51 protein-coding genes and 1 tRNA gene (1 of these 52 running past the window's edge) are annotated in these 57,671 nt (G+C 58.8%); 22 read left to right on the forward strand and 30 right to left on the reverse strand.

Features of this window, described 5'->3' with window-relative positions; genetic code table 11:
- Together ACR0EN_RS17855 and ACR0EN_RS17860 are read left to right on the forward strand one after the other, a co-directional pair.
- A partial coding sequence (locus tag ACR0EN_RS17855) for a COG4223 family protein (RefSeq protein WP_480588138.1) occupies positions 1 to 1,120 on the forward strand: 1,120 nt, incomplete at its 5' end.
- 10 nt (positions 1,121 to 1,130) lie between these two features.
- The gene (locus ACR0EN_RS17860) at positions 1,131 to 2,642 is read left to right on the forward strand and encodes a heme biosynthesis HemY N-terminal domain-containing protein (protein WP_170397926.1); all 1,512 of its coding nucleotides are present in this window, start codon (positions 1,131 to 1,133) and stop codon (positions 2,640 to 2,642) included.
- 127 nt (positions 2,643 to 2,769) lie between these two features.
- On the opposite strand, the gene ACR0EN_RS17865 is transcribed toward ACR0EN_RS17860, so the two are convergent.
- From ACR0EN_RS17865 to ACR0EN_RS17875, 3 genes are read right to left on the reverse strand one after another with little or no spacing between them, the layout of a single operon-like run.
- The gene (locus tag ACR0EN_RS17865) at positions 2,770 to 3,519 is read right to left on the reverse strand and encodes a PhnD/SsuA/transferrin family substrate-binding protein (RefSeq protein ID WP_170625375.1); all 750 of its coding nucleotides are present in this window, start codon (positions 3,517 to 3,519) and stop codon (positions 2,770 to 2,772) included.
- Complete coding sequence (locus ACR0EN_RS17870) at positions 3,516 to 4,133, reverse strand: response regulator transcription factor (protein WP_170397932.1); 618 nt, start codon at positions 4,131 to 4,133, stop codon at positions 3,516 to 3,518. Before ACR0EN_RS17870 ends, ACR0EN_RS17865 begins: the two co-directional genes overlap by 4 nt.
- Positions 4,130 to 6,520: an ATP-binding protein gene (locus ACR0EN_RS17875; RefSeq protein ID WP_170425407.1), complete on the reverse strand. Its 2,391-nt coding sequence runs from the start codon at positions 6,518 to 6,520 to the stop codon at positions 4,130 to 4,132. Before ACR0EN_RS17875 ends, ACR0EN_RS17870 begins: the two co-directional genes overlap by 4 nt.
- A 242-nt stretch (positions 6,521 to 6,762) precedes the next feature.
- Here ACR0EN_RS17875 and ACR0EN_RS17880 point away from each other — a divergent pair, with 242 nt between their 5' ends.
- The 5 genes from ACR0EN_RS17880 to ACR0EN_RS17900 all read left to right on the forward strand — a co-directional run bounded on the left by ACR0EN_RS17880 (position 6,763) and on the right by ACR0EN_RS17900 (position 13,998).
- A complete protein-coding gene (locus tag ACR0EN_RS17880; protein ID WP_170397937.1) occupies positions 6,763 to 7,725 on the forward strand; it encodes a TAXI family TRAP transporter solute-binding subunit in 963 nt (320 codons plus the stop codon).
- Between the two features lie 107 nt (positions 7,726 to 7,832).
- Entirely contained in the window at positions 7,833 to 10,442 is a 2,610-nt protein-coding gene (locus ACR0EN_RS17885) for a TRAP transporter permease (protein WP_480588140.1), read from the forward strand.
- Positions 10,439 to 10,870 carry a universal stress protein gene (locus ACR0EN_RS17890; protein ID WP_170397943.1) on the forward strand — a complete coding sequence of 144 codons (432 nt, stop codon included), beginning with the start codon at positions 10,439 to 10,441 and terminating at the stop codon, positions 10,868 to 10,870. The genes ACR0EN_RS17885 and ACR0EN_RS17890 overlap by 4 nt, the downstream gene beginning before the upstream one ends.
- A gap of 84 nt (positions 10,871 to 10,954) precedes the next feature.
- On the forward strand, positions 10,955 to 12,706 hold the full coding sequence (gene ggt / locus ACR0EN_RS17895; protein ID WP_480588142.1) for a gamma-glutamyltransferase: 1,752 nt from the start codon (positions 10,955 to 10,957) through the stop codon (positions 12,704 to 12,706).
- Positions 12,707 to 12,792: 86 nt separating this feature from the next.
- A complete protein-coding gene (locus ACR0EN_RS17900; RefSeq protein ID WP_480588144.1) occupies positions 12,793 to 13,998 on the forward strand; it encodes an MFS transporter in 1,206 nt (401 codons plus the stop codon).
- A 59-nt stretch (positions 13,999 to 14,057) separates the two neighbouring features.
- Here ACR0EN_RS17900 and ACR0EN_RS17905 read toward each other — a convergent pair whose 3' ends face one another.
- Together ACR0EN_RS17905 and ACR0EN_RS17910 are read right to left on the reverse strand one after the other, a co-directional pair.
- Positions 14,058 to 15,533 carry an NAD-dependent succinate-semialdehyde dehydrogenase gene (locus ACR0EN_RS17905; protein WP_480588146.1) on the reverse strand — a complete coding sequence of 492 codons (1,476 nt, stop codon included), beginning with the start codon at positions 15,531 to 15,533 and terminating at the stop codon, positions 14,058 to 14,060.
- 2 nt (positions 15,534 to 15,535) lie between these two features.
- Entirely contained in the window at positions 15,536 to 16,813 is a 1,278-nt protein-coding gene (locus ACR0EN_RS17910; RefSeq protein ID WP_170397954.1) for a 4-aminobutyrate--2-oxoglutarate transaminase, read from the reverse strand.
- A 149-nt stretch (positions 16,814 to 16,962) separates the two neighbouring features.
- On the opposite strand from ACR0EN_RS17910, the gene ACR0EN_RS17915 reads away from it, so the two are divergent.
- From ACR0EN_RS17915 to ACR0EN_RS17970, 12 genes are all read left to right on the forward strand, one after another.
- The gene (locus ACR0EN_RS17915) at positions 16,963 to 17,529 is read left to right on the forward strand and encodes a cupin domain-containing protein (protein ID WP_170425413.1); all 567 of its coding nucleotides are present in this window, start codon (positions 16,963 to 16,965) and stop codon (positions 17,527 to 17,529) included.
- Between the two features lie 137 nt (positions 17,530 to 17,666).
- A complete protein-coding gene (locus tag ACR0EN_RS17920; protein WP_480588148.1) occupies positions 17,667 to 18,140 on the forward strand; it encodes a VOC family protein in 474 nt (157 codons plus the stop codon).
- Positions 18,137 to 18,487 (forward strand): hypothetical protein, encoded by a 351-nt coding sequence (locus tag ACR0EN_RS17925; RefSeq protein ID WP_480588150.1) that lies wholly within the window; start codon positions 18,137 to 18,139, stop codon positions 18,485 to 18,487. Before ACR0EN_RS17920 ends, ACR0EN_RS17925 begins: the two co-directional genes overlap by 4 nt.
- A gap of 130 nt (positions 18,488 to 18,617) precedes the next feature.
- Positions 18,618 to 19,586, forward strand: coding sequence for a carbon-nitrogen hydrolase family protein (locus ACR0EN_RS17930; protein WP_170407972.1), 969 nt, complete (start codon positions 18,618 to 18,620; stop codon positions 19,584 to 19,586).
- A gap of 42 nt (positions 19,587 to 19,628) precedes the next feature.
- Entirely contained in the window at positions 19,629 to 22,361 is a 2,733-nt protein-coding gene (locus ACR0EN_RS17935; RefSeq protein WP_170819078.1) for an aminotransferase class I/II-fold pyridoxal phosphate-dependent enzyme, read from the forward strand.
- A 22-nt stretch (positions 22,362 to 22,383) separates the two neighbouring features.
- Positions 22,384 to 23,832: a biotin carboxylase gene (locus ACR0EN_RS17940; RefSeq protein WP_170407976.1), complete on the forward strand. Its 1,449-nt coding sequence runs from the start codon at positions 22,384 to 22,386 to the stop codon at positions 23,830 to 23,832.
- Between the two features lie 8 nt (positions 23,833 to 23,840).
- Positions 23,841 to 24,830 (forward strand): C45 family autoproteolytic acyltransferase/hydrolase, encoded by a 990-nt coding sequence (locus ACR0EN_RS17945; RefSeq protein WP_170425427.1) that lies wholly within the window; start codon positions 23,841 to 23,843, stop codon positions 24,828 to 24,830.
- A 138-nt stretch (positions 24,831 to 24,968) separates the two neighbouring features.
- Positions 24,969 to 26,453, forward strand: coding sequence for an ArnT family glycosyltransferase (locus ACR0EN_RS17950; RefSeq protein ID WP_480588153.1), 1,485 nt, complete (start codon positions 24,969 to 24,971; stop codon positions 26,451 to 26,453).
- 141 nt (positions 26,454 to 26,594) lie between these two features.
- Positions 26,595 to 27,356 (forward strand): glycosyltransferase family 2 protein, encoded by a 762-nt coding sequence (locus ACR0EN_RS17955; protein ID WP_480588155.1) that lies wholly within the window; start codon positions 26,595 to 26,597, stop codon positions 27,354 to 27,356.
- Positions 27,353 to 27,652, forward strand: coding sequence for a lipid-A-disaccharide synthase N-terminal domain-containing protein (locus ACR0EN_RS17960; protein WP_039542759.1), 300 nt, complete (start codon positions 27,353 to 27,355; stop codon positions 27,650 to 27,652). Before ACR0EN_RS17955 ends, ACR0EN_RS17960 begins: the two co-directional genes overlap by 4 nt.
- A gap of 175 nt (positions 27,653 to 27,827) precedes the next feature.
- Positions 27,828 to 28,463 carry a GNAT family N-acetyltransferase gene (locus tag ACR0EN_RS17965; RefSeq protein WP_480588157.1) on the forward strand — a complete coding sequence of 212 codons (636 nt, stop codon included), beginning with the start codon at positions 27,828 to 27,830 and terminating at the stop codon, positions 28,461 to 28,463.
- Positions 28,464 to 28,541: 78 nt separating this feature from the next.
- Complete coding sequence (locus ACR0EN_RS17970; RefSeq protein ID WP_170407986.1) at positions 28,542 to 30,311, forward strand: adenylate/guanylate cyclase domain-containing protein; 1,770 nt, start codon at positions 28,542 to 28,544, stop codon at positions 30,309 to 30,311.
- Between the two features lie 27 nt (positions 30,312 to 30,338).
- Here ACR0EN_RS17970 and ACR0EN_RS17975 read toward each other — a convergent pair whose 3' ends face one another.
- Positions 30,339 to 30,812: a winged helix-turn-helix transcriptional regulator gene (locus ACR0EN_RS17975; protein ID WP_480588159.1), complete on the reverse strand. Its 474-nt coding sequence runs from the start codon at positions 30,810 to 30,812 to the stop codon at positions 30,339 to 30,341.
- An 85-nt stretch (positions 30,813 to 30,897) separates the two neighbouring features.
- Between ACR0EN_RS17975 and ACR0EN_RS17980 the strand changes: the two genes are divergently transcribed.
- Positions 30,898 to 31,662 carry a nuclear transport factor 2 family protein gene (locus ACR0EN_RS17980; RefSeq protein ID WP_170425438.1) on the forward strand — a complete coding sequence of 255 codons (765 nt, stop codon included), beginning with the start codon at positions 30,898 to 30,900 and terminating at the stop codon, positions 31,660 to 31,662.
- Positions 31,663 to 31,763: 101 nt separating this feature from the next.
- Here ACR0EN_RS17980 and ACR0EN_RS17985 read toward each other — a convergent pair whose 3' ends face one another.
- The 4 genes from ACR0EN_RS17985 to ACR0EN_RS18000 all read right to left on the reverse strand — a co-directional run bounded on the left by ACR0EN_RS17985 (position 31,764) and on the right by ACR0EN_RS18000 (position 36,672).
- Positions 31,764 to 32,684 (reverse strand): pentapeptide repeat-containing protein, encoded by a 921-nt coding sequence (locus tag ACR0EN_RS17985; protein ID WP_170397991.1) that lies wholly within the window; start codon positions 32,682 to 32,684, stop codon positions 31,764 to 31,766.
- 137 nt (positions 32,685 to 32,821) lie between these two features.
- A complete protein-coding gene (locus tag ACR0EN_RS17990) occupies positions 32,822 to 34,132 on the reverse strand; it encodes a gluzincin family metallopeptidase (RefSeq protein WP_480588161.1) in 1,311 nt (436 codons plus the stop codon).
- A gap of 12 nt (positions 34,133 to 34,144) precedes the next feature.
- A complete protein-coding gene (locus tag ACR0EN_RS17995) occupies positions 34,145 to 35,482 on the reverse strand; it encodes a TfuA-like protein (protein ID WP_170819081.1) in 1,338 nt (445 codons plus the stop codon).
- The gene (locus ACR0EN_RS18000; RefSeq protein ID WP_170819082.1) at positions 35,479 to 36,672 is read right to left on the reverse strand and encodes a YcaO-like family protein; all 1,194 of its coding nucleotides are present in this window, start codon (positions 36,670 to 36,672) and stop codon (positions 35,479 to 35,481) included. The genes ACR0EN_RS17995 and ACR0EN_RS18000 overlap by 4 nt, the downstream gene beginning before the upstream one ends.
- 160 nt (positions 36,673 to 36,832) lie before the next feature.
- Between ACR0EN_RS18000 and ACR0EN_RS18005 the strand changes: the two genes are divergently transcribed.
- Positions 36,833 to 36,908, forward strand: a tRNA-Thr gene (locus tag ACR0EN_RS18005).
- A 27-nt stretch (positions 36,909 to 36,935) separates the two neighbouring features.
- Here ACR0EN_RS18005 and ACR0EN_RS18010 read toward each other — a convergent pair.
- The 20 genes from ACR0EN_RS18010 to ACR0EN_RS18105 form a co-directional block, all read right to left on the reverse strand.
- Complete coding sequence (locus ACR0EN_RS18010) at positions 36,936 to 37,832, reverse strand: FAD:protein FMN transferase (protein ID WP_170819083.1); 897 nt, start codon at positions 37,830 to 37,832, stop codon at positions 36,936 to 36,938.
- The gene (locus ACR0EN_RS18015; protein ID WP_170819084.1) at positions 37,829 to 38,344 is read right to left on the reverse strand and encodes a nitrous oxide reductase accessory protein NosL; all 516 of its coding nucleotides are present in this window, start codon (positions 38,342 to 38,344) and stop codon (positions 37,829 to 37,831) included. Before ACR0EN_RS18015 ends, ACR0EN_RS18010 begins: the two co-directional genes overlap by 4 nt.
- Complete coding sequence (locus tag ACR0EN_RS18020) at positions 38,341 to 39,162, reverse strand: ABC transporter permease (RefSeq protein ID WP_170566627.1); 822 nt, start codon at positions 39,160 to 39,162, stop codon at positions 38,341 to 38,343. Before ACR0EN_RS18020 ends, ACR0EN_RS18015 begins: the two co-directional genes overlap by 4 nt.
- Complete coding sequence (locus ACR0EN_RS18025; protein ID WP_223117353.1) at positions 39,159 to 40,052, reverse strand: ABC transporter ATP-binding protein; 894 nt, start codon at positions 40,050 to 40,052, stop codon at positions 39,159 to 39,161. Before ACR0EN_RS18025 ends, ACR0EN_RS18020 begins: the two co-directional genes overlap by 4 nt.
- Complete coding sequence (locus tag ACR0EN_RS18030; protein WP_480588165.1) at positions 40,042 to 41,298, reverse strand: nitrous oxide reductase family maturation protein NosD; 1,257 nt, start codon at positions 41,296 to 41,298, stop codon at positions 40,042 to 40,044. The genes ACR0EN_RS18025 and ACR0EN_RS18030 overlap by 11 nt, the downstream gene beginning before the upstream one ends.
- A 2-nt stretch (positions 41,299 to 41,300) precedes the next feature.
- Entirely contained in the window at positions 41,301 to 43,208 is a 1,908-nt protein-coding gene (gene nosZ, locus ACR0EN_RS18035; RefSeq protein ID WP_170398107.1) for a TAT-dependent nitrous-oxide reductase, read from the reverse strand.
- A gap of 15 nt (positions 43,209 to 43,223) precedes the next feature.
- Positions 43,224 to 45,374, reverse strand: a complete 2,151-nt coding sequence (locus tag ACR0EN_RS18040) for a 4Fe-4S binding protein (protein WP_480588268.1) — start codon at positions 45,372 to 45,374, stop codon at positions 43,224 to 43,226.
- A gap of 17 nt (positions 45,375 to 45,391) precedes the next feature.
- Entirely contained in the window at positions 45,392 to 45,856 is a 465-nt protein-coding gene (locus tag ACR0EN_RS18045; RefSeq protein WP_170625389.1) for a DUF2946 family protein, read from the reverse strand.
- Between the two features lie 102 nt (positions 45,857 to 45,958).
- A complete protein-coding gene (locus tag ACR0EN_RS18050) occupies positions 45,959 to 46,222 on the reverse strand; it encodes a hypothetical protein (protein ID WP_170398115.1) in 264 nt (87 codons plus the stop codon).
- A complete protein-coding gene (locus tag ACR0EN_RS18055; protein ID WP_480588167.1) occupies positions 46,179 to 47,732 on the reverse strand; it encodes a cytochrome D1 domain-containing protein in 1,554 nt (517 codons plus the stop codon). Before ACR0EN_RS18055 ends, ACR0EN_RS18050 begins: the two co-directional genes overlap by 44 nt.
- Complete coding sequence (gene nirJ, locus ACR0EN_RS18060; RefSeq protein WP_170819087.1) at positions 47,707 to 48,921, reverse strand: heme d1 biosynthesis radical SAM protein NirJ; 1,215 nt, start codon at positions 48,919 to 48,921, stop codon at positions 47,707 to 47,709. The genes ACR0EN_RS18055 and nirJ overlap by 26 nt, the downstream gene beginning before the upstream one ends.
- A 3-nt stretch (positions 48,922 to 48,924) precedes the next feature.
- Complete coding sequence (ahbB, locus tag ACR0EN_RS18065) at positions 48,925 to 49,407, reverse strand: siroheme decarboxylase subunit beta (protein WP_170514398.1); 483 nt, start codon at positions 49,405 to 49,407, stop codon at positions 48,925 to 48,927.
- Entirely contained in the window at positions 49,404 to 49,853 is a 450-nt protein-coding gene (locus ACR0EN_RS18070; protein ID WP_170513576.1) for an Lrp/AsnC family transcriptional regulator, read from the reverse strand. Before ACR0EN_RS18070 ends, ahbB (ACR0EN_RS18065) begins: the two co-directional genes overlap by 4 nt.
- The gene (gene ahbB / locus ACR0EN_RS18075) at positions 49,850 to 50,839 is read right to left on the reverse strand and encodes a siroheme decarboxylase subunit beta (protein WP_170819088.1); all 990 of its coding nucleotides are present in this window, start codon (positions 50,837 to 50,839) and stop codon (positions 49,850 to 49,852) included. The genes ACR0EN_RS18070 and ahbB (ACR0EN_RS18075) overlap by 4 nt, the downstream gene beginning before the upstream one ends.
- A 1-nt stretch (position 50,840) precedes the next feature.
- A complete protein-coding gene (locus ACR0EN_RS18080; RefSeq protein WP_480588170.1) occupies positions 50,841 to 51,986 on the reverse strand; it encodes a cytochrome D1 domain-containing protein in 1,146 nt (381 codons plus the stop codon).
- Positions 51,983 to 52,354, reverse strand: coding sequence for a c-type cytochrome (locus tag ACR0EN_RS18085; RefSeq protein ID WP_480588172.1), 372 nt, complete (start codon positions 52,352 to 52,354; stop codon positions 51,983 to 51,985). Before ACR0EN_RS18085 ends, ACR0EN_RS18080 begins: the two co-directional genes overlap by 4 nt.
- Positions 52,347 to 53,108: a uroporphyrinogen-III C-methyltransferase gene (cobA, locus tag ACR0EN_RS18090; protein ID WP_170408092.1), complete on the reverse strand. Its 762-nt coding sequence runs from the start codon at positions 53,106 to 53,108 to the stop codon at positions 52,347 to 52,349. Before cobA ends, ACR0EN_RS18085 begins: the two co-directional genes overlap by 8 nt.
- Before the next feature lie 189 nt (positions 53,109 to 53,297).
- Complete coding sequence (locus tag ACR0EN_RS18095; RefSeq protein WP_170425535.1) at positions 53,298 to 53,699, reverse strand: plastocyanin/azurin family copper-binding protein; 402 nt, start codon at positions 53,697 to 53,699, stop codon at positions 53,298 to 53,300.
- A 54-nt stretch (positions 53,700 to 53,753) separates the two neighbouring features.
- On the reverse strand, positions 53,754 to 55,538 hold the full coding sequence (locus ACR0EN_RS18100; protein WP_480588176.1) for a NapC/NirT family cytochrome c: 1,785 nt from the start codon (positions 55,536 to 55,538) through the stop codon (positions 53,754 to 53,756).
- A gap of 125 nt (positions 55,539 to 55,663) precedes the next feature.
- A complete protein-coding gene (locus ACR0EN_RS18105; RefSeq protein ID WP_170398146.1) occupies positions 55,664 to 57,340 on the reverse strand; it encodes a cytochrome D1 domain-containing protein in 1,677 nt (558 codons plus the stop codon).
- Between the two features lie 242 nt (positions 57,341 to 57,582).
- Between ACR0EN_RS18105 and ACR0EN_RS18110 the strand changes: the two genes are divergently transcribed.
- Positions 57,583 to 57,671: the start of an NnrS family protein gene (locus tag ACR0EN_RS18110; protein ID WP_170425541.1), read on the forward strand. It continues 1,102 nt past the right edge of the window; the window shows 89 of its 1,191 coding nt (coding positions 1–89); it begins with the start codon at positions 57,583 to 57,585; its stop codon lies beyond the right edge, outside the window.

Here is a 57,671-nt window from a genome sequence, read left to right on the forward strand (position 1 = left end):
CGAAGCCGAAGCCGAAGCCGAAGCCGAAGCCGAAGCCGAAGCCGAAGCCGAAGCCGAAGCCGAAGCCGAAGCCGAAGCCGAAGCCGAAGCCGAAGCCCTGAACAGGGCCGAGCCGACCGAAGAGAAGGTGATCGAACGCACTGTTGAAAAGCGCGGCGGGTTTGTTCCGGCGCTGCTGGGCGGCGTTGTTGCGGCCGGAATTGGGTTTGCCGTGGGCAGCGGCGGGTATTTGTCCAGTGGGGCAGAAAGCTCGGATGCAATTGCCGCGCTTGAAAAGAAGCTGTCGGAACAATCCGATCAGATTGCCCAACTGACAAAATCTTTTGCTGATGGCCCCGATGTCTCAGGCCTCTCGGATCAGATCAAGGCTTTGTCAGACAAGCTATCGCCGGTCGAAAGCGATCTGGGTGCCGTAAAAACCAGCGTTGATGGCCTGGCCGGTAAGGTCGACCCACTTGAGGAACGCCTGACCGCGCTTGAGAAGCAACCGCTTGAGGCAAATGTCTCGGCCGAGGCGACGGCAGCCTTTGAGGCCGAGTTGAAGAAACTGCAGGATTCTCTGGCCGCGCAGCGCAGCGAAGTGGAAAAGATGGTTTCCGATGCGCAGGCGCTTGAGGCCAAAGCCTCGGCCGAGGCCCGAGCTGCAACCAACGCGGCCATCCTGTCGCGTCTGCATGGCCAGTTGGATGCGGGCCAGCCTTATGAAGATTTGATCTCTGAACTGAAAGCGGGTGGGGTTGATGTACCGGATGCTCTGACCTCCTCCGCGAAGGACGGGATCGAAACGCTTTCAGCCTTACGCAGTTCGTTTGCCCCCGCGGCACGCACGGCGTTGGCGGATGCGCGGGATGCCGACAAAGGCACCGGGTTGATGGCCTTCCTGCAGCGTCAGACGGGCGCGCGGTCGGTGACGCCGAAAGAAGGGGACGATCCGGATGCGATCCTGTCGCGCGCGCAGGCGGCCTTGGCGGATGGAGATGTCGCAAAGGCGCTGACCGAACTGAAAGCATTGCCTGAGGCGGCGCAGACTGCATTGGCGGGTTGGGAGCAGGCGGCGCAGACGCGGGTCTCTGCCGTCGAGGCCGCAAACACGCTTGCTTCAAGCCTGAACTCGAACTGAAGGACCTGCCATGCTGTGGTCATTGTTAAAGATCCTTGTTTTTGTTGCGATTATCGGCCTGCTGGCCATGGGCGCCGGGTTTCTGATGGAATCATCAGGCGGCGTGCAGATCACCGTTGCCGGCACCGAATACACGCTGGGGCCGCTGCAATCGGTGATCGCGCTGGGCGTGTTGGTGTTTGCGGTCTGGCTGTTCTTCAAGCTGCTTACGCTGCTGATCGCCACGCTGAAATTCCTAAACGGTGATGAAACCGCCCTTTCACGTTATTTCGATCGCAGTCGGGAAAAGCGGGGATATCAGGCTCTGGCGGACGGGTTGATGGCGCTGGCCTCGGGTGAGGGGCGCGTGGCGATGACCAAGGCCAATAAGGCCGAGAAGCTGCTGAACAATCCGGAACTGACCAATTTGCTGGTGGCGCAGGCAGCCGAGATGACCGGTGATACCAAGAAAGCGTCCGAGACTTACAAGAAGCTGGTCACCAACAACGCCACGCGATTTGTCGGTGTGCGCGGGATCATGAAGCAAAAGCTGGCCGAAGGCGATGATGAAACCGCGCGCAAGCTGGCCGAGAAGGCTCTGGCCCTCAAACCCCGGCATGAAGAAACGCAGGATGTGCTGTTGAACCTGCAGACCAAAGCGCAGGATTGGGCCGGTGCGCGGTCCACGTTGACCTCGAAGCTGAAGGCCGGGTATTTGCCGCGCGACGTGTTCAAACGGCGCGACGCAGTCCTGGCTTTGTCCGAGGCCAAAGTGCTGCTGGACGACACGGCGACGGTCGAACAGCAGGAACATGCGATTGAGGCAAACCGCCTTTCACCCGATCTTGTCCCGGCAGCCGCCATGGCCGCGCGCGCCTATATCGAAAAGGGCAAACCGCGTGCAGCCACCAAGATTCTGAAAAAGGCGTGGGAAGTACAGCCTCACCCCGATCTGGCCCATGCCTTTGCCGAGATTGTGCCAGACGAAACACCTGAACAGCGGATCAAGCGGTTCACCGCTTTGACCCGCATTCATTCAGAGAATATGGAAACACGCCTGATTTTGGCCGAGCTGAACATCGTAGCCGAAGACTTCCCCGAAGCGCGACGCGCGCTGGGTGATGTTGTCGAAAAGCAGGGGGATGCACGGGCCTACACGCTGATGGCTGCGATTGAACGGGGCGAGGGCGCCTCGGACGCGGTGGTTCAGGGTTGGCTGGCCAAGGCGCTGAACGCACCGCGCGGGCCGCAATGGGTCTGCACCAATTGCCACGACATTCAGCCTGAATGGGGACCGGTGTGCCAGAACTGCGGCAGCTTCGATACGCTCAGTTGGCAGACGCCTCAGACGCCCGAGATTGCTAGTGCGACGGGTGTGCACATGCTGCCTCTGATCGTTGGCGCGCTTGAGGATCAATCAGAGGCTGAAGAGGCAGAGGAACCTGAAGAAAGTGCTGAAGAGTCAATTGAAGAGCCGGTCGAAGAGGACGTGATCGAGGGAAAGGCCGAGCCGGTCTCGGAGGAAGTCGCGCGACAGACCTAACGCGCGGTCTCGGCGTTGAAAGCGTCGTTCCGCAGCTTAAACAACCCGGCCCACCGATTTTGATCAAGGACGACCAAAGCCATTATGTGCGATCGGCTGTCGTCGGCGACACCGGCACACAAGACGACTAAACCGATCCCGGCGGGTTCTGCACGTCCAGATAACGTTCGGCCGGAATCCTCACGAGACCTTTGATCCCCAAGGCAGTACGATCCGCATCATCCAACTGCGCAATCGCCCGTTCAACCGCTGTAAAAATCGCTTGCTGATCGTTACCCTCCGCAGTGATCAATGGCAGGCTAGGCGTCGGGTCCGTCCACTCTAACACCCGCAGAGATGCGGCAAACTCTTCATACTCAGCCATCAATCGCCAAGAAACCGCATCAAGGGCGGCGATATCGGCGTGACCTTCCGCAACGGCATGCGCCGACTTCAGGTGACCTTCGGTTTGCACACGGTGCTTGAACCAGAAGCCATGCGGCTCAAGATGCCAATAAGGCGCGGCGTAGCCAGATTGCGAAAAGGTCTGGTTGTAAGCGAACACCGCTTCCCGAAACGCCATCAGATTTGTGCGTGGATCATCGGCGCGCACGACCAGAGCACTGCGGTAATAGCCGGGCGGACACCCGTCGAGACCATAGTCTGGCGTGCCAACCAACGCGACCTTATCGTGTAGCCATGTCCGGTACGGCATGCCGCAAGTCTGGCTCAGCACCAGTTCCGGGTGCTGCCAGACCGAGAATTCCTCGACGTCCTGCGACAGATGCTCAGGGCTCTCGATCCCGGCGCGGTTCAGATTGTCACGGATGAGGCTCCAGTATCGCAGATGTGCCTCATCAAGCTGAGGGCGGGCATACATCATCAGGCTTGCGATCATTGCATCTGCCCGAACAGTTCATACAGCTCTATCGTGGTTTTCACGCCGACCTTCTGCTGGATGCGCCCGCGATGAATTTCTACCGTGCGGGGGCTGATACCCAAGGCAGTTGCGATCTCCTTGCTCGACGTGCGCGCGGGGTGGGTCAGAATATGTTGCAGGACCTGCTCCTCGCGGTCGGTCAAAAGTCTGCGCTTATCCGCAAGCATCTGACGTCGCGATTTCTCGGCGCGCAGACGGTCGCCTATTTCAAACGCGGCCTGTATCCGTTCGATCAGCACCTGCAGGTCAAAGGGTTTTTCCAGAAAATCAATTGCACCTGCCTTGGTGGCCCGCACGGATTCCGGAATGCCGCCATGACCCGAGATGAAAATGACCGGTATGGTCGACTCGCGCCGGTTCAGATGTTCCTGCAATTCCAGCCCGTCCATGCCGGGCATGCCATAGTCCAGGATCAGGCAACCTTTTGCGTCCTCATGCACCTGATTCAGAAATGTCTGCGCATCGGCAAAATGCTCGACCCTTAGTCCGCGTTTGCTGAGCGAGCGTGATAAGGCGACGCGCACATCTTCATCGTCATCGACGATATAGACGACCAGCGGCTCAAAGGTCATGCGTGATCCTCCTTGGGCTGATCGCGGCGCTGCAGGGTGAAACAGAAGCGCGCCCCGGACGTCTCAGTAGGCTCGTACCAAATGGCTCCGTCATTGGCTTTGACGATGGTCCGACAAATGGACAGGCCCAGCCCCATCCCGTCGGTCTTCTGGGTGTCAAACGAGTTGAACAAGGTGACACCATCGCTAATCCCGGGCCCGTTATCCTCAACCCGCACCTCGACCAGTTCATCGCTAGTCTTTGTAGTGATGGTGATTTTACCCTTGCCATCCGGATCCAGGGCCAGGGCGTCGATCGCGTTGCGCAACAGGTTAACCAGAACCTGAGCGATCTGCGTCCGGTTTCCGATGACAAGAGGAAGGTCGGTTTCTTCATAAAGCAGCTTGATCTCGTGTAACTTCGCCTCGGCGTCCATCAGGCTGACGGTTTGCCGGATCAACCCGTTCAGTTCAAACGGAGTCTGACGTCCGCGATCCTTACGCACCACATCACGCAGGGCGCGGATGATGTCGCCCGCACGGCGCGACTGGCGGTCGATATCCGAAAGGATTTCTATCACCTCAGGATCGGGATCGCCGATTTCATCCAGCGTGATCTTCGCGGCGTCGACATTATAGGAAATCGCGCTTAGCGGTTGGTTCAGCTCATGCGCCAGCCCCGAGGCCATCTCGCCCATCAAGTTGACCCGTGCCACATGGGACAGATCGCGGCTGAGGCGGCTTACTTCATCCTCGGCCTGCTTCCGATCGCTGACGTTGTCGATAATGGCAACCGCATGATCAGGGGTCCCGCTTTCATCGCGGATCAGAATGGCATTGACCCGCAACCAGATGGGGGATCCGTCTTTTCGGATAAACTGGTTTTCGGCGATGAACTCGGAATCCTGCAGCAGGGTTTCGCGAAACTTGACCGCGATCTGCTGTTCATCTTCCGGCAGGATGTCGGCCAGCGTCATCTTCTCCAATTCATCCGGCTGATATCCCATGATATCGCACAGCTGTTCGTTGGTCCGCAGAAACCGCCCCGTTTCGGGCGAGATCTGCGCCATCCCGCGCGAGGCCAGATCGAAGGTGCGGCCATAGGCGGTTTCGAACCGTTGCCGTTGCCGAACTTCCTGAGTCAGAGCCGCACCGGTATCTTCCAGCTCGCGATAGGGGCTGTGCAGGCCTTCTTCGGTGGTGATCTCTCCGCTGCGCAATTGCTGACTCTGGCTGGCGAAGGTGCGCACAGGGGCATAGATCCGGTCGGCCATGGCAAGTCCGATTGCGCCGGTCAGAATGGCAATGGCAAGCGCGATCCAGACGCCTTGCGTCCGGTTCTTCTTGATCTCGCCAATAAAGTTGTCCTCGGCCGCATAAAGCCCGATCAACCAACGCAGCCCCGGCTCGGACACCTCGATAAGCATCGCCACATAGTCCTGACCGTTCAGCTGGAAATCGGTATGAACCGGTCCTTCCGTGTCGCTCAGACCGGTTTGCACGACATCTCCGAACGCCTTTTGCGCGATGGGGTCTGCGATTTGGTCCACACGCGTCAGCTCGGGCGCTTCCATATGTGCTTCCTGCCGGATCAGCACCAGCGTTGGATGCGCCAGCACCGCGCCATTTTCGTTCAGAACCAGCGCGGCACCGCGTCGTTCCGACCAGATGTCCAGCAGGAATCCCGACAGGGCGTCGATCTGGATATCGACACCCAAAATGGCACGGATAGCTCCGGTATCGTCCAATATGGGGACACTATAAGTGATCCCCGGCTGGCGCGTGGTGAAGAAGATATAAGGCTCTGTCCAGATCGGTGCTTTGGCTTCGGTCACCATTCTGAACCAGGGCCGGGTGCGCGCCTCATAGGTGTCAGTCTGGGTAGTGGCCGTTTCCAGCAATGTGAACTGATCGTTGCGCCATTGGAAATCGGCGGGATGTTCCGCGGTGCCGGGCAGGAATGGCGGAACGAACTTGGTGCGATAACGTCCGGGCTCTTCCGCGCGCATGACGTAGACAAACCTGCCCGTCGCATCGGCCAGATACATCCCTGCGAGTTGAGGCGCGACCTGTAGCTGCTGAAAAAAATGGCTTTCCAATACGCCAGGATCGCTGATATCCAGTACGTCATTTTCAGCAAGTCGCCGAGTTGCATCCAAGGCCTGCCGGGCGGGGTTCAGAAAACTTTTGACTTGGCCGATGACATTGACACTGACTTCGTTCAGTGATGTTCGGGATTGCCGCAACAGCGCGTTCTCCGAGCTGACAAAGGTCGACAGGATCACCGAAAGGATGGCGATGAACTGCAGCCCGCCCAAACACAGCGCAAGCGTGGCGCGCAGCGATCTTCGCCTGCGGGCTGGCTCAGTGTGGTCCTGGCGTATTTCTTGTTGCCCTGCGTAGTTCAATTCTTGTCCAAACGACCTTCTGCACGGGTCGGTATCACAGTCACAGAATGTGATCAGTTACCCTCTTTCCCCTATATCTGAATCCAAGCCTATACGTAATCTACCGTATAGACACCTGCTGTTTGGTTTCGCTTTCCTCTTTATCATCGGGGGGCCTGATTCCAGTGCGATTTTTTCTGTTGTGTTCTGAAAGGTTTCAGGCACCCCACAGATCAAAAAAGACTGACAACAGGAGTGTCAAAGTGTTCAAGAAAACCTCAATCACCGCATTTGCCGCGGCGGCCCTGATGGCACCAGCGGCATATGCTGAAGAATTTATCACGATCGGAACTGGCGGCGTTACGGGTGTCTATTACCCGACGGGTGGCGCGATCTGCCGTCTGGTCAACAAGGGCCGGAAAGAGCACGGGGTCCGGTGTTCGGTGGAGTCGACTGGGGGGTCGGTTTACAACATCAACACCATTCGCGAAGGCGAGCTTGAGTTTGGGGTGGCACAGTCGGACTGGCAGTACCACGCGTTCAACGGCAGCTCGAAATTCGAAGAAGCCGGCCCGTTTGAGAACCTGCGTGCCGTGTTCTCGGTACACCCAGAGCCGTTCACGGTTGTGGCGCGTGCCGACGCGGGTATCTCGAATTTCGAAGACCTGAAGGGCAAACGCGTCAATATCGGCAATCCCGGTTCCGGTCAGCGTGGCACCATGGAAGTGCTGCTGGGCGAAATGGGTTGGACCACCGACGATTTCGAACTGGCGACCGAGCTGAAAGCGGCTGAACAGTCCGCTGCCCTGTGCGACAACCAGATCGATGCGATGGTTTACACCGTTGGTCACCCCTCGGGTTCGATCCAGGAAGCCACCACCGCGTGCGACTCGGTTCTGGTGAATGTCAGTGGTGACGCGGTTGACAAGCTGGTGGGCGACAACTCGTTCTACCGTACCGCGACCATCCCCGGTGGCATGTACCGCGGTTCGGATGGTGACACATCGACCTTTGGTGTGGGCGCGACCTTCGTGACTTCGGCAGATGTGTCGGAAGACGCGGTTTATGCGGTTGTCAGCTCGGTCTTCGAAAACTTCGATGACTTCAAAAAGCTGCACCCGGCATTTGCCAACCTGAAACCGGAAGAGATGATTGCGGATGGCCTGTCGGCACCGCTGCATCCGGGTGCCGAGAAGTACTACAAAGAAAAAGGCTGGATTCAGTAACCAGACCTGACACGGGGCGCCTTGCGGGGCGCCCCGATTCATATCCGGGCTAAACCGGAGACAAGACGGCCGCAAAAACCAAGGCCGAAGGACAGGGAGATACCAACATGAGTTCCGACACACAGGGCAATCGCCCTCTTTCCGAAGAAGAGCTTCAGGAACTGGTTGCCTCATCAGATGCAGGCGCGCGTGATCCGGCGGGAAATGTCGGGCTGTTTCTGGCGATCGTTGCGGTTTTGTGGTCGGTGTTTCAGGTCGTTCTGGCCTCTCCCCTATCGAATTATCTGCTGCCGGGCAGTGTAGTGAACAACTCACGCCAGATTCATCTGGCCTTTGCGATGTTCCTAGCCTTTTCGGCCTATCCGGCACTGAAATCCAGCCCGCGGAACTACATCCCGATTCAGGATTGGATCATGGGGATCGTGGGCGCATTTCTGGCCCTCTATGGCTATTTCTTCTACCAAAAGATCGTCGATGCGGGCGGTCTCGCAGACGATACGGACAAGTGGTTTGCTCTTGTTGGCCTGCTGTTGTTGTTCGAGGCCGCGCGTCGCGCGCTTGGCCCGGCAATGGCGATCATCGCCACGATCTTTCTGGCCTACGTCTTCTTTGGTTCCTCCGAGTGGGTGCCCGAGGTGATCCGCTGGAAAGGTGCCAGCCTGCAAAAGGCGATGAGCCATATGTGGATCACGTCCGAAGGTGTCTTTGGCATCGCGCTGGGCGTGTCGACCAAGTTCGTCTTCCTGTTCGTGCTGTTCGGCGCGCTTTTGGATAAGGCGGGCGCGGGCAACTACTTTATCAAGATGGCCTTTGGCGCGCTGGGGCACCTGCGCGGTGGCCCGGCCAAAGCGGCTGTTGTTGGTTCTGCGGCGACCGGCCTGATCTCGGGCTCGTCCATTGCGAACGTTGTCACGACCGGCACCTTCACTATCCCACTGATGAAGCGTGTGGGCTTTTCCAGCGAACAAGCGGGCTCGGTTGAGGTCGCTTCATCCGTGAACGGCCAGATCATGCCACCGGTGATGGGCGCTGCTGCCTTCCTGATGGTGGAATATGTGGGCATCTCATACGTTGAGGTGATCACCCACGCCTTCCTGCCTGCTGCGATTTCCTACATCGCGCTGGTCTACATTGTGCATCTTGAAGCGGTGAAGCGGAACATGCCGACGCTGGGCGACCGCGTCGTTTCGATGGGGCGCACAATCGGTGGAATGGCGCTGTTTTTCGTGGGCTTTGCCGGGCTGTGCTATGGCATCCAGTACCCGATCAAAGCGATTGTCGCGCTCATGCCCGATGCGTCGGGTCTGGTCCTGTCGGCGCTGATCGTTTTGGCCTATCTGATCCTGCTTTGGCTGGCTTCCGGAGTAGAGGACTTGGTGCCTGACGATCCTAATGCCAAAGAGGTTGAACTGCCGGTAATTGCCGAAATCTACAAGGCCGGTCTGCATTACCTGCTACCGATCATCGTGTTGGTCTATTTCCTGATGATCGAACAGAAATCACCGGGCCTATCAGCCTTCTGGGCGACTTCGCTGTTGTTCGTGATCCTGCTGACGCAGAAACCGCTCAAGTCGATCTTCCGGGGTGAAAGTGACACAGCGAATGCCTTCAAGGCCGGTGTCGTCGACCTGTGGAACGGGCTGATCGACGGCGCGCGCAACATGATTGGTATCGCGCTGGCCACCGCCACTGCGGGTGTGATCGTGGGCACCGTGACGCTGACCGGCGTGGGCCAAGTGATGGCCGATCTGGTCGAGTTTCTGTCAGGCGGTAACCTGATCGCCATGCTGGCGTTGGTGGGTCTGCTCAGCCTGATCCTCGGGATGGGATTGCCGACCACGGCGAACTATATCGTGGTCAGCTCGCTGATGGCGGGTGTGGTCGTGGAATTGGGCGCGCAGGATGGGCTGATCGTGCCGCTGATCGCGGTGCACCTGTTCGTGTTCTACTTCGGTATCATGGCTGATGTGACACCGCCGGTTGGTCTGGCGAGCTTTGCCGCCGCCGCCGTCTCGGGCGGGGATGCGATTAAGACCGGTTTCACCGCCTTCTTCTACAGCTTGCGCACCGTGGCACTGCCTTTCGTGTTCATCTTCAACACTGACCTGTTGCTAATCGATGTGGGCTGGGTACAGGGCATTCTTGTGGCCGTCTCTGCGACCATCGCGATCCTGATCTTTACCGCCGGTACCATGGGCTGGTTCCTGACCAAGAACCGCATCTATGAAAGCGTCGCGCTGATCCTGATCGCCTTTGCGCTGTTCCGTCCGGATTTCTTCATGAACCGCATCGCACCGCCCTTTGCGCAGATCGAACCGGCACAGCTGACGCAGGCCGTGGGTGAGGCCGCGCCAGGTAGCACCATGCGGATCGAGGTCGCGGGCCCGGATTTTGACACCGGCAACATGACCGAAACCACCGTTGTTCTGGACATTCCGGAAGGAGCCAACGGTACAGCACGCGTTGACGCTTTGGGCCTGATGACGCTGGAAGAGGATGGTCTGGTCAAGCTCGACGAGCCGATGTTCGGTACGCCGGTCGCGGATGAGCTGGATATGTTTGACTATTATGCTGACGATGCCGTTCGCATCACCAGCATTCAGGCCCCGCAAAGCCAGCCCGCGAAAGAGCTGATCTTTATCCCGGCGCTGATCCTGTTGGGTCTTGTCGCCTTCCTCCAGCGCGGCCGTGCCGCAAAACAGGGAGAACCCGCATGACCCAAGCAATTCTGTGCGCCGTGGATATCAGCAATGGCGATCTTGATGTTGCCGTCCTTGAACGGGCGGCGGCGCTGGCCGAAATGGATGGCGCGCGGCTGGATGTCGTGACCGTGACACCTGACTATGGCGAAGGCTTTGTCAGCAGTTTTTTTGAGCCCCACCACCACGAAAAGGTGATTGAAGAGGCTCATGAAAAGCTGGTCGCCCTCTGCGCCGCCACGCTGGGGGAAGAGCGCAACGCCAAGGTCCGTCATGTGGTGGCAACTGGCAGCGCCTATCAGGAGATCCTCAAAACCGCGGAAGGCGCGGGCTCGGACTTGATCGTGATCGGCGCGCATAAGCCTGACTTGAAAGACTATTTGCTTGGTCCGAATGCGGCGCGCGTCGTGAGGCATTCGCACACGTCAGTATATGTTGTGCGGTAAATCGATCGGATTTAAGCTGAGAGTCTGCCATTTGAAGTTCGTTACTCAGTAGCCAATCTCGCAGATCCTTACCGGGAGATTTCTATGATGAAGACATTCATGAAAACCGGCGCCGTTCTGGCGTTGGGTGTTGTCGCTTGCGCGGCCAATGCGCAGGACCCTGCGCCGGAATATGGCTATGGTTGGGAGGACAAAAACTCGGTGACTGGCACCGAGTTCATGGTCTCGGCCGCCAATCCCATTGCTGCCAAAGCCGGATATGATGTGCTGGCCGCAGGTGGCACAGCCGCAGATGCGATGATTGCCGTGCAGCTGATGCTCAATCTGGTTGAACCGCAATCATCGGGCATCGGCGGTGGTGCGTTCATGCTGTATTGGGATGCGTCGGCTAAAACTCTGACCACCTTTGATGCGCGTGAAAAAGCCCCTGCGAAAGCCACGCCTGAACGGTTCCTGTTGCCGGACGGGGAAAAGATGCCGTGGCCCGAAGCTGTTGTAGGCGGACAATCTGTTGGCGTTCCGGGCATTCTGCGCCTGATGGAAGTGACCCATAACCTCTATGGCAAGAAAGACTGGGCCTCGCTGTTCCAGCCCACCATCGATCAGGCCGAGCAGGGGTTTGAGGTTTCGCCCCGCATGGCAAACTCGATCCAAAGCACGATTGAACGTGAGCGCTCAGTCGGTGTGTTCCCGGCGGGCAAAGCGTATTTCTTCAACGAAGATGACACGCCGCTGCAGGCTGGAACCTCACTACGGAACCCCGAGTTTGCCGAAACCCTGCGCATTCTGGCCGATCAGGGCGCAGGCGCCTTCTATAGCGGCCCCATCGCCGAAGATATCGTGGCGGCAGTGGATGCCACATCCAAGGTGGAAAACAACATCACGCTTGAAGATCTGGCCGACTACCGCGTCAAAATCCGCCCCGCCGTCTGCGCCGATTATCGCGGCTACGATGTCTGCGGAATGGGTCCGCCCACCTCGGGTGGTCTGACCGTGGGCCAGATTCTGGGGATCCTCAGCAACTTCGACCTCGAAGGCACCGGTTGGAACGCCGAGATGGCGCATCTCTATGCCGAGGCCGCCAAGCTGGCCTATGCTGACCGCGCGCTGTACATGGCCGATAGCGATTTTATTGATGTACCGGTCAAGGGTCTGCTGGACACGGACTACCTAAAGCTTCGCTCGGAGATGATCGACCCGGCAGCAGCCAGCGAGAAGCGTCAGGCAGGTGAGCCGCCACGTGATCACACCGCCCTGTTTGCGCCCTCGCAAAACCCGGGTCGTCCCGGCACCAGCCATATCGTGATCCGAGATCAGTACGGCAACGCGCTGTCGATGACGACCACTATTGAGACCGCCTTTGGCAGCCGGGTTTTTGTGCGGGGTTTCCTGCTGAACAACGAACTCACCGATTTCGACCGCGCACCAAAGGATGGCGACCGTCTGGTGGCCAACCGCGTTGAGGGTGGCAAACGCCCGCGCAGTTCGATGTCACCTACTATCGTGATGAAGGATGGTGAGCCCTATCTGCTGATCGGCTCACCCGGTGGTAGCCGCATCATCAACTATGTGGCCAAAACGATCATCGCGATCGTGGACTGGGAGATGGACCCGCAGGATGCCATCGAAACGGGGCATTTCGTGCACCGCAACGGGTCTTCGATGGATCTGGAGCAGGGAACATCCGCTGCCGAGTTCGCAGATGCTCTGACCGCCAAAGGGCATGAGGTGAAAGAAGTCGATCTCAACAGCGGGTTGCATGCCATCCTGATCAAGGACGGGCAGCTGATCGGCGCCGCTGATCCGCGTCGCGAAGGCGTGGCTTTGGGCCAATAGTCATGAACTGGAAAAGGGCTGCTGGACAATTGTACCACGCAGCCCTTTTCTCTTGCTTTATCAGCATACTCGTCCGATAGGGCGGTATGTTCAAAAGCCGCGCCATAACCTTCATTCTGATCACGCTGATGATTGATGCCATCGGTATCGGCATCGTGTTCCCGATCATGCCCGACCTGATGGATCGCGTCGGTGCAGGCGATACCGGGCAGGGGGCATTTTGGGGCGGGCTGCTGATGGCAGCCTATGCCGGGGCGCTGTTCCTGTGCGGACCTATCGTGGGTAGCATTTCGGATGCGGTTGGCCGCAGACCGATCCTGATCGCAGCACTGACCATGTTGGCGCTGGATTATGTGATCATGGCGCTGGCCGAAACATTCTGGCTGCTTCTTCTGGGGCGAACGCTCGCGGGGCTTGCGGGGGCGACCTATATTACCGCAACGGCTTACATCGCTGACATATCCTCACCGACTGAGAAGGCGGCGAATTTCGGCCTGATCGGGGCGGCCTTCGGGATTGGGTTTGTGCTTGGACCGGCCATCGGCGGCATCGCTGCCGGGATCAGCATTACTGCGCCGTTCTGGATTGCCGCGGTCTTGTCCGCCGCCAACGCCCTGTTCGGAGTATTCGTCCTGCCCGAGAGCCTGAAACCAGAAAAACGCCGCCCCTTTGGCAAGCGTGACCTGAACCCGTTCAAATCGATCTTTGACTCCTTCCGCTTTCCGGGGCTGGCAGTGCCGCTGCTGTGCATTTTCATCTTTGAATTTGCCAACATGGTCTACCCCACCCTCTGGGCCTTCTGGATACGAGAGGTGTTTGGCTGGTCCACGCTCTATATCGGCTTGTCGCTGGCTGCATATGGCGTGCTGTTGGCCTTCGTCCAAGCCGGACTGATGCCGGTCTTCATTCGCTGGATCGGCGACTACCGGACCCTGCTGCTGGGGATGGTATCGGCATTGGTCGGAATGATCGGCTTTGGGTTTACCGTAACGGTTACGGCCCTTGTCATCTTTATTCTGCTTGCCGCGCTGTCCGACCTCGTGCCTGCCTTGATCACGGCTATGGCCTCGAACCAGGCGGACGAAGACCGGCAGGGCGTGGTGCAGGGAGTCATTGCGTCACTGTCTTCTGTCGCTGCGGTTCTGTCGCCTTTGGTGATGACCGGCATCTTTCAGGCGTCGGTCGATGGCGAAGGCACTTATCTGCCCGGCGCACCGTTCTTTTTCTCGGCGGCTCTGGTCTTGGTGATGATGCCGTTGGTGTTCCGTCTGCGCGGGCACGCATCGGTCTGAAACGAAAAACGCACCCGCAGCGGACTGCGAGTGCGTTGAATTTTCAAGGCACGAGGCGCTTACTGAATTTCACCCATGCAGAGATATTTCATCTCAAGGAAATCCTCGATCCCGTATTTCGAACCCTCACGGCCCAGACCGGATTGTTTGACACCGCCGAACGGGGCGACTTCGGTCGAGATCAGGCCAGTGTTGATGCCCACCATGCCCGATTCCAGCGCCTCGGCCACACGCCAGACGCGCGCCAGATCGCGGCTGTAGAAATACGAGGCCAGGCCGAACTCGCTGTCATTGGCCATGCTGACGACGTCGTCTTCTTCCTCGAATTTGAACAGCGGAGCGACGGGGCCGAAGGTTTCGTCCTTTGCCACAACCATGTCGCGGGTTACGCCAGTCAGAACGGTGGGTTCAAAGAATGTCCCACCCAGATCCGAGCGTTTGCCACCCAGCGTTACAGTCGCCCCTTTGGAAACCGCGTCCGAGATATGTTCTTCAACTTTGTCGACCGCCGCCTGATTGATCAGGGGACCTGTGGTGATGCCTTCGCCAAAGCCGTCGCCGACATTCAAAGATTTTGTCTTCTCGGCCAGCTTGGCAGCAAACTCGTCATAGACGCCCGCCTGCACATAGATGCGGTTGGCACAGACGCAGGTCTGGCCATTGTTGCGGAACTTCGCGATCATCGCGCCATCCACGGCGGCATCCACGTCGGCATCGTCAAAGACGATGAATGGTGCGTTACCGCCCAGTTCCAGCGACATCTTCTTGATGGTGCCCGCCGCCTGACGCATCAGGATCTGTCCTACACGGGTCGAGCCGGTGAAGGTGATCTTGGCGACCTTGTCGTTGGTGCAAAGCTCATTACCGACGCCTGAGCTGTCGGTGCCCGGGATCACGTTGAACACGCCCGCCGGTATACCTGCACGTTCACCCAAAACCGCCATCGCCGTCGCCGACAGCGGCGTCAGCGTCGCTGGGCGCGCCACAAAAGTACAGCCCACGGCCAGCGCCGGGCCAACTTTGCGCGCGATCATCGCGTTGGGGAAATTCCAAGGCGTGATTGATCCCACTACGCCCACGGGCTGCTTCAGCACCACGATGCGCTTGTCGCGCTGGTGGCCGGGGATGACGTCGCCGTAAACACGCTTGGCCTCTTCCGAGAACCACTCGATAAAGGACGCGCCATATAGGATTTCACCGCGCGCCTCGGGCCAGGGTTTACCCATCTCGGCGGTCAGGATGGTTGCCAGATCGTCTGCGTTTTCGACCATCAGGTCGAACCATTTGCGCAGAATGGCGGCGCGTTCCTTGCCAGTCTGAGCAGCCCATTCCTTCTTCGCAGCGTAAGCTGCATCGATGGTCTGTGTTGTGCCTTCGATGCTGACATCTGTCACATTGGCGATCAGATCACCGGTTGCAGGGTTGTAGACAGGGAACGTTGCCTCACCTTCGACCCATTCACCGTTGATATAGGCGCGGGGTTCCAGAAGGCTGGGATCTTTCAGCTCCAGCTTGGTCACTTTGGTATCCAGCATGTTCAGGCTCCTTTGGCAGCGTCGATCGAGGCTTCGAGGATATCCATAGCCTCGGCGAAGATTTCGTCCTGCACCGTCAACGGCGCGAGGAAACGAATTACGTTTCCATATACGCCACATGTCAGCAGGATCAATCCACGCTTCAATGCCTCGACCCGTATGGCGTTTGCCATATCGGGGTTCGGGGCGCTGCCGTCTGTGGTGTTGAACTCGGCCGCAACCATGAGGCCCGGACCACGAATATCTACGATCTCGGGCGTGCGGGAACGGATCGATTCCAGACGCTGTTTCAAGCGCGAGCCCAGCTCATTGGCGCGCGTGCACAGGTCTTCTTCCTCGATCACATCCATCACAGCATGGGCGGCGGCGATCCCCAGCGGGTTGCCGCCATAGGTTCCGCCCAAACCACCCGGGTGCGCGGCGTCCATCAGCTCGGCACGACCGGTGACGGCGGCCAGCGGCAGACCACCGGCCAGACCTTTGGCCATAGTGGTGATATCAGCAGAGACGTCATAAGCGTCCATCGCGAACAGGTTGCCGGTGCGGGCAAAGCCGGTCTGTACCTCATCGGCAATCAGAACGATGCCATGTTCGTCGCAAAGCGCGCGCAGACCACGCATCAACTCAGCCGGAGCGGGGTAGAAGCCACCTTCGCCCTGAACCGGTTCGATGATGATCGCGGCCACCCGGCCCGGATCAAGATCGGCCTTGAACAGTTTAGTCAAAGCACCCAGCGAATCTTCGGTCGAGGTGCCATGCAGATCGATCGGGAACGGGACGTGATAGGTATCGGGCATCATCGCGCCGAAGCCCGCTTTATAGGGCTGAACCTTGCCGGTCAGCGACATGCCCATGAAGGTGCGGCCGTGAAAAGCGCCGCCAAAGGCCACTACAGCCGGGCGGCCAGTGGCAGCACGCGCGATCTTGACGGCATTCTCGACCGCCTCGGCACCTGTAGTGACAAAGACGGTTTTCTTGGTGAAGTCGCCAGGCACCTTCTCGTTCAGGCGCTCGGCCAGGCGGATGTAATTCTCATAAGGCAGAACCTGATGGCAGGTATGGGTGAAGTTTGCGGCCTGTTTCTGAACAGCCTCCATCACCTTGGGGTGGCAATGCCCGGTGTTCACAACGGCGATGCCTGCGGCGAAATCGATATAGCGTTTGCCTTCGACATCCCAGACCTCGGAATTCACAGCACGGTCCACATAGACTTGCGTTTGCATCCCCACGCCCTGCGCGATCGAGGTATTCCGGCGTTCAGCAATCTGAGCGTTCAGCATCTTGCGTCCTTTCCCGTTTCCGGGCGCTGTGCCCGTATGTTTGACTGCGCGACTGTAGTATCTGGGCCTGCAAGCGAAAGCCTGTTTCTTGTGATTCATAAGCCATTGATTTACCGTCGCGGCAGGATCAAGTGTTGCGGATACTGAACATGAAGAACACCAGCCAAGAGGATTTGACCCTCGGACTGCGCCTGCGAACCTTGCGAGAGCGTGCAGGCTTATCTCAGCGGGCGCTGGCCAAGAAGTCGGATGTGCCGAACTCAACCATCTCGCTGATCGAGTCGGGCAAGATGAATCCATCGGTTGGTGCGTTACGGCGTATTCTGCAAGGCATACCGATTGGCATGTCCGATTTCTTTTCCTTCGAAATCGAACCTGAGCAGACCGTGTTTTATGCCTCAGAAGAACTTACTGAGATCGGAAAGGGTGGGCTGTCTCTGCGGCAGGTAGGATCAAACCTGCATGGTCGCGCGATGATGATCTTGCAGGAAACTTACGAGTTAGGGGCTGACACCGGTCGCGTGATGTACGGGCATGAGGCGGAAGAGGGCGGTATTGTCATCTCGGGTCGGGTGGAGGTGACCGTGGGCGATAAGCGCAAGGTACTGGGACCAGGCGATGCTTATTATTTCGACAGTCGCACCCCGCACCGGTTCAGGCAGGTCGGCCCCGAAGTTTGCCGGGTCATCAGCGCCTGTACTCCGCCTACATTCTAAGCATTACGGCAGAAATTTCAGCACTATGCATCATAGTGTTGCAGTATCTCCTGGTTTGATCCACAGTATGATGCATAGTGCGGGAAATTCCTGCAGATAATCCAGGGTGTCCGCCGTCCAATTCAGAGAGTACCGGAATGAAAAAGAAACCTGCCACACTGCCACGTGGCTATCGCACCTGCACCGCATCGCTTGCCGTCGCCGACGTCGATGCCGCGCTAACTTTCTACGAAAGCGCCTTTGATGCGAAGATACAGGCCTATGACGCGGATGAGGCCCCCGGCTTTGCCTCGATCAAGATCGGCAACTCGATGCTGTTTGTCACCGCCGGATGGGGTGCGCACGGCCCCGCCGTTCCGGGCACAGTCACACCGATTGGACATCATATGTATGTCGAAGATGTGGACACTGCCCTTGCAGCCGCGTTGGAAAGCGGTGCCAGCCTGATCGCTGAGGCGGCGGACACCTATTGGGGCGAACGCTGCGCCACGATTGCCGATCCGTTCGGTCATGTCTGGACGTTGGCGACCCGCGTCGAAAACCTGAAGCCAGCGGATATCAGTGAACGGCGCAAAGAGCTGCTGGACGCGGCGCAGATCGAGGCTGCATGAACGACGCCCCCCTTCCCACATTCACGATCCGTCAAAACGATCTGGCCATTCTCGCGGCTGAGGGTCGCATCGGCGACTATCCGGTCGCCGTTCGCACGGCGCGTGAGGTGATCAGCGGTGGCTTTGCCAACCACTCGGCGCATCCCAATACCTGGACTGTATACTTTCTGGTCGATGGCCAATGGGCGCTGGTCGAATCCACGCGCGGGCTGCGGCGGGAGTGGTCCAGCCTTGATCGGCTCGAGAAATGGCTGCGCAGTTGCGGATTCCGGTTCTTCTGGGTTCGCAACGACATCGATTTTGTGGAACCGCAGACAGAAGATACCGCCGAGGAAGCCGCAGTATGAAGGCAGTCGCCTCGGAAAACCATAGCCTGAGGACAGCAGGCTTGCGTGACCACACGGTTTTATGTTCCGATGAAGAACGCCGGATCAAATCGGCGGTCGCAATCGGCAAGAAAATGAGAAGAAACGAAAAATGACCCCTTTTGCGATAACCGGAATCCAGATGCATGTCGGTGCGTTGCAGTCGAATGTCGACGCGATGCTGCACCGGATCGACATTATGATGGCACGGTTCCCCTGGACCCAGATGGCCCTGTTCAGCGAACTGGCGCCTCATGGTCCGCTCGACCGGTTTGCCCAGCCCTTTCCCAATGACGACCTGTCGCGCTTTCAGGATGCCGCTCGGCGTTATGGGATCTGGCTGATCCCCGGATCGATGTTCGAAAAGCACGAAGATGGACGGATTTTCAACACCTCGGTGGTGATCAATCCCGAAGGTGAGATCGTCTCAAAATACTCCAAGATGTTCCCGTTCAAACCTTATGAACAGAACATCGCATCGGGTACCGAATTCTGCATCTTTGATGTGCCGGATGTGGGCCGGTTTGGCCTGTCGATCTGCTACGACATCTGGTTCCCCGAAACCACCCGCCACCTGACTAGCCAAGGGGTCGAGGTTCTGCTGCACCCGGTTCTGACCGGCACAACCGACCGCGAGGCCGAGCTGTCGATCGCCAAGGCGACCGCTGCGCAGTTCCAATGCTATGTGTTTGACGTGAACGGGCTGGCCGCCGGGGGCGTGGGCCGCTCACTGGTCGTTGATCCCTCGGCCACCGTGCTGCACCAGTCTGCGGGACAGGAGGATATCTTCCCTATCGAGATCGATCTTGATCAGGTCCGCCGCCAACGCGAGGTCGGACTGAAAGGTCTGGGGCAGGTTCTCAAAAGCTTCCGCGACCGCGAGGCGGAGTTCCCGGTCTATGACCGTACCAGCGGGGCGGATGCCTATCTGCACACGCTCGGCCCGCTGCGCATTCCGCAGAAAGGCGACGTTGCGGGCGTCGCTGCATCCGACCCCAGAACGGCGCTGGGATATACTGAAGACGCCGCGACCAAGCCCGACAATCTGTATCTCTACAAAGGACGCTCTGGCACAGACTGATACCGGCCCAGCTTTTCGGTATCGGCAGAAAGGAAAAATTTCATGCACGGCATTTCCGATAGCGAAAAGCTCCACACCATCTCGGACTACTACAGCGCCTCGCAATTGAGGGCAGACCGGTGGAGCGCGCTGCGGGAAACGGCCGAGTCCCTGGATCAGGGCGGTAACGAAAAAGATCGGGACCGGGCACGGCAGTTGCTGCAGGCGCTGGCCCCGATCGAGGTGTATTTCGCTTTTCCGGGCGGATCGGCGTTCGACTATCTGCGCCGGTTGCTGGACCATGGCAATTTCGGCGATTTTTCAACCGCCGTGCGCCGGGTGTCGCGTGCGCTGACCTCAGGGGCCTATCGTCGCCGCTCGATCCCGCTGATCGCGGATGAGACCGAGGTTGATGAGTTCGAGGACGAGTCCACCCAAAGCCATGAAGCCCGCGCGCTGGGCCGCCCATATTTCGAGGTGATGATCGTTGACAAGGTCAACGAACATCAGGAACGGTTCCTGCAAACCAGCCTGCAACGGATGCGCCGCAGCGAAGATCCGTTTATTTATGAAACCGTTGTCGTTCCCAGTGTCGAGGATGCGCTGATCGGGGTTCTGTTCAACCAGAATGTACAGGCGGTCATTGTTCGCCCGGGCCTTAGCCTGAAGTCCAAGAACGAAACCAATGTTTTGGGCCGCTATATCAGCCTCTATGGCGAGGGCGCCGATCTTGATGCGCTGTCCCCCTCGGAATACGGCCCTGAAACCTGCCGCAGGATCGGCATGCTGCGCCCCGAGCTGGACGCTTATCTAATCACCGACCGTTCGGCGGAAGATATTGCCGGTCTCGATCTGGGCCTGTGCCGTCGGGTGTTCTACAATCAGGAAGACTTTCTGGAATTGCACCTGAACATCCTGCGCGGAGTGCAGCGGCGCTATAAGACGCCGTTCTTCACGGCGCTCAAGGAATACTCAAAACAGCCCACGGGCGTGTTCCACGCAATGCCGATCAGCCGGGGTAAATCGATCAGTCGCAGCCACTGGATTCAGGACATGGGGGCGTTCTACGGATCAAATATCTTCATGGCGGAAACTTCGGCCACCTCGGGCGGGCTGGATTCTCTGCTGGAACCCAAAGGTCCGATAAAAGAGGCGCAGGAGGCTGCCGCACGCGCATTCGGCTCTAAACAGACGTTTTTTGCGACTAACGGCACCTCGACCTGCAACAAAATCGTTGTGCAAGCACTGGTACGGCCCGGAGATATCGTGCTGATCGACCGCGATTGCCACAAATCGCACCACTACGGCATGGTGCTGGCGGGGGCGAGCGTGGTCTATATGGACAGCTATCCGCTGCACGATTACTCGATGTACGGCGCGGTGCCGATCCGAGAGATCAAGCACAAGCTTTTGACCCTGAAGGCCGAAGGCAAGCTGGATCAGGTTCGTATGGTTCTGCTGACCAACTGCACATTCGACGGCATCGTCTACAACGTGCAGCGGGTGATGCAGGAATGCCTGGCGATCAAAAAGGACCTTGTGTTCCTGTGGGATGAGGCGTGGTTCGGTTACGCGCGCTTTGCCCCAAATTCGCGCGTACGTACTGCGATGCGATCAGCCAATATCCTGCGCGAACAATTCCGCACCCCAGAACATGCCGAGGCTTATGCCAACCAGCAGGAGGAACTGAAGGGCGCGGATGATGAAACCCTTCTGAACACCCGCCTGATCGCTCCGCCCGATGCACGCGTTAGGGTCTATGCCACACAATCAACGCATAAAACGCTGACTGCGCTGCGGCAGGGTTCGATGATCCACGTCAATGACCAGCAGTTCAAAGGTGCGGTCGAAGAGGCGTTTCACGAGGCCTATATGACCCACACCTCGACCTCTCCCAATTACCAGATCATCGCCTCGCTGGATGTGGGCCGCAGGCAGGTCGAGATCGAAGGGTACGAGTTCGTCCAGCGGCAGGTCGAAAGCGCGATGGCAATCCGCCGGGCCGTGACGACCCATCCGCTGCTTAGAAAGTATTTCAAGCTGGTCACGGCGGGCGACATGATCCCCGAGCAATATCGCGAAAGCGGCATGACCAGCTATTTCGATCCCGATCAGGGCTGGGCCGATGTTTGGGATTGCTGGGCCAAAGACGAGTTTGTTCTGGATGCCACGCGTATCACCCTGCATGTGGGCGCGACCGGCTGGGATGGGGATACGTTCAAGACCAAGATCCTGATGGATAAATACGGCATCCAGATCAACAAGACTTCGCGCAATACCGTGTTGTTCATGACCAATATCGGCACCACGCGCAGCTCGGTCGCCTATCTTATCGAGGTGCTGGTCGAGATCGCCAAGGAACTCGACGATCTGATGGACGATGCCTCGAAGATGGAAAAACGGGCCTTTGAAAAGCGCGTCAGGAATCTGAGCGAACACGTCCCACCTCTGCCCGATTTTAGTCGGTTCCACGATGCGTTCCGCTGTGAAGCAGGTACCGAAGCCGGTGACATCCGCACGGCGTTTTTCCTGTCCTATGACGAAGACAATTGCGACTACGTCGAGCCCGACAAAGAGATGCTGGAACGGCTCGAAGCCGGGGAAGAGATGGTCTCGGCCACCTTCGTGATTCCCTATCCGCCGGGCTTTCCCATTTTGGTACCGGGGCAGGTGATCAGCCCCGAAATCCTCAAATTCATGCAGGAACTGGACGTGTCAGAGATCCACGGATTCCGTGCCGATCTGGGCCTGCGCATTTTTACCGAAGACGCTTTGAAGTCAGTAAAGAACCCCTAAGGGGTCAGGGAGGACAACAATCATGCCAAAGAAGGTGCTGAAAAACATCTCGGAAATCCGCCGGTATTTCCATACCAACAAGGACCCGATCTATTTCGTATCGGCAACCAATTTCAACCTGTTGGGGCTGGATGAATGGGTGATGAACTTCACCTATATCTGCTACATGGATTGCTTTGACGGGCGACATCCGAACGTGTTTGTGCCTTCGGAAATGCCGCATGATGAGTTTCAGTCCATCGAAGACATCAACAATTATCTGCTGCAGCACAAAGAGGTCATCGACCTGGTCAAGCGGCGCGGCGGCAAGCCCAAGTTTGTCTTCCTGATGTTCGACGAGACGACCGAGAAGCTGGTCAAGGAGCTGGGCGGTCAGCTGTGGTTCCCCAAAGCCAAGCTGCGCACCAAATGTGACAACAAGATCGAAACTGTCCGTATCGGCAATAAGGCGGGTGTGCCTTCGGTGCCCAACACGCTGAGCGTTGTCAAAAGCTATGATCACCTGAAAAAGATCTGCGAAAAGGCCGGATTGGGGAATGATCTGGTGCTACAATCCGCCTTCGGCGACAGTGGCCATACGACGTTTTTCATCAAGTCCGAGGCCGATTTCAACAAGCACAAAGACGAGATCATCGGCGAAGGCGAGATCAAGATAATGAAGCGGATCGATTGCCGCGGGGCGGCGATCGAGGCCTGTGCGACCTCGGAGGGTACCATCGTTGGCCCGCTGATGACTGAGCTTGTGGGCTTCAAGGAACTCACGCCTTATCGCGGCGGCTGGTGCGGGAATGAGATTTTCTCGACCGCTTTCCCACCTAAGGCCCGCGAACAGGCCCGGCAGCTGACGTTCCAGTTCGGTGAAGAACTGCGGAAATCCGGCTATCGCGGCTATTTCGAACTCGACTTCCTGATCGACAAGAAAACCGATGAGCTGTGGCTGGGTGAACTGAACCCCCGCATCACTGGCGCCAGTTCGATGACCAACCACGCGGCCTTTGCACACGCCGATGCGCCGCTGTTTCTGTTCCATCTGCTGGAGTTTTCAAAGAAGCCCTTCGAGCTGGATGTCGAGGAACTGAATGCCCGCTGGGCGGATCCGGACATGATCGACAGCTGGTCGCAAATGGTAATCAAACACACCGATGACAGTGTCGACCGGATCACGCAGGCCCCACAGTCGGGCATCTACAAGATGCTGGAAGATGGCCGCGTCGTGTTCGACCGGTTCGACTATCACCGCCGCGCGGTGGGCGAGAACGAAGCGTTCTTCCTGCGTATCTCGAATGTCGGTGATTACCGCTATGAGGGCGCTGATTTGGGTATCCTCGTGACTCGCGGGCGGTCGATGACCAAGGGCTTCAAACTGACGGACAAATCGAAGAAGTGGATTCATGGGATCACTTCGGCTTATACGGCTGAACCGCTGCCTGCGGCACAGCCGATGGAAGACCCCGCGTTCAAAATTATGTAGAAAGCCCCATGGCGCTTGTTTTTCGCTCAATCGACGAGGAACAGCCCGGTCCCAAGCTGGCCGGGCTGTTTGCCGAATACTGGCCCGCCTACCGCAAATGGTGGGCGCAAGAGGGATATTCGGCCCGCCCCACCTATCGCGAATGCCTCCGCGCCTTGCAAAAACACATGCCCGAGATTCTGCCGCTTTATGAAGAGATCGTCGAATTGGTCGGCGGCAGCGACAGCCAGGCGCGGTTTCTCAGCTTTTACTGCCCGCCGAAATATCTTTCGGGCTGCAGCCAGGCGATTTGGCGTGGCAAGACACCGTTTCTGGTGCGCAATTACGACTACCATCCAAAAACCTTTGACGCCGCTCTGCTGAAAACCCGCTGGGACGGGCGCGGGATCATCGGGATGAGCGACGGCGTTCTGGGTCTGCTTGATGGCATCAACGATGCCGGTCTGACGGTCTCGCTCACCTTTGGCGGGCGGCGCGAGGTCGGCGACGGCTTTGGCGTGCCGCTGATCCTGCGCTATGTCCTTCAAACCTGCGAGACCACTGCGCAAGCGGTTGACTGCCTGTGCCGCATCCCTTGTCATATGAGCTATAACGTCACCGTTCTGGATGCGAAACACAATCACAGCACGGTGTACCTTGCCCCGGACCGGCACCCGCAAATCTCGGACCAACCAGTGGCGACAAACCATCAGGGCCATGTCGAATGGTCCACCCATGCGCGCTTTACGGCCACCGTGGAACGCGAAAGGTTCTTGCTCAACCGTCTCAACCAGCACCCGGAAAGCGAGAAGCGGTTTATCGATGCGTTCCTGCGTCCGCCGCTTTATTCAACGGCTTTCAGATCAGGTTTCGGCACGCTCTATACTGCGGTCTATCGGCCTGCGAAGAAGCAGTTGCAACTGCTTTGGCCCGGTGCCAGCTGGGACTTGTCCTTCGATGGCTTCAAAGAGGGTGAGCTGAGCCTGATGTTGCCCGACGAGGCCGAGCCTGCAGTCTGACAAGCGCGGTCGCCCTTCTAAACTTCTTGCTCTCGGACGGGCGACGCAATAATGGGAGCGCGACGCGCGGCAGTTTCAAACAAGGCCCGGCGGGATCAACACCACATATTTCTATGACGCGATAGGACCACGGAAAGCATGACCGGTACCTCCCCAAATTGGCTAAGATTGCTTCCTTACTTCGCCACCGCATTGGTGATGGTCCTGGTCTGGTCCTGGTATCTGACTGATCTGGGTGTTGGGAACATCTATCACTACGATGAATTCTACACTTATGACCGCAGTACAGGCTTTGCGCGCAATGGGGACTGGCTGGCGGTTTATTCCAACAACGAACCTAGCCTGAAAAAACCGCCCATGCAGTATTGGATGTCTGCACTGCTGATGGAGTTTGGCGTATCTGATATTCTGGCCTTGCGCCTGCCGTCGATGATCTTTGCGCTGGGCGCGCTGATGGCAACGGCCGTACTGGCGCGGGTGATGATCCCGGACAGCCCCTGGGCTATGCTGCCTTCGGTCCTGCTGGTGGCCACGTCGCTTCAGTTCTGGCAACACGCCACATCCGCGATGCTTGATACCGGTGCGGTTTTCTTTTCGACCCTTGGAATTGCAGCCCTGTTGGCAGCGTTGGAAAAGCCGAAATACTGGCCTTATTTCGGCGCAACTCTGGTGTTGGCCGCCTTGCAGAAAAGCCCAACCCCGCTGGCCTTTCTAGCGCTGGCACTACTGACGCTGAAGTTGACCAACAGATGGCAGACGGAACCGTTCAGCGAGATCTGGCAGAACAGAACGTTTCGCCGGACGCTCAAAATTGCGATCCCGCTGGCCTTCGCCTGGCCGATCCTGCAAGAGCTTCGGTTCCTCTTTGGCGACTCGCTTGATGGCAACATCAAAGGCGAGATGCTGGATCGTTTTCGCCCATCGCTCAGCGATCGCGGCTTCGGGAAGCTCTATGATCTGATCATCGCGGGCGAGCCGTGGTTGCGGCTGCTGGGTTTTGTCGGCATCTGCGCTCTGCCATTTCTGCAAAAGCGGCCCAGACTTCTTGCTGCAACAGGTATAGCCGCGTTCTTCATTATCATGATGTGGGCCGCAGCCGGCAAGGTTTATGCACGCTACACCCTGCTGATCCTGCCGATGCTGATGGTCGCCGCAACCGGTTTGTTGTTTTCGGTCGAGCGCCTGCGCTGGGCCGGGATGGTGGCCGCGCTGGGTCTGGTCTTTGTTGCAGGCGGCCTGTTCTATGACCGCGATGCCACCGATCTGGGCAAGGGTCGCGTGCGTTTGGGCGTGCCCGAGGCCGAGATTCTGACCCCTTTGGGTGCAATGCTGCAGCCGGATGAAACCCTGCTGCTCTGCGCCCATGACCGCAAGTTGCGCGTACCACCCGGGGCCGCATCGGTCTTTGCTTCCAACGGTAGGCGCTTTGTCTATCTGAGACGGCTGGAGCTGCACAAATACCTCGACAGGTTCGGCTATACCACCGGCCCGCTGCGAGGGCTCTGTTCGGAGGGTGAGTTGTCTGAGCTGGCACCTGACCTGATCGGGCTCGAGACGCAGCCAACTGCGGTTGAGGGTTTGGTCTATTGGTCGGCAACCGGTGTCACGCCCGCCCCTGAATAGGAGACACGGTGCAATCCGCCCCATCGCTGAACAATGCCCCAACAAGTTGCGCAGATGTTGGCCTGCGATGCGGTGGCCACTTGAATTTTCGCCGTTGATCCCGCAAAAGCCCTGAGACTGAAACAAGTAAAGCTACCCACCATGCATGCTGATCATGATGCCAACGCTGACAATCGACCCACCGTGTCGATCGTGATTCCCATGCATAACGAGCAAGGGGCGGTTGCCGGTCTTATCCAGGGCATCTGCGCTGCTGCGGCCGAATTGCCCGCGTTCGAGATTGTCGCGGTTGATGATGGATCGACCGATGGCACTTTTGCGGCGCTGCAACAGATGCAGAAAGACTGTCCGCAACTGCGCATCCTGCAGCACAAAACGGCCGGTGGCCAAAGTGCTGCCGTGCATTCCGGCGTCAAGGAAGCACGCGCGGATATCTGCTGTACGCTGGATGGCGACGGACAGAACCCGCCGGAAGAGCTGCCAAAGATTTGGGCGCCGCTGGTGTCGGGTGGTGATACCTCGATCGGCCTGGTGGCGGGGCAACGGGTTGGCCGACAAGACACTGCGTCAAAGAAGCTTGCCTCGCGCTTTGCCAATGCACTGCGGGGCTGGATGCTGAAAGACGGCACACGTGACACCGGCTGCGGTTTCAAGGCGTTCCGACGGCAGGCTTTCCTCGATCTGCCCTTTTTCAATCATATGCACCGTTATCTGCCCGCCCTGTTTAAGGCCTATGGCTGGAATATCGCGCTGGTGGATGTGGCGCATCAGCAGCGTTTGTCGGGCGAATCCAAATACACCAATTTCGGGCGGGCCATGGTCGGCATCTGGGATCTGTTCGGCGTCGTCTGGCTGACCCGCCGCGCCAAATCCGTTTCCGCAACCGAGGCGTCCCGGTCATGAAAGAAACCATTCTGGAAATCCTGCACGTCGACAGCCCGACCGAGGCGCTCTGGGTCTTTATCGGTCTGGCCGGTCAGCTGATGTTCAGCGCCCGGTTTATCGTGCAATGGATCACGTCAGAGCGCGCCAAGAAATCCGTCATCCCGATGGCGTTCTGGTACCTTTCGATCGGCGGCGGGCTTATCCTGCTGAGCTATGCGATCTATCGCCGTGACCCGGTCTTTATTCTGGGTCAGTCGATGGGCCTGTCCATCTACCTGCGCAACATCTTCCTCATTCGCGCTGAAAACCGCTGATTGATCGTAACGCTTCTTTACGACCTGCCACCCATTACAAGTTTGTCGGTTGCACCCGTTCAGCGGGTAGCGGCCTACGGCTGCGTTGTGTGAACAACCTCTTATTGTTTCTGAAATTTTCGTGCTAGTATCCCGCGAATAGATTTTCAGAATTGTACTCGGAGGATATTTTCTCTTGCCCGATAGCTCACCCCGGTTGTTCAGATTGCGCCCTTTGGAAAAGGCGGATCTGGGAACAGTTGCGCGCTGGTTTCAGGATATCCATGACCTGGCACTGTTCGACCGAACGTCGCGCATTCCTCAGAACCTGGTACAGACCGAACAATATTGGGAAGACGCGATAAACGCCTCAAAGGACTGCTGCAAATGCTGGTTCGCAATCGAATCTGACAGTGGTGATCTGGTGGGGATGACCGGGCTTGAAGCAATTTCCAGCGTCAACAGGGATGCGGTGGTTCCGGTTTTTGTCGACAAATCCATCCGTCGACATGGCGTGGCGGTGCGTTCGGTTGCGCTGATGCTGGATTTCGCATTCCGGCAATTGGGGCTGAACCGTATCACCTCGTATTACCGGGCCGACAATCACAGCAGCCGCGATCTGATCCAGCGAATCGGCTGCGAGATCGAGGGCACGATGCGTCAAGCCTGGTTCGCGGATGGGCAGTTCCATGACATGGTTGTCGTCGGCATGTTGCAGCAGGACTGGATCGCGCGTCGAGAGGTGCTCGCGCGGGAGTTAGGCACCCAAACAGTGGTCAGTTTTGATGCCTCTGGGTGGTCTTGGCCCCCCGATTCCGGTGCAGATACCTAAAATGTTACGTATTCTGAGTCATTTTTTGCTAAAACAGTCCTGTCGGATTCGACATGACAACACAATTGAGTATTGCCAGTGAACACGACCGGTTCGGACGCATCAATAAAACAGAAACTAGGCGCGGTGCTTTTTGCCGACGTTGTCGGCTATTCCCGCCTGATGAGCGAGAACGAGATGGATACGTATAACGCGTTGAAGTCTTTGCTTTCGCAGCTTGAATCGGCTTGCTCAAAGTATCAGGGCAAAATCATCGAAGTGCGCGGTGACGGCATCCTTGCCTTATTCGACACGGCGACCAGTGCAGTAGAGTTCAGCATCGAACTGCATCGGATCGCTGCGGAACATAATCAGGCGCGGGATGACGAGCACAACATCAAATTTCGCGCTGGCGTTCACATGGGCGAAGTTCTGATGGACGAACGCGGCATCCACGGTGACAACGTCAATATCGCTGCCCGCCTGCAGGAGATTGCCGAGCCAGAACGGGTTTATGTCAGCGCAGCCGTCTATGAACAGATCCGTAACCGCCTGCGCTATGGCTATGAATTCCTTGGTCCCAAGCAGCTCAAGAACATCATGTCTCCGGTCGCGACCTATTGTGTCCGAACCGAGGTCGAGGGTGCAACAATGGCCGCAACCCTACGTCCTGAGATGCAGCTGGAAGTGCTTGAAAGGCCCGATAACCCGTCGGTTGCGGTGCTGCCCTTTACCAGCCAAGGCGGGGATGAAGATGACAGCTGGGTCGCCGAAGGGCTGACCGACGACATCATCATGAACCTGTCCAAATTCCGGAACCTGTTCATCATTGCCCGGAATTCCTCGTTCTTCTTCAAGACCCAGTCGATGTCGCCGCAAGAGGCCGCTCGGCGTCTGAACGTGCGCTATATCGCGCGCGGCAGTGTGCGCCGCTCGTCCAGTCGTATCCGGATCACGGCCGAGCTAATCGACGCCAACACCGAACGCACCATCTGGGGTGAACGGTTCGACCGTAAGCTCGATGATATCTTCGACATCCTGGATGAGGTGACCGAGTGCATCGTTGCCGCCACCGCAGTCATGATCGAGTCGCATGAAAAGCTGCGCATGGTGCAGGCAATCCCGTCAGACCTGCGGGCTTATGGTTCGGTTCTGCAGGGGCAGCACCATATTTTCAAATACACCCGCAACGACAACCGCAAGGCGCAGCATTGCTACGAATCCGCGCTTGAGCGCGACGGCGGCTATGCTCGGGCTGCAGCAGCCCTGTCACGCACGCTCAACATCGATTGGCGCTATTCCTGGACCGAAGACCCAAACAGCGCGCTGGACAAGGCGCTGTCGCTGGCTCAGCGTGCGGTGGAGCTTGACCCCACAGACGCGCGCGGGTTTGGAGAGCTGGGCTATGTGCAGCTTTATCGTAAAGAGCATGACTCGGCGATCGAATCCTACAAACGCGCCCTGCAGCTTAACCCCAACGATGCGGACATGCATTCGGACTACGCCGATGCGCTGGCCCATTGGGGCGACAACGAAACCGCCATCAAACATCTGCAGCAGGCGATGCGCCTGAACCCCTATTTCCCCGATCAGTACCTGTGGCATCTGGGCGGGGCCTATTACAATCTCAAACGCTATGACGACGTGATCTCATGCGTGAACAAGATGAACAACCCGACCGAGGGGCAGCGCGTGCTGGCTGCCAGCTATGCCCATAAGGGCGAGCTGGAAATGGCCCGCCAGATCGCCGACAAACACCGCGCAGCGCATCCCAATTTCTCACTATCGCGCTGGGCCAAGGTTCAGCCGGACCGCCTGTCCGACGACACGCAGCATTTTGTCGAGGGGCTCAAAAAGGCCGGGTTCTGAGCTGCGGCCCGATCTCGCCTATAAAAATCAACTCGCCTGTTCGCGGTCGAACTGCATGCGTAGTCGCCTGACTTCATCCATTTGTTCATGCGACCAGAAGACGAGCGGTTTCAGCATTTCAAGCAAGCTTCTGCCCAAAGGTGTCAATTCATAAGACACTGCCACTGGCGGTCCGGGATCGACGGTGCGGGTCAAATAACCATCGCGTTGCAACCCGCGCAGGTTTTCGGTCAACACACTTTGTGTGATGTCTCCGATACAGCGCTTGAGATCGCCAAAGCGTTTCGGCTCATCCTCCAGCGCAAGGATGATGATCATCCGCCATTTGCCCGTCACATTGGACAGTACGGAACGGATTGAGCAGTTGGAAGCTTCTGCCTTGTTGGCAACACCAATTGGTAGCATATCAATCTCTGGTATTGTTTCAAAACTTAATCGCACAATAGCGTCACGTTGGCCTCGGTACAACTTCCTGAAAATTCGGGCAGTAGCCTCAAGCATACCAGGTCATTTTAAAGTACGTAATTGAAATGTAGTATGGATTTGCTACCACGTATCCAGTAGATACGAATCACAGGAAATCAACATGTCCCCCAAAGAACTTGTAATCGCACTTTTTACGGCTGCCTTTGCTGAACATGACCCGCAAGCAGCGCTACAGCTCGTTACCCCGGACTATATTCAGCACAACCCGCAAGTCCCGACCGGAGCCGAAGGCCTGGCCGGCCTGATCCCTTTGGTCGAACAATCCGGGATGACTGCAACTACCCACCGGGTCATCGCCGAGGGCGATATGGTTGTATTGCACAGCACGTTCGACAACGCGGACGCTTTTGGTGCACCGACCCTCGCCGCCTTTGACATATTCCGCGTCGAGAATGGCAAAGTTGCTGAACATTGGGACAATTTGCAGCCCGTTCCTGAAACAACAGTGTCGGGCCGTGGCATGACAGATGGGCCGACCGAGATCACCGATCTTGAGAAAACAGAAGAAAACAAGGCGCTGGTTCTGGGGTTTGTGCGTGACGTTCTGGGCGGTGCCGCGCCTGAGAAAGCTCCGATGTATTCCGAGGTCTATATGCAGCACAATCCAATGCTTGCCGATGGGATCGATGGCCTGATCGAGGGCACCAAAGCCTGGGCAGAGCAGGGGAATGTGATCACCAAATTCGAGCCGCAGATTGTGGTGGCCGAAGGCAACTTTGTCTTTGTCGCCTCAGATGCCACCGTCAGCGGGAACCCTTGGGCCTTCTTCGACCTATGGCGCGTCGAAGATGGAAAGATCGTTGAACATTGGGACGTCGTTTCGCCTACGCCAGCCGAAATGGCGCACGAAAACGGCAAGTTCTGATCTTCGAAAGGGATGGCGGGTCAGGCATAAATGGCCCGCCAACCCAAAGCAGACGTTGGAATAAAACCAAACGTCAATCGGTCAGGATCATTTCAGCCTTCCTATTCACCACGTGCCTTTGCGCCGCTGACTTTGGCACCTGACACCTTAGCACCGGACACCTTGGCCCCGCTGACCTTCGCGCCCGAGACCTTGGCCCCGCTCACCTTGGCGCCCGAGACCTTGGCTCCGGACATCATCGGTGCGTCATACTCAAAGTAGACGTCCAGCAGCACGTCTTCGATCTGACCGGCTGCGATATCCATGCGGATGGTGTAATCGGCCTGATCGTAGTTCCAGACGCGGATGTCATTGGCCATCTGGTAATCCGCTGCCGCGACGCCCGAAACCGAGGGGTTCATCGGCGCGCGTGCGGCCTGTTGTGTGGTGTCCGGCGCGTTAGCGTCATTGCTGGTCTGCAGCTTGAAGCCATGGGGCAGGTTGCCACCCGTCGCGCTCTCGCCTTCGCCATGCACCAGAAAGATCGTGGGTTCCGGCATCTCGTAATAGGTGCCGTCATAGGCGAAGCCGTAAATCCGGGCCAGTCGTGCATCGCCTCCGAACTGGTCCCCGATGAAATTATTGACGCCACGACCCCTCCGGCGGCCATCCTGTTCGATGAACAGCTGTTCCGAGTGCCGGTTCGCGATCTGCTGCCAGTGGGTATGCTTGAACTGACGTCCGCGGCGTATATAGACAAACGAGTCGTGCGGAACCTTCTTCCGCTTGTCGAACTTGAACTTGTCGCCGTCCTTGATGACCTTATAGATGCCGGACTTTTCGTTTGCCGCATCCCCGACCTGAACCAGAACACGATCGTCTTCCCGGACATGTACGCCGTCGATTTTGGTGAATTTCTTACTGAAGTCGTAGTCTTCCTCAACCTCTTCGGCCAACCGGACCGAGCGTTGTTTCAGTTTTAAATCACTTAACTCTCGCCCAAACAGTAATACCTCGGAAAAACTGAGTAAGGACTCAGACATATCACTTTCTCCCTATCGGGGGTCGACGCTGCCGATTGCCTCGCCTGTCCCGGTTTGCGCATTCAGTGCGCGTTGAATGTCACTATTATCACCCCGTGCGCGTAACCTGCCACAATAGCGGGGGAAAAACAAAGACTTTAAGGTTCATTCACCTCGGGTGACAGCGTACGAACCGACGCGGCATGGCTCGTGCCGTCGGGCTTGGTCAAACGGGGGCCGGGCGCTGTCAATCCGATGTGGCGCATGCGGAAATTGCCTTCGATAATCTGCCGGAATGCGCCGCCGGTTACCTCGTGATCGACCATGACCAAGGCGCGTTCAACGCCGAAGTAGCTCAGCATATCGGGGTCCAGTTTCTCCCACGCATCTGCAAGATAGGACCCCAGCAAATCACGCGCTTCGATCAGGGCAACCCGAAAGCCTTCGGGGTCGGCTGCGTAATGTTCGTCGAACAGGTCCTGCATGATCGCATTGTATTCGTCGGCCCCTTCCAACTCGTCCGAGAGCTCCTCCATCTCCGGGTCGATCACGTCATGTGCTACCAGTCGTTCGTGGTAGATATCGACCAGAATATCGAACATCGCCCCGGTCAGTGGTTCCGACAGGGCGTGTTCGCTGGACCATCCATGCGAGAATTCAGAAAGCGTCCGGTCATTGGCGGCGATCCGAATTTGCGAGTTCTGCGACAGCTCGGCAAAGCGGCTCAGCCGGTTATAGGTATAAAGGTTGCCGCGCGTGTTTTTCAGCAATTCATCCACGACCGAGCCGAAATGCAGCGACGCCAACAGCGCCACCATATCGGCCGCCGATTCATGGAACCCGTAATATTCGCCGGTCGCATCCTCTTCGGACGGCATGCCGACCACGCTGTAGATGATGGCATGACCGATCTCATGCGCGACCACATCGAAGTTCAGGCTGTAGGGGCGGTATTCGTCACCGATATCGCGAGTGCCACCGGTTTCCAGAAATCCCCAACCGATATGCGCGTTATCTAGACTTGGCAGCAACGATAGCTCAAGCCGCTCGAAATCACGCGCGAAATGCCAGGGGATCGGGCGATTAAAATAGCCCTCCCACACATCCATGGTGAAATGGGCCGCTCCGAACAGATGGGCGGCTTCAAAGGCCGGGTCCTCGGGATCGATATGGATGAAATTGCCAAACTCATCGGGCTCGGGCGGCGGCAGGATATAGCCGTCCCATGCGGGCAGATACATCTCGGGGCCGTCTTCACCCTCGATCATCGCGCCATAGGGGGTCGTTTTGTCGACCGGGTACATCGCATACATGCGGGGGCCCGATGGGCCTGGGCCTATGGTCCCTTGCGGGGCCGATATTTCGACCAGTTCGGGCTTGGAATTCGGCTCTAAAAAGGGCGATTGCGGATATAGTAAGAACCGCGTGCCGGGGGGGTCATTCTCTGAATAGTCGGGCCAGATTGCCAATTTTCCCTCCCGTTATCCGCCGGCGTGCAGACCGGCTGCCAATCCGGGCTCTTGGTCAACCAGATCGCCACCAGCTTGGCAAAACATGAACTCGGCGGCAACCAAATCAACCAAGGCATCGCGCCCCTCAAGGCCAAGCCCGATCGCGTAGGAGTCAAGATCATCCGGCACCCTCTGGTCAAGACGTGTTTCAAAATACCAGATCAAGGCGCGCGTCCGGGTTGCAGCGTTGCTTTGGTCCGGCGGCAACGCCGCTTTGCGCTGGGCCCGGTCGCGCAACGCGCTGTAGTCGCCCGAGCGTCGAAGCTCGGCTAGCAAAGCGGCATCCATTGTCTCGGCCAGCGTTTGGATTGCGATATCGACACGGGATTTGTCGGCCAGCATCGCCTCGTACTGCGTAAGGGTCAGGTCATTTTCTTCCAGCCATTCAAGCAAATCCGCGTGGCGGGGTAGCCGGGCCTCCAGCCGATGTTCGGTCATCTGCTTGACCACGGCGTCTTTATCCGGGTCCAACCCCTGTCGGAGGGTCTCGTCCTTGGACAGCAAGCCTAACGCTGCGCGATCACGCAGATGCGCGTAGAGAACCGGATCAAGCCGCAGCTCATCCACCAACGCCCGCGCCTCGCTATCCTGTTGTGCGGCTTCCCCATCCACACGGGCGCAGAGGTCACGCCAGACCAGCGTCCGTTCGGTGCGATGTGCGTCTGACACATTCGTTCCAGCATTCAGAAAGCGGGCCATCTCAGCCAGCATCGTGCGGGCGTCGTCCCCTTTCGCATCCACCTGCCCGTCGGGTAACCATCGTAGAAAGGGTTGCGGGTCAGAAGTGCCCTCAAGGATGCGATCCCAAACCCGGTCACGGTAGTGCAGGTTTTTCGCCTTTTGCTGCAACGCGTCGCCCGTCTCTGACGACAACACACCCGCTGTCTTGGCTTGCGCAATGGTGGCGCGGATCGAGACCATAGGCTCGCTCAGCGGTGGAAAGCCAAGCTCGGCAGGGCCGTGCAGCACCGCCACCTCGTCATCATCTTCGATGGCACCATTCAGGTAACCCTCAAAAATCTGGCCGATCCCGATCATCCCGAAATCCGCCAGCTCTGCCGCGCGCAGTGCACCCATGCTGGCACTGCCAAAGACTGGTACACCTTGCTCCAAGGCCCACAGGATTTCCTTGTGCCAGACCGAGGGCACCCCGTCGAAATACCCGTCTATAATCCCGATGGCACGCGGCTTTTCCCGCACTGCCCGATACACATCGCCCTGCTGAACCGGGGGTAGGATAGTGGCGTTCAGATGTTCGCGCACGGCTTCGGCCCGTAGCGTCGGCCCGACAAAAACAACCACACTCATGACATCACCGCTCGCGCACGGGGGCCTGCGACAAAGTCGGGATCGTCATGGGGCGCTTCCAAGCCCGGTATCACCGCGCGCACCACTGCGATGTCAATTTCGGGTCGCGACAGATCAACAGTGACCACCTGATCTATGCCTGCCTCGGACAGGCGCGCCAGCAACAAAGACAGGTCATCCGTGAAAGATCCGGTCACGTAGGTTGGGCATTCGGTGAAATCACCGATAGGCGCCGAGCCATCGATCAGTTCGCGGATGTATCCGCTGCGCCAGTTCCGGGCAGTGTCTGAGAACTCTTCCGGGTCCAGATCATCCCGCGCCCCTGAGATATAGGTCAACCGTGTTTGCGCCGCTTCGGTCAGCGCCCGCAGTAGGGCAATGGCGCGATCCGGGTGGCAGCCGTCGCCGATGCCGATATGGCCCGTGGTGCCTCCGTCCTCACATATCGCGCAGCGAAAGCTGGCGATGCCGATGTCCGAGGTCGTGTCCCAGATTCCCAAATCAAGCCCCGCCGCAGAAATCTGTTCCATCGCCTGAAGGCAACGCGGGTCGTCCACTGTACGGGGATTAACACGCGGGGTTGCGCCCTGATGGTGCCACAGCGTTGTGGCGTCACGCTCGATCAACTCGCAGATCGCGTGGCAACTGGCTTCGGTCAGGTTGTTGCCGGACGCCAGCCCGTTTGTCGTTCGCGGAAACGCCCGCTGCCCAGCCACGGGCGAGGTGGTATAATCGGTGTCCACCATCTCATACGGCACCCAGCAGGGCTGGCCCGAGGGCAGATCGCGCCCCAGCACCCACAGTATCGCCTGATGAGGGTCGAACTGCCCGCCGGTGACGCTGGGCAGACGGTCGGCATCGACCACATACTCCACCGCCAGATCAGCAAAGCTGGACAGCCGTAGCGGCAGTTCGATCCGCTCTGCGTGCCAGGATTCAATCGCTTCCATCACGCCCGAAGCCCGGGCTGCGCTCAGCGACAGCCCCTTGCCCAGCGACACCGCGACCGAGCGCGAGTTTGGCCGCGTCACCATCACTGTCGGCAATCCAACCCGGTCCAGTCCCGTCAGGTTGGCGATCCGGGTTATGCCCATCTGCTTGAGAAACGGTTTGACGATGGCCAGGGTCTCTTCCGGGTCGCGCAGCCGGTGGGTGTCTAGCACATAAGACTTCTGCGAATTCCCGGACATCCAAATGACCTTGCCAAATATCTGATAAACCATCGTAACCCGCCGGGCGGATCATGTTGGCGTCAGGATGCGGGATGAATGCGTAGTGGTCAACCGCGCACCGGCCCGGCAATCCACGCTTGCATGACCCGCGCGCTGCCGTTAAACGAGCTTCCGCATCGCCTCAATAGCTCAGCTGGTAGAGCAGGTCCTTCGTAAGGACAAGGTCGGGGGTTCGAGTCCCTCTTGAGGCACCATCCCCTTACGACAAGCTTTACCCGCGCTCAGATACTCATCTCGACACGCGCGCCCGGAAAACGCGATATCAGCGCGTTTGCTTTGGCACGCGGGGTCAGGCATAGGGCGGTTGAGAGCCCGTCTGCCAATGCTGCCTGCGAGGCTGAGATTGATACAGCCTGATAGGGCGCACCCAACCCTTTCGGGTTCAGGATATGCCCCTGATCGCCCTGCAGCATGGTGCCTTCGGGGGCCGAGGTTGCGACGGCGCGGTCCTGCAGTGTGATCCGTTTGGCGACAGCACCGTCGGGCTTGGCCAGCCCGACGCGCCACGGCTCGCCATTGCTCCGCTGGCCAAGGGTGGCGACCTCGCCCATATCCACCAGCACATCGCGCAGATCGAAGGATCGCATCAAAGCGGAAATCCGGTCAGTGATCGCACCTTGAGCAATCCCGTTCAGGGTAATCGCCGAGCGTCCGGGATGCGGCAGGCGGATCTCACCGGCGCTTACGTGAATCTTGTCCCAACCAATCGTCTGGCGCGCACGTTCCACTTGCGACCCCGCCGCGCCACTGGCGAGCGCTAGCCACAGGGGCTGGATCGTCGGATCAAACACCCCGCCCGAAGCGTCGTGAAGCGTGGAACAAAGGCTCAGCACCTCCAGCAGCTCAGGCGCCGGGGTGACCAGGTGGCCGATCCGGTTAAGCTGACTGATCTGCGAGTGCGTCCGGTAGAGGCTGAATATATTCTCCAGCCGATTCAGCTCTGCCTCGACCGCAGCAAAGATCGGCGCGGCCTGTGCGTCCGTCGAGCCTTCCAGCCTCAGGCTGGCGGGTGCGCCCAGCGCGATACCGCGCCATTGGGCGACGTTGCCAGCAGCGGCGGGTACGGCGGCGCAGGCGGCTGAGATGGCTAGGAAACGGCGGCGGGTCAGAATGGTCATGCGGGGGTCTCCAGCGCGAGGTCCAGATCGACGGGGCCCAGCACTTCGGCATCGGGAATATCAGACAGTGGCAGGGCGGCGCCGCCATATTTGGCAATGAACGCCTCTGCCGCGGCGGGGTCGCCAAAGGGCACGACTTCGCGCGCACCCATGCCGCCGGCCACATCGGCGCCGACGACAAAGGTCGCACCATCAGCTGCGATCCAGTTGGAAATCCCCGGTTGCCGCCAGCTGGGCGCGACGCTCATGTCACTGACATAGACAGCGGTGATCTTAGCATCGCGTTCGGGGCTTTTCAGATAGGCCAGCATGTCGCGCACCTGCGCAAAGAACAAAGGCGCGGGATAGCCTTCCAGATGGATCTGCCCTTTGGGCCCGCCATGTTCCGCGATGTTCATCTGGCAGAAATAACTCAGCGCATCCGGGGTGAGATCAACCGGGTCGGGGGCCTCGGCCACCTCTTCTTTGCAGGCCGTCAACGCGACCAGAGCGATCAGGGCAAGGTATCTCATGGCTCAACTCTCCGAAATGCGAGACGCGCAAGGGCAAAGCCCAGCACCGGCCAGATCAGCAGCGAGGCGGGCGCGGCCCAAACGGGCAGAGCTTGCGCCGCTCCGGTCATGCCGGAGGCCATGGCGACGCCCTCGGTTGCGGCGATGTTCCACAAACGGAATGCGTCGGCCGGGTTGGCCACCATCACCCATGGAAAGACGGATTGGGTGAAGGTGCCGCCCTTGTCCATGACGACGGCCCCCAACAGGCCCAAATCATAGAGGACGACAAAAACCAGCCAGAGCCCGGCCGACAAACCTGCCGCCGCCGTGGCCCCCTTTGCCAAAGCGGACAGCAGGTATCCCAGCGCCAGAAACACGGCGCCCAGCAGGATAGATGTGAGGATCAGGCGGGCCAGAGCCATCAGGCTTTCCGGACCCGCGCCGCCAAAGAAGGCGGCCACTGCGCCAGCGGTACCGAAACCGATGGTCATGGCAAAGGCCAGCGCGGCCAGATGGGCGGTGAACTTGCCCAACAGGATTTCTCCGCGCCCGGCCGGGTAAGACAGCAGCAGTGACAGGCTGCCGCGATCCACGTCGCCCGCGATGGCGTCAAAGGCGATCATCAGCGCCAAGAGCGGTGCAAGATAGACCGAAAGCGTGGTCATCGAGGCCACCGAGACGGTCAGCATGTCGACTCCCAACGTGCCGGTTGGTGCGCTGCCCGCAAAGGTCAGCGCCAAAGCGAACAGCACCATGATCAATGTGGCGACCAGCAGCCAGCGATTGCGGCGCAGGATCAGCATTTCGGTGCGGGTGATGGCGAGGAAGCGGGTCATTGCAAATCCTCCTGTGCGTAGTGGCGATAGAGGTCTTCCAGCTTGGGCGGGGTCATCTCGACATCCGCCACCGCGTCGCCCAGCCCGGCGATCCGGCGCAGGGCCTCCATCTTGTCAGCGGGGGTGCAGAGCAGTTCCACCGATGCGCCGTTGATCCGGTTGCCACCCAGTTCTGCGGCCAGCGCATCGGCATTGGCGCTGGCGCGCACCTTCAGGCGGATCGGCAGACCGGCCAGCGCCGACAGGTTGTTCAGCGTGTCGTCGGCGACCATCCGACCCTTGCGCATGATGGCGATGCGGTCGGTGCGGGCCTCGACCTCGGTCAGCGCATGGCTGGCGATTAGAACGGCGGTGCCTTGGGCAGCCAGCTCGTCGATGATGGCATAAAGGTCCTGCCGCGAGATCGGGTCCAGCCCGCTTGTCGGCTCATCCAGCAAAGCCACTTTCGGTTGACCCAACAGCACCTGCGCCAGACCCAGACGTTGCCGCATGCCTTTGGAATAGGTACCGATCCGGCGGTCCAATGCGTCGCTGAGACCAACGCGCTCCAACAGGCCAAGCACGTCGGCCTTTGCGCCTGAAAGCTGCGCAAACAGGGTCAACTGCTCGCGCCCGGTTAGCGCGGGGTGGAACGACACCGCTTCAGGCAGATAGGCCGTCTCGCGCCGCGCCTGCGCGCTGCCGGGGGTGGCGTCTCCGATCCGAATGGCGCCACCATGGATCGGCGTCAGGCCGAGGATGGATTTGATCAGCGTCGACTTGCCCGCACCGTTATGGCCCAGCAGCGCAACGCGCTGACCGGGGGCAAGAGACAGGGTGATATCGTCAAGAACGCGGTTTTTTCCACGGTCCTTGAGAACATGGTCGATTGACAGGGCCTTATCCGTCATGAGGCACCTTTTTCATAGCTGGGGGTTCAGGGGCTTGCATCAATGGGTTGCTGTCCATCACACCCCCCGGCAACAGCGCCGGGAAGGCCGATTGCGACCAGCGTACCAGCTGCACGGCGGGCGAGCCGAGCAGCAGTTTGGCTGAGGGTTGGGTCCACAGCACATGGTCCATACTGTCATTGGGGCGATAGGGGGCATCGGCAATGCCGTTGCCATCCACATCATAAGCGGCGAAATCGGACCAGTAGTTGCCGCGTCCGTCTTCGGACCACTCGACCCATTTGGTCGAGACGTATTTCACCTGCGTCCGGTTCCCGATGAATGAATTGCCAACGATGCGGTTGCGCTCGCTGCCAGCGGTAAAGTGGATTCCGATGCCGCACCCCTCAAACCAGTTATCAGTGAACTCGTTCTTGTTCGAGTTATAGAGGAAGGTGCATTTCTCTTTCGCACCTTTCACAACGTTTCCGGTGATGGTGCTTTTGTTGGCATAGTTCAGCATGACGCCATGTTCGCGGTCGCCGATCGAGACGTTATTGGCCACGGTCACATTGGTCGTGAACATCACCGCGTAGCCCAGATCATTGCCGATCGAGACGTTGTCGCTGACCACCGAATTGTCGGCATACATGTAATGCACGGCAAAACGCAGATCGCGAAACAGGTTGCCGGTGAAGGTGTTCTTCTTCGACGAGTTTACAAAAATTCCGTCGCGGCCATAGCGGATATCGTTGTCCTCAACCACCGCACCCGGCGCGTTCCAGACATAGACGCCATTGCCACGCTCGTTCATGCGCTGGTCTTGCCGCCCTTCAATCCGGTTTCGCCGGACGATACTGTCCTTGGCCCCATGGATGTCGATGCCATAGAGATTGCCTAGCAGCACATTGTCTTCGACCACCGGCGCATGGGCCGTCTTGGTCAACTGGATGCCGCTGTCGATCCCGTCATGGTCCGAGCCCGATCCGATCACCGTCAGACCGCGCACGGTCACACCCGGCCCGGTCACGGTAATGACGCTGCCTTCGCCTTGTCCGTCGATGGTGGCCTGTCCCAGCCCGTCAATCGTGACGGGCCGGTCCAGAACCAGCGTTTCTGTGTAAACGCCGGGGCTCAGGCGGAGGGTGTCCCCATCCGCCGCCTGCGCCAGTATCTCGTTGATGGCCCCTGCCCGGTTGGGCACATCCCAATCCGCCGCCCAAAGAGGCGAGCCGAGCAGGAGCGGTATGAGCAGGGACCAACGCATGGTTACGCGCTCCGCGGCTCAACGAACATCCGGCCGCGCATCTCCATGTGCAGCGCGTGGCAGAACCACTGGCAATAGAACCAGTGCACGCCCGGACGGTCGGCAATGAAGGTGACCGAGGCGGTGGCCTGCGGCGCAACCTCCATCGCGATGCCGAAGTTCGACAGACACAACCCGTGGGTCACGTCATCCACGTCATCCAGGTTGGTGACATACAACGTTACCTCGTCACCCTGTTTGACGGTGAACTTCTCAAGGCTGAACACCGGCGCGGTCGAGGTCATGTAGACCCGCACCTTGTTGCCATCGCGGATCGGCTCCTCGGCACCCTCTTCCAGATCGACACCATCAGCCTCGGCCTGTTTGCGGGCATCTTCCCACATCGGGTCGTTGCGATCCCAGACATTGACCGGGTTCACCTTGGACCGGTGCACGAGGATCGAGTCATGCGGTTCCGCGAAGGTCGGGCCGTCATGGACCACCTTCATCTTATCACCCGAGATATCGATCAACTGCTCGTTTTCCGGCTTCAGTGGCCCGACGTTCAGGAAGCGGTCTTTCGAGAACTTGTTCATCGAAATCAGCCACTTGCCATCAGCCTCAGCCGTTTCGCCCATCGAGGTCGAATTGTGGCCCGGCTGATAATGCACATCCACTTTGTCTAGGATCGGATCAACATCCGCACCACCGTAGGCTTCGATGGCCTTGGCGATGTCCCACTTCACCACCTGGCTGTCCAGGAACAGGGTGGTGTAGGCGTTGCCTTTGCCATCAAACGCGGTGTGAAGCGGGCCAAGACCCAGCTGCGGTTCCGCCACGATGGCCGAGCGTGGATCGGCATTGTCGGCAAACAGCGCATCGACCTTTTCCACATCGATCACGGATACGGTCGGGGACAGCTTGCCGTTGATCATGATGTGTTTCTTGTCGGGTGCTGCGTTCACTCCGTGCGGCGAGTTCGGGATCGGGATATAGCGGGTCAGGTTGCCGCCCGCCTCTTTACGCCCGTCCACGACCTTGACGCCGTTCAGCTCCTGATAGTTGCCAGCAGCAATCGCGTCTTCGATGCCTTTCAGGTTGAACACGACCACGTGGTCCAGCTCATTCTCGGTCATCTCGGCCAGGTTCATACCCATTTCCGAGTTATACGAGGTCGAGAATGCGTATTTGCCCTGATAGTCGCAGTCAGTGTTGTCGAGGTTGCCCGACACCATCACCTGCCATGCGATCTCCATCGTGTCACCGTCGATGGCAGTGAAGATGTTCACATATTGCGACGGATCATCGAGGATCTCGCCATCATTGACCAGCGGTGCCTCGTGTTCGCCATTGGCGAAGATATAGCCGGTGCGCGGGTATTTCTGCGGACGCAGACCGTGGATGTCATGCGCGTTCGGGATTTCGATGATCTTGTCGCATTTCATCACGTCGCAGCGGATGCGCGCGACGCGTGTGTTGGCCTTGTCATTCATGAACAAATAGCGGCCATCATAGGTGCCATCGGTGAAGGACATGTGCGGGTGGTGCAGGTCGCCATTGTCATAGGTGACTTTGCCATTGGCGGCCAGGTACTGCTTGGTCTCAGGCAGCAGCCCTTCGGTCAGGATCTTCAGCGACTCGTTGGTCTGGCCCCAGCCGGTGGCCGAGCAGCGGTTGAATACAGGAATGCGCATCAACTCGCGCATCGACGGCACGCCGAGGATACGCACCTCGCCGGTCTGACCCGAGGACCAGAAGCCGTAATATTCGTCCAACTCGCCGGGCTCCAGCGCGGCATTGGCGGCGGCGCTGGCCTCTTTCGCGGTCATCAGGGTGCTGCCCAGACCGGTTCCGGCCAACACGGCGCCGGTTGCAGATGCACCCAGCAGTCCGCGGCGTGTGACGTTCAGTTTCTTATCGTGTTCCGACATGATCGTTCCTCCTTTTTAGGAAACGGTTTGCGGTTTGGCGTTCGGATGGTTCGCCGGTGGTTGTCCGAGGGGGGTTTTCGGTTGAACCGACCCTGTCTTGGCCCGCCGTTTCAACTGGCGGATAACGACGGGACATTTGTCCTCGGACTGGTAGAGCACCTGACAATGCAGGCAGGTGACGCACTCGTTCGGATTGATCTCACCGGTGGGGTGGATCGCCTGAACGGGGCATTCGTTGGCGCAGGTCTGACAGGGGGTGCCGCAATCCTTGTAGCGGCGCAGCCAGTCGAACATGCGGATACGGGCAGGGATCGCCAGCGCACCACCCAAGGGGCAGAGATAGCGGCAATAGAACCGTTCGATGAACAGACCGATCCCCAGCAGGGTCAGCGCAAAGACCACGAAGGGCCAGTCGCGCATGAATTTCAGAATAATCGCGGTCTTGAACGGCTCGACCTCGGCATAGGTTTCAGCCAGCGGGATCGAGACAAAACTGATCCCGAACAACACAAGGAAGATCATGTATTTCGCGGGCCAGAGCCGCTCATTCAGGCCCCAGGGCAGTGTCCACTGCGGCACCTTGAAGGCCCGCGCGATCTTGTTGGTCAGTTCCTGCAGCGCGCCAAACGGGCACAGCCAGCCGCAATAAGCACCCCGACCCCAGAACAGCAGCGCGGCAGCGACAGCGAACCATTGGATGAAGACCAACGGGTCCAGCAAGAAGGCATCCCAAGAGAAGCCGGTGCGCAGACTGCCTGCCAGCGCCATCAAGTTCACGACGCTCAGCTGCGCATTGGCGTACCAGCCGATGAAGAACAGCGTCATGGTCAGGTATCCGATGCGGAACCAATAGAAGACGCGGGCGTTCATGGTGGCGTGGAACTGGAAGAAGAATGTCGCCGTCAGCACCAAAAGCATGACGCCCAGCACCCCGATCTCAACCGTGCGGTCCTTCCAGATGCGTTTCCAAAGCGCGGCCTTGGCTGCTGCCTCGCCGGTGGCGTCATCGACGACTACAGGGGCCGTAACGGGCAGCAGATACTGCTCGGGCAGTTTGTAGCCCAGATCGAAGGTCAGAAAGGTCTTCTCAACCGCGCCCACAGCCCGCTGCGCCAACAGCTGCAGGCGGAAGGGCTCGGCCGGATCAAACTCGGCCTCAGCGGGGATCTTGAAGATGTCCAACTCGGTAAAGGTGGGCGCATCCGCTGCCGCAACCTTGCCCAACCGGCGCTGTTGCTTGTCAAAGAACCGGACCGAATTGTCGCCCTGGATCAGCTGTATCCGGTCAAAAATCCCGCCCCGGACATAGCCCGAGCCCTTGAAGCTGTAGGCCCCACGCCCCAGCACCAGAATGGCCTGCTCGCCTTCGTCCAGCCAGTCGACCATGTTTTGATATTCGGCCTCACCCAGCAGCGACTTGCCGATCGACGGCACGGATACCAACGCCATATGCATATCAATATAGGTGTCATCGGGTTCGCCGGGTTCAGGGCGTTTGATGGCGCGCTGATCTCCGGTGGCTTCGAACGCAGCGTTGACCTGCCCGATATCCAGCGTTAGTCGCCGGACCGAGCCGTCGCCGGACAGGGTGGTCCAGTCGTATACTGCATCCTGCGCCAGATCGACTTCGCGTTTCGGCCCATCGGCCTGCAGCGGAGACAAACCGCCCAACCCCAGCGCCCGCGCCACCTTGATGCCGCCGCGCACAAGACTGTCATCAATCACCATGATCGTGACGGTGGCCCCCGAGATGATATCGAGGTCATGCCCCTCACCGCCGGTTTCAGCCTCAACCTTCAAGTCCAGACCGGCATAGCCTTCGGTCAGCTCAACCATGCGCGCGTTGGGGATGCCAATCAGAACGATGGGCTCCGAGTGTTTGACCAGTTGCACACCGGTTAGCACCGCTTGATCATCGATGGCGGCGACCACATGGATCGGTTTGCCGGAATAGCCGGTGGTGCCAACGAAGTCAGAGGTTAGGAAGGCCCAGGCAACGGTCTCGCCGGCCTTCAGAACGGGTGCAACCGGAACGTCATCGCGGACCGGCCCAATGGCATCAGCACCGGGGGCCAGATCGGCGGGTTCAATCTCGGGCAGGAAGCTGGCGAGGCTGTCGGCATTGGCACTGATCGCCATCAGGCAGGACACGGCAAGGGCCAGCATTATGTGGATTGCGCGACTTACGACCACGGCGCACCTCCGATACTTAGGGTGGACACCATGGTCGCGCGCAGGGCGCGTTCAGCAGTTTCTTGGGTCGGGCGCGGAGGTCCCCGGGTTTCGGGCCACAGCTTATGCGACTTGTACAACATGGAAGATTTGCTGTTCTGAAGCTGTACAACACGGAAGTTTCCGATTTGCGGTATCTGCACCAGCTCGGGTGCGGGCGCTGCACTGGTGACAGCGCACAGCGCGCAATCGGCGCATTTTGGGCAGTACGCGGTCGGGTCTTCGGTGTCCTCCTCAAGATCAACTTCAACCCAGACCGCGCCGCCTTCCGAGCAGATCTCCATCCAGACACTTTCACCGGGACTCGCCAGCACCGGTCCAAAGGCCTGCAACAACAGAAGGAATATGCCTGCCAACCCACATGCCGCGCGAGTTGCGCGTACAGGGAGATTGTGCAGAGGGATCAGGGCAGGCATGGAGTCTCCGACTCGGAAAGCTATGCCTTTGGGGTATTGGATTCTACCGAGTCGCGACTTGACTTAGGTTAGGTGAAGCAAATTTCTGATTTTCTTTTCAAATCAATCGTCTGCCTCATCCATCAGGCCACGCACCCAGCGCCCTGCCAGCCATGAGGCGGGCACGCCCAAGGGGATGGACCATAAGATCGCAGGTACTGGTTCAATCGCACCAAACCCCGCGCTGTGCAGGATCAGCCCAGCCAGAAACAGGTTGATGGCCACGGTCAGAGCCGTGGCCGGATAAAGCAGGATGGCCAGCTTCCAGACCGGCCATTTGCCTTCAGTGGCTGGTGCCTTCCGAGAAGGTGATTTTGTTCCAGACATTGTACTTCCCAGACGGTTTGCGCATCGGCAGGCGGCGGACCTCTTCCAGCGTTTGCGCGTCATAGACGATCACCGCGCCGTCATCTTCCCAGATCGAAACCAGCGCGTGACTGCCATCCTTGGTGAATTCTACATGCGCCACGGTCTTACCCGGCGCGGGGCGCAAAGTTCTCACGATTTCAAGGCTTTGCTTGTCGATCACGTGCATGGCATCCTTGTTCGGGCCAAAGAACACATCGGCCCAGACGTAAGGCGAGTTCTCATGGCTGCGCATGAAAAATCCTGGCCCTTCGGTTTTGATCCGCTTGACGGTTTCCCATGTTCCCATGTCGATCACCGAGACCGTGCCATCGGTCAGATGCGGCGTCGCCATCACGGTGGTGTCGCCCTGCTGCCAGGTGATCCCCGAACCTAAGTGAGGCATCCCCGGCAGGTCCAGATCTGCGATCTTATGACCGATCACCAGATCAATCACCTGCCCGCCCTTGCCATCACGCGAGGCGCCCATAACGTATTCATAACTTTGATCGAAAAAGAAATCGTCCAGATAATCAGGCGTGGTGATCTTGCGCACGGGGAACGGGTCGGGGTTCTTGAACTGCCCCTCGATGCGGAAATCGTGGCCTATACCGGATTGCGGCGGGTTGGCCCCGTAGAACACCTCCCAAATCTCGGGGACATCCTTCAGCGCCAGAACAAAGCTTTCGCGCGGCGGTGCCTGATAAACGGCGGAAACACGGCTGGGAACGCCCTTTTTGCTTTTGACTTCAATGACTTTCGCGACCGACAAGTCCTCTGTCGACAGCAGGGTCAGTGAGTTCGGTAAATAGTTCGCTACCGCCACCCATTTGCCGTCACCCGACATGGCGATGTTGCGGCTGTTTAACCCCGCGCGCACGCGGCCCACCTGTTTCAGCGCCCAGATATCATATTTCTGCACCCAGCCATCGCGCGACATGATGAAGACATAGCGCCCATCGGGGCTGAACTTCGGCCCACCATGCACGGCGAACGGGGTTTCGAACCGATCCAGAACCTCGAACGTATCGCCGTCCAGCACGCTGACATGATGATCGCCTGTTTCCACCACCAGCGTGATGTTCATCGGGTCGCTGTCCCAGACAGGCGCGTCAACCGATACGTACTCATCATCCAGAGTCCGGCTGGCCATGATATCGGCCTCACCCCATTCGGGATCGGTCTCCAGCGGAGATTTCAACCATCCCGCCAGTTCCTCGATCTGCAACGCGTCCAACTCGTGCGAAAACGCAGGCATCTGGGTGGCCGTACGCCCTTCGGCAATCACCGCCGCCACGCGTGGCCCACGCATCCGTTTCAACGTCTCGGGGATCAGCGCCGGACCGACCCCACCCAGACGGTTTTCACCATGGCATGAGGCACAGAATTCAGCATAATCCGAAGGTGCATCAGCCCAAGCTGCGCCGGTCAGCAGCAGCGAGCAGAATGTGCCGATTTTCAAGGTGTCAAAAGAACTGATGCGCCGGATCATGGCTTTTCCCTCGGAACGGCGTGACCTGCAGACGCTCGCCTGCGCCCTGCACGCCGATTTCTTCGTTTGATAGATAGCAGGCCGGGTCCTCGGCCCACGGGTCGCCGGTCAGTTGCAGAGCACGGATGCGGGTGTTGCCGCCGCAGACATCCTTTAACTGACAGGCCCCGCAACGCCCCTTCAAAGGACGCGGACGGGTACGCAGCATGGCGAGCATCGGGTCATCGCTGGTCCAGAGTTCCGAAAACGATTTGGTCTTCACATTGCCAACAGTGTAATCGGACCAATAGGTATCGGGATGCACGCGGCCGAGGTTGTCGATATTGGCCACGCCCAAACCGCTAGAGTTGCCACCCCACGCCGCAAGATGTTCCCGCACATTGGCAGCTTTGTCATGGTCGAAATGCGACCGAACCCAGTTCAGGAAATACCCGGCATCGGCATCGTTATTGCCAGTCACGATATCCAGCGGACGACCGCCTGAGACGGCTTCCCACGCGCGTTCCAACAACAAATCCAAACCCTTACGGGTGCGCAAATGCTCGGCATCCTCGCCTCGGTTCTTGTCACCGCGCCCGGCATAGACGAGGTGAGACAGGTAGAACTTGTCGACACCCTCATCGTCGCACAGTTGCAGCAGGTCAGGCAGGTGGTGTTGTGTGCCCTCGGTCAGGCAGAACCGCAGACCCACTTTGATGCCGCGCTTCTTACATTCGCGAACACCGCGCAGGGCGTCGGCAAAGGCCCCTTCGACGCCCCGGAACCAGTCATTTGTGGCCCCGATCCCGTCCAGCGAAATGCCGACATAGTTGAAGCCCACGTCGGCGATCATGTCGGCGGTTTCGTCGTAAATCCGCGTACCGTTGGTCGATAGCGCCAGCATCGGAACCAGATCGCGGGCGCGTTTGGCGATGTCGAAGAAATCGAACCGGTCCAGCGGTTCCCCACCCGAGAGGATCAGGGCCGGGGCGCGGAATTGGCCCAGATCCTCAAGGGTTACCATGGCTTGCTCGTGACTGAGCTCACCGGGGAACGCGACGTCTGCTGAAACGGTGTAACAGTGGCGGCATTTCAGATTGCAGCGCCGCGTCAGGTTCCAGATCACTACCGGCTTCACCGGGCCGGGACGGCGTCTGCGCACCGGTGTCGGTTTGACGAGCTGCTGCATGTATTCGGTCAGGCGGAACATGTCTCAGCCTTTCTTTTTCAACCGCAGCCCTGTCTTCTTCAGGATGCGCGTGGAATAGAGGATGTCCTTGGCCCGGCAGGCATCGCCCAGAATTGCGAAGATCTCGGCGCGTTTTTTCTCGACTTCGTCCCGGTCAGAACCGTGGACCATGGCGAACAGGTTATAGGGCCAATCGGGCAGGGCGCGGGGACGTTCGTAGCAGTGGGTGACAAAGGGCAGCGCCCCGATCCGTGCGCCCAATTCCGCGACCTGGCTGCCGTCTACATCCCAAACAGTCATCCCGTTTGCCGTCATCCCCAGCTTGTAGTGGTTCGGAGCGGCGGCGATGCGGCGGATAACACCATGCGATTTCAGCTCCGCCAGACGATACAAAAGGGCATCCTCGTCCAACCCAAGTGTTTCGGCAACGGCTGCATAAGGCGCTGGCACAAGCGGCAGGCCGCTTTGCAGCGCTTCGATAATTTCTCTGTCCTGAACGTCGATCATGCTGCCACCCGGAAGCCGATGAAAAATTCCTGTAGTTTGGGGAAACGGAGTACTTCGATCCCCGTTTCCCGTTCGATCGCATCAGCGGCGGCCTCGATCCCCTCAGGCGTTTCGGTGGCCAGCACGAACCACATGTTCAGCCGGTGCGTACGCTCATAATTATGGGCAACCTCGGCGTGCGCATTGACTTTGGTCAGGACGGTTTCGAATTCATCCTCTGGCACGGCCATGGCGCACAGGCAGAACGCTCCACCCATTGCAGCGGCGTCGAAAAACGGGCCGAAACGTGTGATGATCCGCTGCTCTTTCATTCGTGCGAGACGGGTTAGGAGCTCGTCTTCGGGAATCCCAAGTTCCTGGGCTACACTGGCAAAGGGATGCGCGGTCAGCGGCAGGTCATCCTGCATCCGGTTCAGGATTACGCGGTCGGTCGCGTCCATAGTCATGCTGCTGCCTCTTTCGGTTGGATCAACGCGCCGGTCTGTTTGAAACAACGGGTCGAAAACAGCACTTTGTTCCGTGCGCCTGCCAGTTCGGGCAGAGCGGCGGCTGCGGCCAGAACCTCCATCGCTTCGGGGCGCGAGCGTGCATGGATCATGGAATAGAGGCGATAGGGCCAGACATCCTTGACCGGGTTGCGCTCATAGCAAAGCGTCACGCCGGGATAGGCCGCCAGCGCCGGTCCAGCCGTGTCCACCTGTTCGGGCGGCATGTCCCAAACAACCATCGCATTGGCTGACCAGCCGAGCGCCCGGTGGCGCACGATAACCCCGAGACGAGAGATTATGCCTGCTGTTTGCAGCGCTTCGATACGTCCCATTACGTCGAAATCATCTCTACCCAGCGTTTGTGCCAATGCGGCATAAGGAATCTCTGTCAGGGTCAGGCCCGAGCTGAGCGCCTGCAGCAACTCGCGATCTCCGGGCTGCATGGCTGAGCGATCCACCTTACGAAGGCCAGGAACATTGCGTGTTTTTCCCGACATACGGAAGCCCAAATCGACGTTGAATGGACGTATGAGGCGCAGGTCCAGAACCCGCAGTCCGGAACGCTGCGATATCCGTGCAAGGGTGTCATCGACATGGGTGCGATCCGGGCCGGTTGCGACGAACCAGAGGTTCCAGTCATCCTCCCGCTGGTAGTTGTGGTTCACGCCCGGTTCGGCGTCGATCAGGGCTGCAATCTCTTCCAACCGATGTTCGGGGGCCGCAACAGCGGCCAAGGTGCTGGCCGAAACCGCGCCCGGAGCGATGGTGGCACCTACGCGTGTAATCCGCCCGGTGGCCTGCATGCGAGTTAGGCGATCAATCACCTCGGCTTCGTCCAGCCCCAGTATAGACGCCAATACCTGAAACGGACGCTCTGTTATCGGAAAGTCGCGCTGAAACTCGTCCAGCAAACGACGGTCGATGGGATCGGTGATGTGTTGCATGTCAAAGCCCCATTCTGTGCGCACGGGCGGTGAAGAAAATGCCGGATGGGCTGTCGGCCTCAATCTCGCGCAGTTTTTCAAACGTTTGCGTGTCGTAGACCATAACCTTGTTGGCGTCGCGCACGCTGATCCAGACCTCATGCCCTCGCGGAGTGAACTCCATATGCAGTACGGCAGGGCCGGGTTTGAATTCGTGAATGATCTCCTTGGTCACAGAATCAATAACCTGAATGGTGTCGTTCAGAGGGTGGGCAAAGTTCACCCAAACCTGCCGCCCGTCAGGACGGGCCATGGCAAAGACCGGCTGACCATGGGTCTGCGTACGTCCGGTTTCGGTCAAAGTGTCGGCGTCGATCCACAGAACCTCGTGATGGCCGACGGCGGGCAGCACAAATTCGCGCCCGGTCAGCGCCCAGCCTTCGAGGTGGGGCATCTTGTAGACGGGCATCTCCTCTTGCCCGCGCCCATAGTTGGGCAGCACGCGGATGGGTTCGGGCGTCTCGGCCCAAAGGTCCAGCGCGGTCAGGCCATCCTCGCCAAACAAGCCGGTGATATAGGTGCGGCCATTTGCGGTGATCAGCGCGTCGTAAGGATTCTTGCCCATTTCGGGGATCTTAGTGATCGCGGGTGCGCCGTTGGAGAAATCAGCAATCCAGGTCTCGCCCGTGTCCCACATGGTGAAGACGAACCGGCGGCCGGGTGCATCGACCAATCCGATGGTTTTGCTGTCGGTAGGAATGTCCGCGACCATATCTAGCGTGTCCGCATCGAAGACGCGCACACCGCCAGGTTCATAATTCGATACAGCGACCAGCTCGCCGTCATCCGAAATGGCACCGCCAATGGCGTTGCCCGCCTGCACGACCCGGTTCACGATCTGGCGGGTGACGATATCCACCTTAGTCAGGCCGCCGTCTCGTCCAAATACATAGGCAAAGCGTTCATCGGGTGAATAGACCAGCGAGGCATGGGACAGATCGCCCAGACCTTCGATCCGCGCCAGCGCTGCGCGGTCGGATTGGTCCACCAGAAGAACCGAGCCCTTGGCGCGTTCGATCACAAGTCCTAGGTCGCCGGTCGCCGTGGGTTCAGCCTGGGCGGTGGTCATCATTAGGGTGGCGGCGAGGGTAAGGATGAGCTGTTTCATTGTGCCTCCTGTGCCAGCAGGTAACGGGCGATCCATTCGGCCTCTTCTTCGCTGATCAGAGGCCGCCATGGGGGCATCGCGGTGTCGGGAATGCCGTCGAGGATCACGCCGGTCAGAACGTCCGCGTCGTAGTGCTCCAGAGTCTCGGATCTCAGATCAGGGCCGAGACCACCTTTCAGCGACAGCCCGTGGCAAGAGCCGCAGTCCTGATGGACAAGACGCTTCAGTGCGTTGGGGTCAAGAGTGTCGGCGGCGAAGGCCGTGGTGGCAACAAGCACTGCGGAAGTGAGAACAGCACGTGCTGCCCATCCTTTGCGTCCTCTCACAGCCGGTTGCTGTGCCGGCCTTCCGGAACCGAACTTAGCCATGCGCCTGCTCCAAAAGGTCGGCCACAGGCCGTTCTGCATAAAGTGAAACTACCTTGCCGATGATGAACAGCGTGGGCGCCTTTAGCCCGGCCTTGCGCACATCAGCGGCCAGCCGATCCAGCCGGGATACCATCCGGCGCTCATCAGGTGTGGTCGCTTTGCCTACCGCCAAAACCGGAGTTGAGCCGGGCAGGTTCTCGGTCATCAGTCCCATGGCGATCTGGCCGATATTGGCGACGCCCATATAGACGACTAAGGTCGAGTCCGGGTCGGCCAGACGTTTCCAATCCAGATCCAGCACCTTGTCGGCCTGTCGGTGCCCGGTGACATATTGCACCGATGTCGCCAACCCGCGATGGGTCAGCGGCACGCCTGTCGAACAGGATGCCCCCTGCGCTGCGGTAATGCCCGGCGCGTATTCGACTGGGATGCCGTTTGCCATCAGGTGCGCGGCCTCTTCCGAGCCGCGTCCGAAGATCATCGGGTCACCCCCCTTGAGGCGAGCAACGGTGTGACCGGCGCTGGCTTCCTCGACGAGGATTTCGTTGATGCGATCCTGCGGCACGGTATGACACTTGGGGGCCTTCCCAACCGGGATCAGCCGTGCGCCATCAGCGTGCAGATTGAGGATATCGGCCGAGACCAGACGGTCATAGACCACCACGTCCGCCTCTTGCAGCATCCGCAGCGCGCGCAGGGTCATCAGTTCGGGGTCACCGGGGCCTGCGCCAATCAGAAAAACCTTACCGCTCATGTGCAAACTCGCTTGGTCTGAATGTCTTCGGAGCCCGGAATTCCTGCGCGATCAGGGGACGTTGCTGGGTGGGCCGGGCGTGTCATGCGGCCAGACTGGCGTAATCGGAAAGGAACCTCCTTGACTAAAGTTAAGGAGCGCGGGAATTGCCCCGCGCTCCTTTCGGCTTGCCTGTATGATTGCCTCGGCTCAGGGTTCGACGGTGATCATGCCGATCATGTTCTGTGTCTCCCAATGTGGGCCACACAGATAGTCCTGCGGACCCGGGGTGAGGAAGGTCAGGTCAACCGTCTCCTCAGGAAACAAACGATCGCTTTCGGGCTCGCTGCCGTCTTTCAGTAGGACCGAGTGACTGGTGCGCTTATCGACATTCACCCAGCGCACGGTTGTGCCCGGTTTCACGGTTAGCTCGGCTGGGCAGAACGTGTATTTGTACATCAGCACCACATCGGCATCCTCAACGGCGGAGGAGGGCTGACCGAACAGCTCGACATAGCGCTCTTCGGCTTCGGCACACAGCGCGGCGGTGTCCTCTGCCCATGCGGGCGCGGCCAGAAGCAGCAGCGCAGGGAGAAGGTGTTTGGGTTTCATTGTCCAAGTCTCCTCTTTTAAGCGGAAGGGGCCGGATCGCCCGGCCCCTCTTCCTTATTGTTTGACGACGTTGATAAAGGCGTTGTCGTCGTCCAATGCCAGGCTGGTATCCAGCGTCACGTGGTGGAACCGTGCGGCGGCAAAGTCATCGTGGATGGCAAAGCCCACCGTATAGGTCTGACCGGCCTCCAGCGGCACGTCACCAGCTGCGCCCGAGTTCAATGGGCGCGTGAAGACCACGGTCCACATTCCTGCATCAAGGCTGGCCGAGGCGGCGATCTCACCGTCATTGACCACGCGCTGTTCCAGCAGATAGCCGTTGGTGGCGCTGCCGTCCGCGTAGACGCGCATCAGGTCCAGATAGGTGCCATCGGCCAGATACTGCTCGATCTGATCGGCGGCCTGCAGCTTGTCCCAGCCACCCAGCGCCTTGCCGCGGCGGCCTTTGATCTCGACCTCGGTGCGGCTTTCGCTGATGTATTTGGTCACCGTGTCCTGCGCGGACAGACGGCCCGAGACCTCCCCGTTTGCGGCTATCGCATCCGCGCCCGGATCAAAGGGCATATAGGAGTTGTCCGCATGGCACGAAGCCCAGCAACCCACCTGATCGCCCAGCTCGATCCCAGTGCCGGTGATCATCATGGCCACCTTGATCTGGTTGTCGGGGTCCATCTTGCCACCATCGACAAACGGCGCCGGGTTGTGACCTGCATCCGGCCATTGCAGGCGGATATACAGGGTCTCATCATCATGAGCGGCCTGCACTGTTGCGTCGATCACGCCGCGTTTGCCCGGGATCGGTGTTGGTTCCAGATCGCCACCAGCCACGATCTTGTTGCCGATCGCATCTAGTTCGGCGGCGTGGCAAGTCGTGCATTTGTCTCCGCCCTTGGTCAACGGACGGGCTCCGCCGTGGGATCTGCCGTTCTGCACCCACTCGAACGAGGCCTGACCGGGATAGAACAGTTTCATATCGACGCTTGGCACTGCGGCCCAATCGATGTTCGTGCCAACATCGCTGCCACCACCTGCGGGGGCTGCAGCTTCTTCACCAGAGGCTTTGGCGCGCTCTTCGGCGACAGCTGCGTCAACCGCTGCTGCAATCTGGGCCTGAACGGCCTCTTGCTGGGCAACACGCGCGGCTTTTTCAGCTTCGGCATCGGCGGCTTCTTTGGCTTCGATCCGTTCAAGGCTGGCCAGATATTCGGCAGGGATTTCGCGAATGAAATCTGGGTTCGGCGCTTCAAGCTTTTCCAGATACTCTTCGTCGGCCCGGTCGCGGGCGTCCGAGTGCGCAATCCCCTTGTGGCAGTCAATACAGGTCTGACCAACGGTCATCGCGTTCAGGTGCTGCTGACGGGCGCGGGGTTTCTGGAACTCGGGCATCATCGACTCGAAGTCATGGCAGTTGCGGCACTCGCGCGAGTCCGTGGATTTCATCCGCTCCCATTCGTTCATAGCCAGATGTACGCGCTTGGCTTCAAACTTTTCGCGGGTGTTGATGGTGCCGACCACCTTGCCATACAGTTCTTTGGACGCCTTGATCTTGCGGATGATCTTGTGAGTCCAATCCTTGGGCACGTGACAGTCGGAACAGACCGCGCCTACGCCCGAACGGTTCACGTCGTGGATTGTGCCGGTGTATTCTTCGTAAACGAAATCTCGCATCTCGTGGCACGAGACGCAGAATTCCTTGGTGTTGGTAGCTTCCATAGCGGTGTTGAACCCGCCCCAGAAGATGATGCCGGCGGCAAAGGCCGCAGCGATCCCGGCCACGGGCATTCCCCACAGGAAATACCGGCGCCAGATTGGTTTTTTCTTTTCCGGTTCGGAGGTCATATCCGGTCTCCGTTTTGGCTTCTTTTTCTGGCCCTGGATGTCAGGCCTGTGGATTTGGCTGATGAGTCAAACGAGGAAAGGGCGGGCGAGGGGCCCGCCCTTTCCGGTGCTGAGTACAAAACCCGTCAGGTGACGTGGTTCGAACGGTTGTAGACGTTGAACTTGCCGGTGGGTGCAAACAGTCCCTTCACGCGGCCGATCTCTTCCAGCGTCTTGGCGTCGAAGATCACGATCTCTCCATTTGGCTCTTTCGAGGTCGAGCGGTTCCACTTGGACACCCAAACCTCGGATCCGTCTTGGTTGAACTCGAAGTGAACGGCGACGTTGCCTTCCTCTTCTGTGATCTGGATCGTTTTCACGATCTCACCGGTTGCCTTGTCGATGACCTGCACCGATTGCTGGATCTCAGGCTCGGGGTGCTTGGTTTGGTCGGCCCAGATGTAGTCCGAGTTCGGATGGGTCCGGATGAACAGACCGGGTCCGTCGGTTTCCACCTCATAGCAGACCTTCCAGGCATCGTCCGGGCGGCCTTCGGGGTCGTTGCCCCAAACGGTAACCGTGCCTTCGCCCAAGTGGGTCGTACCGGCAACAGGACCGCAATTCGGGTCATCCCAGTTGGCGCCCGGGCCGGGGTGCGGCAGCGGCGCGGTATCGATCATAGCTTCCAGCTTGTGAGTCTCGGTATCGACCACGACCATCTTGTTCGACGCGTTTGCGGCGATCTGGAAATAACGGCCGGTCGGATCAAAGAACCCGTCATGCAGGAACTTTGCGCTGTCGATCTTGTCGATACGCAGGTTGTCCAGATCGGAGTAGTCCACCTGCCACAGCTGACCGAGTTCCTTGACGGCCACGATCCACGTGGGCTCGTTCGGGGTGGTGTAGATGGCGGCCACGCGGGCCTCTTCCACATAATCCCCGTCCACGTTGTAGCCACGGGTCGAGACAACCTTTTTCGGCTCCATGGTTTCGGCGTCGACGATGGCGAAATGAGGGGGCCAATAGGCGCCACCGATGACGTATTTACCGTCACCCGATACCGCCACGTCGCGAGCGTCATAACCAATGGTAACCTCGGCAACCAGCATGTTCTCGGGGTTCTGCCACAGGTCGATCTTGGTCATCTTCCCGTCGCGGCCCATGGTGTACCAGAAGCGGCCCGGGTTTTCCGGTTCTTCCAATTTGTGGTGTTCCGAGGCTTTCAGAACGTGCACCGCATAACCGGTCGGGATATGCGCCAGCACTTCCTTGGTGTCACCGTCAATCACGGCCACCTTGCCCACGTCACGTTCGATGACCACGAAGAAGTTTTCCCAGTTGCGGCCATGCAGCGGCTCGGTCGGGTAATCTTCAGGTTCGACATAGACTTTGCGCGTCGCCATCATCTGCTCAAGCGACATTTCTGGCGGTTGGGGTGGCTCCATCTGGATGTAGGTCGCCATATCGCGGATTTCTTCTTCGGACATCACGTCCGAGAAGTTGTTCATCCCGCCTTCGGTGCCCCATGCGATGATTTTTTCCAGCCGCTCCTGCCCCAGTTTCAGGGTGCCCGACTCGGTTACGGTACCATCGTCATTCTTCGTTTCAACCAGCGGCTCAAGGCTTTTGCCGGTTGCCCCTTTGCGCAACACACCGTGACAACCGGCGCAGCGTTCAAAGTAAAGTTGTTTTGATGATTCAAAGGCTTCCTTGCTCAGGGTTGGCTCTTCGGCAAAGACTGGCGCAGCGACGCTGCCCAGCAACATTGCCAAACCGACCCCTAAGGCGCGGCCAGTTCTGTTGTAGCTGATTCCAAGTGACATGATCACTCTCCATTTGCTGGTGAGGCAGGTCCTAGGGTGAAACATCACGCGTTTGTCATCCTTGACGAAAGTCAACGGAGCGCGCGCAAATTGGAAATTGACGGGCTACAATGAGCCATAAAACAAAGGGAAAACCTGAGTTTCAGGGACATGTTTTTCGGATGCTTGATTTCGGTTAAGTCCATCGCTGGTCGGCCTTGCTAAACCTGTTCCAACAGCCATTGAGGCCGAGGAGAACAGGCATGTCGGCAGTGATCGCGCGCGTATTGGGCGAGGGGTTTCGCATCTTTTTCCTGTCCGCCGGACTTTTTGGTCTGTTCGCGGGAGGCGC

Source organism: Ruegeria sp. AB7, from assembly GCF_056542625.1.

Bases quoted from the DNA above. Each gene is read 5' to 3' on its own strand.
- ACR0EN_RS17995 (WP_170819081.1), bottom strand. From the start codon at position 35,482: ATGAGTGTGGTTGTTTTTGTCGGGCCGACGCTACGGGCCGAAGCCGTG.
- ACR0EN_RS18020 (WP_170566627.1), bottom strand. From the start codon at position 39,162: ATGACCCGCTTCCTCGCCATCACCCGCACCGAAATGCTGATCCTGCGC.
- cobA (WP_170408092.1), bottom strand. From the start codon at position 53,108: ATGAGCGGTAAGGTTTTTCTGATTGGCGCAGGCCCCGGTGACCCCGAA.
- ACR0EN_RS18085 (WP_480588172.1), bottom strand. From the start codon at position 52,354: ATGGCTAAGTTCGGTTCCGGAAGGCCGGCACAGCAACCGGCTGTGAGA.
- ACR0EN_RS17920 (WP_480588148.1), top strand. From the start codon at position 17,667: ATGAAAAAGAAACCTGCCACACTGCCACGTGGCTATCGCACCTGCACC.
- ACR0EN_RS17960 (WP_039542759.1), top strand. From the start codon at position 27,353: ATGAAAGAAACCATTCTGGAAATCCTGCACGTCGACAGCCCGACCGAG.
- ACR0EN_RS17945 (WP_170425427.1), top strand. From the start codon at position 23,841: ATGGCGCTTGTTTTTCGCTCAATCGACGAGGAACAGCCCGGTCCCAAG.
- ACR0EN_RS17940 (WP_170407976.1), top strand. From the start codon at position 22,384: ATGCCAAAGAAGGTGCTGAAAAACATCTCGGAAATCCGCCGGTATTTC.
- ACR0EN_RS18105 (WP_170398146.1), bottom strand. From the start codon at position 57,340: ATGTCACTTGGAATCAGCTACAACAGAACTGGCCGCGCCTTAGGGGTC.
- nirJ (WP_170819087.1), bottom strand. From the start codon at position 48,921: ATGTTCCGCCTGACCGAATACATGCAGCAGCTCGTCAAACCGACACCG.
- ACR0EN_RS17980 (WP_170425438.1), top strand. From the start codon at position 30,898: ATGTCCCCCAAAGAACTTGTAATCGCACTTTTTACGGCTGCCTTTGCT.
- ACR0EN_RS18010 (WP_170819083.1), bottom strand. From the start codon at position 37,832: ATGACCATTCTGACCCGCCGCCGTTTCCTAGCCATCTCAGCCGCCTGC.
- ACR0EN_RS18045 (WP_170625389.1), bottom strand. From the start codon at position 45,856: ATGCCTGCCCTGATCCCTCTGCACAATCTCCCTGTACGCGCAACTCGC.
- ACR0EN_RS18025 (WP_223117353.1), bottom strand. From the start codon at position 40,052: ATGACGGATAAGGCCCTGTCAATCGACCATGTTCTCAAGGACCGTGGA.
- ACR0EN_RS17870 (WP_170397932.1), bottom strand. From the start codon at position 4,133: ATGACCTTTGAGCCGCTGGTCGTCTATATCGTCGATGACGATGAAGAT.
- nosZ (WP_170398107.1), bottom strand. From the start codon at position 43,208: ATGTCGGAACACGATAAGAAACTGAACGTCACACGCCGCGGACTGCTG.
- ACR0EN_RS17885 (WP_480588140.1), top strand. From the start codon at position 7,833: ATGAGTTCCGACACACAGGGCAATCGCCCTCTTTCCGAAGAAGAGCTT.
- ACR0EN_RS17860 (WP_170397926.1), top strand. From the start codon at position 1,131: ATGCTGTGGTCATTGTTAAAGATCCTTGTTTTTGTTGCGATTATCGGC.
- ACR0EN_RS17935 (WP_170819078.1), top strand. From the start codon at position 19,629: ATGCACGGCATTTCCGATAGCGAAAAGCTCCACACCATCTCGGACTAC.
- ACR0EN_RS18100 (WP_480588176.1), bottom strand. From the start codon at position 55,538: ATGACCTCCGAACCGGAAAAGAAAAAACCAATCTGGCGCCGGTATTTC.
- ACR0EN_RS17915 (WP_170425413.1), top strand. From the start codon at position 16,963: ATGAAGAACACCAGCCAAGAGGATTTGACCCTCGGACTGCGCCTGCGA.
- ACR0EN_RS18050 (WP_170398115.1), bottom strand. From the start codon at position 46,222: ATGTCTGGAACAAAATCACCTTCTCGGAAGGCACCAGCCACTGAAGGC.
- ACR0EN_RS17925 (WP_480588150.1), top strand. From the start codon at position 18,137: ATGAACGACGCCCCCCTTCCCACATTCACGATCCGTCAAAACGATCTG.
- ACR0EN_RS17930 (WP_170407972.1), top strand. From the start codon at position 18,618: ATGACCCCTTTTGCGATAACCGGAATCCAGATGCATGTCGGTGCGTTG.
- ACR0EN_RS18040 (WP_480588268.1), bottom strand. From the start codon at position 45,374: ATGCTGGCCCTTGCCGTGTCCTGCCTGATGGCGATCAGTGCCAATGCC.
- ACR0EN_RS17910 (WP_170397954.1), bottom strand. From the start codon at position 16,813: ATGCTGAACGCTCAGATTGCTGAACGCCGGAATACCTCGATCGCGCAG.
- ACR0EN_RS17975 (WP_480588159.1), bottom strand. From the start codon at position 30,812: ATGCTTGAGGCTACTGCCCGAATTTTCAGGAAGTTGTACCGAGGCCAA.
- ACR0EN_RS17985 (WP_170397991.1), bottom strand. From the start codon at position 32,684: ATGTCTGAGTCCTTACTCAGTTTTTCCGAGGTATTACTGTTTGGGCGA.
- ACR0EN_RS18080 (WP_480588170.1), bottom strand. From the start codon at position 51,986: ATGAAACAGCTCATCCTTACCCTCGCCGCCACCCTAATGATGACCACC.
- ACR0EN_RS17900 (WP_480588144.1), top strand. From the start codon at position 12,793: ATGTTCAAAAGCCGCGCCATAACCTTCATTCTGATCACGCTGATGATT.
- ACR0EN_RS18000 (WP_170819082.1), bottom strand. From the start codon at position 36,672: ATGTCCGGGAATTCGCAGAAGTCTTATGTGCTAGACACCCACCGGCTG.
- ggt (WP_480588142.1), top strand. From the start codon at position 10,955: ATGATGAAGACATTCATGAAAACCGGCGCCGTTCTGGCGTTGGGTGTT.
- ahbB (WP_170514398.1), bottom strand. From the start codon at position 49,407: ATGATCGACGTTCAGGACAGAGAAATTATCGAAGCGCTGCAAAGCGGC.
- ACR0EN_RS17905 (WP_480588146.1), bottom strand. From the start codon at position 15,533: ATGCTGGATACCAAAGTGACCAAGCTGGAGCTGAAAGATCCCAGCCTT.
- ahbB (WP_170819088.1), bottom strand. From the start codon at position 50,839: ATGCAACACATCACCGATCCCATCGACCGTCGTTTGCTGGACGAGTTT.
- ACR0EN_RS18055 (WP_480588167.1), bottom strand. From the start codon at position 47,732: ATGATCCGGCGCATCAGTTCTTTTGACACCTTGAAAATCGGCACATTC.
- ACR0EN_RS18015 (WP_170819084.1), bottom strand. From the start codon at position 38,344: ATGAGATACCTTGCCCTGATCGCTCTGGTCGCGTTGACGGCCTGCAAA.
- ACR0EN_RS17950 (WP_480588153.1), top strand. From the start codon at position 24,969: ATGACCGGTACCTCCCCAAATTGGCTAAGATTGCTTCCTTACTTCGCC.
- ACR0EN_RS17890 (WP_170397943.1), top strand. From the start codon at position 10,439: ATGACCCAAGCAATTCTGTGCGCCGTGGATATCAGCAATGGCGATCTT.
- ACR0EN_RS17865 (WP_170625375.1), bottom strand. From the start codon at position 3,519: ATGATCGCAAGCCTGATGATGTATGCCCGCCCTCAGCTTGATGAGGCA.
- ACR0EN_RS18095 (WP_170425535.1), bottom strand. From the start codon at position 53,699: ATGAAACCCAAACACCTTCTCCCTGCGCTGCTGCTTCTGGCCGCGCCC.
- ACR0EN_RS18070 (WP_170513576.1), bottom strand. From the start codon at position 49,853: ATGACTATGGACGCGACCGACCGCGTAATCCTGAACCGGATGCAGGAT.
- ACR0EN_RS18030 (WP_480588165.1), bottom strand. From the start codon at position 41,298: ATGCGTTGGTCCCTGCTCATACCGCTCCTGCTCGGCTCGCCTCTTTGG.
- ACR0EN_RS17955 (WP_480588155.1), top strand. From the start codon at position 26,595: ATGCATGCTGATCATGATGCCAACGCTGACAATCGACCCACCGTGTCG.